53 protein-coding genes (2 of these 53 only partly in view) are annotated in these 57,301 nt (G+C 70.2%); 14 read left to right on the forward strand and 39 right to left on the reverse strand.

All coding sequences use genetic code 11. The features are described 5' to 3' along the window. The 3 genes from ACFY3D_RS06510 to ACFY3D_RS06520 form a co-directional block, all read left to right on the forward strand. A protein-coding gene (locus tag ACFY3D_RS06510) for an LCP family protein (protein WP_389975735.1) crosses the window boundary here: on the forward strand, window positions 1-189 show its 3' portion. The gene continues 1,305 nt to the left of window position 1, outside the view; 189 of the gene's 1,494 nt are visible here — the last part of the coding sequence; its start codon lies beyond the left edge, outside the window; its stop codon occupies window positions 187-189. Between the two features lie 57 nt (window positions 190-246). Further along, window positions 247-615, forward strand: a complete 369-nt coding sequence (locus tag ACFY3D_RS06515) for an STAS domain-containing protein (protein ID WP_350946446.1) — start codon at window positions 247-249, stop codon at window positions 613-615. Between the two features lie 331 nt (window positions 616-946). Next, entirely contained in the window at window positions 947-1,342 is a 396-nt protein-coding gene (locus ACFY3D_RS06520; protein ID WP_389975738.1) for an STAS domain-containing protein, read from the forward strand. A 160-nt stretch (window positions 1,343-1,502) separates the two neighbouring features. On the opposite strand, the gene ACFY3D_RS06525 is transcribed toward ACFY3D_RS06520, so the two are convergent. The 6 genes from ACFY3D_RS06525 to ACFY3D_RS06550 all read right to left on the reverse strand — a co-directional run bounded on the left by ACFY3D_RS06525 (window position 1,503) and on the right by ACFY3D_RS06550 (window position 7,898). Continuing rightward, a complete protein-coding gene (locus tag ACFY3D_RS06525) occupies window positions 1,503-2,477 on the reverse strand; it encodes a class I mannose-6-phosphate isomerase (protein ID WP_389975741.1) in 975 nt (324 codons plus the stop codon). Between the two features lie 110 nt (window positions 2,478-2,587). Then, complete coding sequence (locus tag ACFY3D_RS06530; protein ID WP_389975744.1) at window positions 2,588-3,793, reverse strand: ADP-dependent glucokinase/phosphofructokinase; 1,206 nt, start codon at window positions 3,791-3,793, stop codon at window positions 2,588-2,590. A 1-nt stretch (window position 3,794) separates the two neighbouring features. Continuing rightward, entirely contained in the window at window positions 3,795-4,655 is an 861-nt protein-coding gene (locus ACFY3D_RS06535) for a ketose-bisphosphate aldolase (RefSeq protein WP_389774161.1), read from the reverse strand. A 67-nt stretch (window positions 4,656-4,722) separates the two neighbouring features. Beyond that, entirely contained in the window at window positions 4,723-5,589 is an 867-nt protein-coding gene (locus ACFY3D_RS06540; RefSeq protein ID WP_389975747.1) for a carbohydrate ABC transporter permease, read from the reverse strand. Between the two features lies 1 nt (window position 5,590). After that, the gene (locus ACFY3D_RS06545; RefSeq protein ID WP_350946440.1) at window positions 5,591-6,544 is read right to left on the reverse strand and encodes a sugar ABC transporter permease; all 954 of its coding nucleotides are present in this window, start codon (window positions 6,542-6,544) and stop codon (window positions 5,591-5,593) included. A gap of 55 nt (window positions 6,545-6,599) precedes the next feature. Beyond that, window positions 6,600-7,898, reverse strand: coding sequence for an ABC transporter substrate-binding protein (locus ACFY3D_RS06550; RefSeq protein ID WP_389975750.1), 1,299 nt, complete (start codon window positions 7,896-7,898; stop codon window positions 6,600-6,602). Window positions 7,899-8,193: 295 nt separating this feature from the next. On the opposite strand from ACFY3D_RS06550, the gene ACFY3D_RS06555 reads away from it, so the two are divergent. Together ACFY3D_RS06555 and ACFY3D_RS06560 are read left to right on the forward strand one after the other, a co-directional pair. Further along, window positions 8,194-9,033 carry a DeoR/GlpR family DNA-binding transcription regulator gene (locus ACFY3D_RS06555; RefSeq protein WP_389975754.1) on the forward strand — a complete coding sequence of 280 codons (840 nt, stop codon included), beginning with the start codon at window positions 8,194-8,196 and terminating at the stop codon, window positions 9,031-9,033. A gap of 29 nt (window positions 9,034-9,062) precedes the next feature. Then, a complete protein-coding gene (locus ACFY3D_RS06560) occupies window positions 9,063-9,407 on the forward strand; it encodes a hypothetical protein (protein ID WP_389975757.1) in 345 nt (114 codons plus the stop codon). A gap of 159 nt (window positions 9,408-9,566) precedes the next feature. On the opposite strand, the gene ACFY3D_RS06565 is transcribed toward ACFY3D_RS06560, so the two are convergent. From ACFY3D_RS06565 to ACFY3D_RS06580, 4 genes are all read right to left on the reverse strand, one after another. After that, the gene (locus ACFY3D_RS06565) at window positions 9,567-10,808 is read right to left on the reverse strand and encodes a glycosyltransferase (RefSeq protein ID WP_389975760.1); all 1,242 of its coding nucleotides are present in this window, start codon (window positions 10,806-10,808) and stop codon (window positions 9,567-9,569) included. 369 nt (window positions 10,809-11,177) lie between these two features. After that, on the reverse strand, window positions 11,178-11,591 hold the full coding sequence (locus ACFY3D_RS06570; protein WP_389975763.1) for a YchJ family protein: 414 nt from the start codon (window positions 11,589-11,591) through the stop codon (window positions 11,178-11,180). 212 nt (window positions 11,592-11,803) lie between these two features. Then, the gene (locus ACFY3D_RS06575; RefSeq protein WP_389975765.1) at window positions 11,804-14,494 is read right to left on the reverse strand and encodes a ricin-type beta-trefoil lectin domain protein; all 2,691 of its coding nucleotides are present in this window, start codon (window positions 14,492-14,494) and stop codon (window positions 11,804-11,806) included. A 986-nt stretch (window positions 14,495-15,480) separates the two neighbouring features. After that, a complete protein-coding gene (locus tag ACFY3D_RS06580; protein WP_350946428.1) occupies window positions 15,481-16,644 on the reverse strand; it encodes an acyl-CoA dehydrogenase family protein in 1,164 nt (387 codons plus the stop codon). Window positions 16,645-16,806: 162 nt separating this feature from the next. Between ACFY3D_RS06580 and ACFY3D_RS06585 the strand changes: the two genes are divergently transcribed. Further along, on the forward strand, window positions 16,807-18,108 hold the full coding sequence (locus tag ACFY3D_RS06585) for a UDP-glucose dehydrogenase family protein (RefSeq protein ID WP_389976585.1): 1,302 nt from the start codon (window positions 16,807-16,809) through the stop codon (window positions 18,106-18,108). A gap of 794 nt (window positions 18,109-18,902) precedes the next feature. Here the strand turns inward: ACFY3D_RS06585 and ACFY3D_RS06590 are convergent. From ACFY3D_RS06590 to ACFY3D_RS06610, 5 genes are all read right to left on the reverse strand, one after another. Further along, complete coding sequence (locus ACFY3D_RS06590) at window positions 18,903-19,139, reverse strand: DUF397 domain-containing protein (RefSeq protein ID WP_350946427.1); 237 nt, start codon at window positions 19,137-19,139, stop codon at window positions 18,903-18,905. Between the two features lie 236 nt (window positions 19,140-19,375). Then, the gene (locus tag ACFY3D_RS06595) at window positions 19,376-19,501 is read right to left on the reverse strand and encodes a hypothetical protein (RefSeq protein ID WP_362502443.1); all 126 of its coding nucleotides are present in this window, start codon (window positions 19,499-19,501) and stop codon (window positions 19,376-19,378) included. Between the two features lie 95 nt (window positions 19,502-19,596). Then, window positions 19,597-20,100, reverse strand: a complete 504-nt coding sequence (purE, locus tag ACFY3D_RS06600) for a 5-(carboxyamino)imidazole ribonucleotide mutase (protein WP_350946425.1) — start codon at window positions 20,098-20,100, stop codon at window positions 19,597-19,599. A gap of 199 nt (window positions 20,101-20,299) precedes the next feature. Beyond that, entirely contained in the window at window positions 20,300-21,385 is a 1,086-nt protein-coding gene (locus ACFY3D_RS06605) for a 5-(carboxyamino)imidazole ribonucleotide synthase (RefSeq protein ID WP_389774253.1), read from the reverse strand. A 167-nt stretch (window positions 21,386-21,552) separates the two neighbouring features. Then, entirely contained in the window at window positions 21,553-22,500 is a 948-nt protein-coding gene (locus ACFY3D_RS06610) for a hypothetical protein (protein ID WP_389975768.1), read from the reverse strand. 294 nt (window positions 22,501-22,794) lie between these two features. Here ACFY3D_RS06610 and ACFY3D_RS06615 point away from each other — a divergent pair, with 294 nt between their 5' ends. After that, complete coding sequence (locus ACFY3D_RS06615; RefSeq protein WP_389975772.1) at window positions 22,795-23,373, forward strand: GtrA family protein; 579 nt, start codon at window positions 22,795-22,797, stop codon at window positions 23,371-23,373. Between the two features lie 114 nt (window positions 23,374-23,487). Here ACFY3D_RS06615 and ACFY3D_RS06620 read toward each other — a convergent pair whose 3' ends face one another. The 9 genes from ACFY3D_RS06620 to ACFY3D_RS06660 form a co-directional block, all read right to left on the reverse strand. Then, window positions 23,488-24,765, reverse strand: a complete 1,278-nt coding sequence (locus ACFY3D_RS06620) for an ATP-binding protein (RefSeq protein WP_389975775.1) — start codon at window positions 24,763-24,765, stop codon at window positions 23,488-23,490. A 3-nt stretch (window positions 24,766-24,768) separates the two neighbouring features. Then, window positions 24,769-25,437 (reverse strand): response regulator transcription factor, encoded by a 669-nt coding sequence (locus tag ACFY3D_RS06625; protein ID WP_012888073.1) that lies wholly within the window; start codon window positions 25,435-25,437, stop codon window positions 24,769-24,771. Between the two features lie 250 nt (window positions 25,438-25,687). Further along, complete coding sequence (bfr, locus tag ACFY3D_RS06630) at window positions 25,688-26,170, reverse strand: bacterioferritin (protein ID WP_389975778.1); 483 nt, start codon at window positions 26,168-26,170, stop codon at window positions 25,688-25,690. Between the two features lie 15 nt (window positions 26,171-26,185). Then, a complete protein-coding gene (locus ACFY3D_RS06635; RefSeq protein ID WP_362502459.1) occupies window positions 26,186-26,407 on the reverse strand; it encodes a (2Fe-2S)-binding protein in 222 nt (73 codons plus the stop codon). A 280-nt stretch (window positions 26,408-26,687) separates the two neighbouring features. After that, window positions 26,688-27,305 (reverse strand): MBL fold metallo-hydrolase, encoded by a 618-nt coding sequence (locus tag ACFY3D_RS06640; RefSeq protein WP_389774139.1) that lies wholly within the window; start codon window positions 27,303-27,305, stop codon window positions 26,688-26,690. Further along, window positions 27,302-28,387 carry an S-(hydroxymethyl)mycothiol dehydrogenase gene (locus ACFY3D_RS06645; protein WP_350946609.1) on the reverse strand — a complete coding sequence of 362 codons (1,086 nt, stop codon included), beginning with the start codon at window positions 28,385-28,387 and terminating at the stop codon, window positions 27,302-27,304. Before ACFY3D_RS06645 ends, ACFY3D_RS06640 begins: the two co-directional genes overlap by 4 nt. Before the next feature lie 76 nt (window positions 28,388-28,463). Next, a complete protein-coding gene (locus ACFY3D_RS06650; RefSeq protein ID WP_389976590.1) occupies window positions 28,464-29,423 on the reverse strand; it encodes an adenylate/guanylate cyclase domain-containing protein in 960 nt (319 codons plus the stop codon). 141 nt (window positions 29,424-29,564) lie between these two features. Beyond that, window positions 29,565-30,080 carry a PH domain-containing protein gene (locus tag ACFY3D_RS06655; protein WP_362896317.1) on the reverse strand — a complete coding sequence of 172 codons (516 nt, stop codon included), beginning with the start codon at window positions 30,078-30,080 and terminating at the stop codon, window positions 29,565-29,567. A 33-nt stretch (window positions 30,081-30,113) separates the two neighbouring features. After that, the gene (locus ACFY3D_RS06660) at window positions 30,114-30,938 is read right to left on the reverse strand and encodes a biotin--[acetyl-CoA-carboxylase] ligase (protein WP_362896315.1); all 825 of its coding nucleotides are present in this window, start codon (window positions 30,936-30,938) and stop codon (window positions 30,114-30,116) included. Between the two features lie 153 nt (window positions 30,939-31,091). Here ACFY3D_RS06660 and fdhD point away from each other — a divergent pair, with 153 nt between their 5' ends. Continuing rightward, entirely contained in the window at window positions 31,092-32,003 is a 912-nt protein-coding gene (fdhD, locus tag ACFY3D_RS06665) for a formate dehydrogenase accessory sulfurtransferase FdhD (RefSeq protein ID WP_389975781.1), read from the forward strand. Window positions 32,004-32,018: 15 nt separating this feature from the next. Here the strand turns inward: fdhD and ACFY3D_RS06670 are convergent, their stop codons facing one another. From ACFY3D_RS06670 to ACFY3D_RS06680, 3 genes are all read right to left on the reverse strand, one after another. After that, window positions 32,019-34,655, reverse strand: a complete 2,637-nt coding sequence (locus ACFY3D_RS06670) for a phosphoenolpyruvate carboxylase (RefSeq protein WP_389975784.1) — start codon at window positions 34,653-34,655, stop codon at window positions 32,019-32,021. Window positions 34,656-34,853: 198 nt separating this feature from the next. Next, window positions 34,854-36,461 (reverse strand): hypothetical protein, encoded by a 1,608-nt coding sequence (locus ACFY3D_RS06675; protein WP_389975787.1) that lies wholly within the window; start codon window positions 36,459-36,461, stop codon window positions 34,854-34,856. Next, window positions 36,437-37,222 (reverse strand): ABC transporter ATP-binding protein, encoded by a 786-nt coding sequence (locus ACFY3D_RS06680; RefSeq protein WP_362920136.1) that lies wholly within the window; start codon window positions 37,220-37,222, stop codon window positions 36,437-36,439. The genes ACFY3D_RS06675 and ACFY3D_RS06680 overlap by 25 nt, the downstream gene beginning before the upstream one ends. A 113-nt stretch (window positions 37,223-37,335) precedes the next feature. On the opposite strand from ACFY3D_RS06680, the gene ACFY3D_RS06685 reads away from it, so the two are divergent. From ACFY3D_RS06685 to ACFY3D_RS06705, 5 genes are all read left to right on the forward strand, one after another. Beyond that, complete coding sequence (locus ACFY3D_RS06685) at window positions 37,336-38,940, forward strand: acyl-CoA carboxylase subunit beta (RefSeq protein ID WP_350946410.1); 1,605 nt, start codon at window positions 37,336-37,338, stop codon at window positions 38,938-38,940. Next, the gene (locus tag ACFY3D_RS06690; protein WP_389975790.1) at window positions 38,937-39,143 is read left to right on the forward strand and encodes an acyl-CoA carboxylase subunit epsilon; all 207 of its coding nucleotides are present in this window, start codon (window positions 38,937-38,939) and stop codon (window positions 39,141-39,143) included. Before ACFY3D_RS06685 ends, ACFY3D_RS06690 begins: the two co-directional genes overlap by 4 nt. 101 nt (window positions 39,144-39,244) lie before the next feature. Next, window positions 39,245-40,186, forward strand: a complete 942-nt coding sequence (locus ACFY3D_RS06695; RefSeq protein ID WP_350946408.1) for an NYN domain-containing protein — start codon at window positions 39,245-39,247, stop codon at window positions 40,184-40,186. A gap of 159 nt (window positions 40,187-40,345) precedes the next feature. Further along, window positions 40,346-41,755, forward strand: a complete 1,410-nt coding sequence (locus tag ACFY3D_RS06700) for an AlkA N-terminal domain-containing protein (RefSeq protein ID WP_389975793.1) — start codon at window positions 40,346-40,348, stop codon at window positions 41,753-41,755. Next, on the forward strand, window positions 41,752-42,288 hold the full coding sequence (locus ACFY3D_RS06705) for a methylated-DNA--[protein]-cysteine S-methyltransferase (RefSeq protein WP_389975796.1): 537 nt from the start codon (window positions 41,752-41,754) through the stop codon (window positions 42,286-42,288). The genes ACFY3D_RS06700 and ACFY3D_RS06705 overlap by 4 nt, the downstream gene beginning before the upstream one ends. Window positions 42,289-42,314: 26 nt before the next feature. Here the strand turns inward: ACFY3D_RS06705 and ACFY3D_RS06710 are convergent, their stop codons facing one another. From ACFY3D_RS06710 to ACFY3D_RS06765, 12 genes are all read right to left on the reverse strand, one after another. Beyond that, a complete protein-coding gene (locus tag ACFY3D_RS06710) occupies window positions 42,315-43,238 on the reverse strand; it encodes a hypothetical protein (protein WP_389975799.1) in 924 nt (307 codons plus the stop codon). Next, window positions 43,235-43,864, reverse strand: a complete 630-nt coding sequence (locus tag ACFY3D_RS06715) for a hypothetical protein (RefSeq protein WP_389975802.1) — start codon at window positions 43,862-43,864, stop codon at window positions 43,235-43,237. The genes ACFY3D_RS06710 and ACFY3D_RS06715 overlap by 4 nt, the downstream gene beginning before the upstream one ends. Before the next feature lie 188 nt (window positions 43,865-44,052). Further along, window positions 44,053-46,986: a BTAD domain-containing putative transcriptional regulator gene (locus tag ACFY3D_RS06720; protein WP_389975805.1), complete on the reverse strand. Its 2,934-nt coding sequence runs from the start codon at window positions 46,984-46,986 to the stop codon at window positions 44,053-44,055. A 52-nt stretch (window positions 46,987-47,038) separates the two neighbouring features. Then, on the reverse strand, window positions 47,039-47,497 hold the full coding sequence (locus tag ACFY3D_RS06725) for a flp pilus-assembly TadE/G-like family protein (RefSeq protein WP_389975808.1): 459 nt from the start codon (window positions 47,495-47,497) through the stop codon (window positions 47,039-47,041). After that, window positions 47,494-47,907, reverse strand: coding sequence for a TadE/TadG family type IV pilus assembly protein (locus ACFY3D_RS06730; protein ID WP_389975811.1), 414 nt, complete (start codon window positions 47,905-47,907; stop codon window positions 47,494-47,496). The genes ACFY3D_RS06725 and ACFY3D_RS06730 overlap by 4 nt, the downstream gene beginning before the upstream one ends. Beyond that, window positions 47,904-48,434: a TadE/TadG family type IV pilus assembly protein gene (locus tag ACFY3D_RS06735; protein ID WP_389975815.1), complete on the reverse strand. Its 531-nt coding sequence runs from the start codon at window positions 48,432-48,434 to the stop codon at window positions 47,904-47,906. Before ACFY3D_RS06735 ends, ACFY3D_RS06730 begins: the two co-directional genes overlap by 4 nt. Continuing rightward, entirely contained in the window at window positions 48,421-48,675 is a 255-nt protein-coding gene (locus ACFY3D_RS06740; protein ID WP_389975818.1) for a hypothetical protein, read from the reverse strand. The genes ACFY3D_RS06735 and ACFY3D_RS06740 overlap by 14 nt, the downstream gene beginning before the upstream one ends. A gap of 2 nt (window positions 48,676-48,677) precedes the next feature. Next, window positions 48,678-49,613, reverse strand: coding sequence for a type II secretion system F family protein (locus tag ACFY3D_RS06745; RefSeq protein ID WP_389975821.1), 936 nt, complete (start codon window positions 49,611-49,613; stop codon window positions 48,678-48,680). Further along, window positions 49,606-50,493, reverse strand: a complete 888-nt coding sequence (locus tag ACFY3D_RS06750; protein ID WP_350946397.1) for a type II secretion system F family protein — start codon at window positions 50,491-50,493, stop codon at window positions 49,606-49,608. The genes ACFY3D_RS06745 and ACFY3D_RS06750 overlap by 8 nt, the downstream gene beginning before the upstream one ends. Continuing rightward, complete coding sequence (locus tag ACFY3D_RS06755; protein WP_362896293.1) at window positions 50,490-51,791, reverse strand: ATPase, T2SS/T4P/T4SS family; 1,302 nt, start codon at window positions 51,789-51,791, stop codon at window positions 50,490-50,492. Before ACFY3D_RS06755 ends, ACFY3D_RS06750 begins: the two co-directional genes overlap by 4 nt. Next, window positions 51,788-52,627 (reverse strand): hypothetical protein, encoded by an 840-nt coding sequence (locus ACFY3D_RS06760; protein WP_389774113.1) that lies wholly within the window; start codon window positions 52,625-52,627, stop codon window positions 51,788-51,790. The genes ACFY3D_RS06755 and ACFY3D_RS06760 overlap by 4 nt, the downstream gene beginning before the upstream one ends. Window position 52,628: 1 nt before the next feature. Continuing rightward, on the reverse strand, window positions 52,629-53,330 hold the full coding sequence (locus tag ACFY3D_RS06765; protein WP_362502529.1) for a hypothetical protein: 702 nt from the start codon (window positions 53,328-53,330) through the stop codon (window positions 52,629-52,631). 562 nt (window positions 53,331-53,892) lie between these two features. On the opposite strand from ACFY3D_RS06765, the gene ACFY3D_RS06770 reads away from it, so the two are divergent. After that, window positions 53,893-57,301, forward strand: the 5' portion of a protein-coding gene (locus tag ACFY3D_RS06770) for an FtsK/SpoIIIE domain-containing protein (protein WP_389975824.1). Its footprint extends 1,196 nt past the window's final position; 3,409 of the gene's 4,605 nt are visible here — the first part of the coding sequence; the start codon lies at window positions 53,893-53,895; its stop codon lies off the right edge, out of view.

A 57,301-nucleotide genomic window follows, 5' to 3' on the forward strand; every position in this document is an offset into this window, starting at 1 on the left:
GCCGCGCTGCCCGGAGCGGACCTGCGCCCGGTGGAGAGCCTCGGTGACAAGATCGAGGTGGTCGTCGGCCGGAAACACGAGCGGGCGAAGAAGGTCACCGTGCAGGAGACCGCCGCGCCTACAGCGGCCGCCACCCCTACCGCGACTCCGACAGCAAGAACAGCGACCGACAATATCTGCAAAAAGTGAGCTACGTGCATAACAACCTTCTGCCAGGGAAGCTGAAAAGGCACGGAGGTGATGATCGTGATCTCGACATTCGACGTTCAGACGTGGCGCAGTGGCACCTGTGTGGTCGTACAGGCGGCGGGCGAGCTCGACATGGCCGTGGCTCCGCGGTTGCGCGCGGAGATCGACCACGCCCTGGAGGACGCCGGAACCCCGAACCTGGTGCTGGACCTGACGGGCGTGCCGTTCTGCGACTCGGTGGGGCTGGGGGTCATCGTGGGCACGCTCACCCGGATCAAGGAGGCCCACGGTCACCTCATGCTGGTGGTGAGCCCCGGCATGATCACACATCTGTTGACGATCACGAATCTCGACAGGCACTTCGAGACGCGAGCCACCCTGCGCGACGCACTCGACGCCATGGCCCCGAGCCATTCCGCGGGCTGAATCCGCCCAGCTCAGGCCCGCTTTCCCACCCGGCGCAGGGCCCTCTCCCGCCACTCGGGAACCGCCCTGACGAGCCTTCGGGGACACGGCTACAAAGCTGTTTCCTTGAATAGCTGGCACATATCCAGGTTGGCATCTACACTTCGCTTCGAAGCTACACGATCACGGAAAGCGATGGTTCGCACCGTTAGGGAGTATCGTGGCTTCAGATCGTCCATCCCCTCCGCGCCCGCACGACGCGGCCAGGGAGGCGGCGAGCTGAGGCCAGGCGTCCGAGCGACACCCCCTGGCCGGATACGTACATTCACGTCAGCCTGCAGGGAAGTGGGCGATGAACGCACTGCAACTCACGAGCGAGCACGCCGATGGCTTCGTGGTCATCACGGTGGCCGGTGAGCTCGACCTCGCCACCAGACCGAAACTGTCGGTCTTCACCCAGGACGTCATCGACGCCTGCCCCGGTACGGTCATCATCGACCTGTCAGGCGTCACCTTCATCGACGCCTGCGGCCTGAGCGCGCTGATCGCCATCAGGCGGCACGCGCGCGAACGGGACACACCTCTGCTCCTGGCCGGAGCCCCGCCCGTGGTTCTCAAGCTCCTGAAGCTCACGAACCTCGACGCGTCCTTCACCGTGGTCTCCCGCTCGGGAGCGATGAGCCCTCCGCCGGGCTGTCCCGAGGCCGCCTCACACCCCCAGGCGGCCTCCCCTCTCGCCGACCGGTAGAAGCCGGCCCACACCGCCGCCCGACCGGAGAGGTTTTCCGCCCGGGATCGACTACTCCTCCCGGGTCGGGCGACTCCCCGTTCACCAGGGCCGGGTCGAAGATCCGCGAAGTCCGCGGATGGTCAGGGCACTCGATGTGGGTCGGCCCGCGGTCATGTCCTCAGCCCGACGGCGGACGGTGGGGAGCGGTGGGCGCCGACATGTGGATCACCTCGATCTCGCCGTCCAGGAGAAGCGGGCCGGCCGCGTACGGAACCAGCAGCGTGTCCCCCCTCCTGAGCGACAGGTCGTCCTTCCCGCCGGTCAGCCTTCCCATGCCCGACACCGCGACCAGGACGCCGAACCCCTGGTCCAGGCGGTCGCCGCCGCGCACGCGGCGGGCGGAGAAGAACTCGTCGGCGGCCTCGGGCAGCAGTCGCGCCGGAGTGCCCCGAAGCCCGTCCAGGCGCGACGGCGTCCACGCGCCGCGGTCGACGCAGCCCAGGGCGAGGTCGTAGTCGAGGCCGAGGTGGCCGTCCGACAGGCCGAAGCCCTCGTACTCCAGCAGTACGGAGAAGTCGGTCGGCTCCTGGATCTCGACCAGCAGGATGCCGTCGCCGATCGCGTGCGGCAGTCCTGCCGGGCAGAGGATCGCGTCACCGGCCGCGACCGGGACCTTGTTGGTGGCGGCGAGCATCCGCTCGGTCTCCTGGCCCGCCACCCAACCGGCCAGCTCGCCGGCCTCCACGTCCCGGGCGAAACCCAGGTGGACGTACGCGTCGGGCCGCGCGGAGACGATCACCCATGCCTCGGTCTTCCCGTAGGGCGAGGCCAGGTGCGCGTTCGCGAAACGGCGGTCGGGGTGCACGTGCAACGGCAGCCGCTGCCCGGCGTCGAGCAGCTTCACCAGCACGCCGGTGTCGGTGCGCCCGGGACCGAGCCACCAGGCGGGGTCGGCGGCGATCGCCTCGGCCAGCACCCGGCCGTCCCGCAGGGTGGACAGCCCAGAAGGGGCGAGCCCGAACCTGCTGGTCACCGAGCCCACCCAGTCCTCGGGGCGATCGGGCAGCGCCGGTGCGCCGCGGAACTCCGCGATCCGGCCTGCGCCGCGGTAGAACGTCTCCGGCTGGTTGGCGGACAGTATCTCGATGGTCATCGGGCCTCCTTACGAGCCGGCGTGACGGGAGACGGTCATCGGTTTTCCATACGTGCCGGCGCGGCGGGAGACCGTCGGTTCTCCGTGCGCGCCGGCGCGGCGAGCGATGGTCATCGGCGCTCCTCGCGGGCCAGCGCGGCGAGAAAGCCCCCGACGAACGTGTCCCCCAGCCCGACGGTCGTGGGGTTCTGGACGTCGAGCGAGAATCCCGGGACGCAGTGGACGGTGTCGCCCATCCGCTCGTGCAACGCCCTCGCGAAGGCGACGGACTCGATCCTTCGCGGTCGTCGGCGCAGCCGGTCGACGTCCTCGCCGGTGAAGTCGTCACCGTGGCAGTAGCGGGTCGCGGCCATCACGGTGCCGGTGTCGAGGGCGTCGGCGTACTCGCCCGCGCCTTCCCCGAACGCCGCCGCCCAGTACTTCGTGTGCAGCACCAGCGTCGGCACCGGGATGAGCGCGCGGACCGCCGTGAGCGCGGCGGCGACGTCCTCCGCCGAGAGCAGGTCGACCTGGCGTCCGAGGTACGACTGCATCTCGTCCTCGTTCAGCCCGTACACGTCGATCTCGTCGAGCAGCGCGTCCCTGACCCGGTGGCTGAAGGCGGGCTCGTGGTACGCCGCGTCCTCGAAGTAGGTCACCGCCCCCGGCGGCAGCCGCCGCATGTGTGAGCGCAGCTCGGCGAGCCGCCGGTCGAGCTCCGCCTCGTCCTGCATCGCGTTGAGGCCCGAGATGAGAAAGACCTCCGCCTTGGCGAGCCGGTCGCCCAGGTCGTCGGTGAGCAGCATGTCGCCGTTGGCCGGGTCGTTGACGTAGATCAGCCGGTTCGGGAACGGCGCGGTGATGTCGAGGTCACCGCTCCGGATTCGCAGGCCCTGGTCGTACTGGACGATCAGGTGGGGGTAGAAGGTGTCCTCGACGCCGCTGGAGACGTAGTCACCGTCCGCCGGCAGCAGCCGCCGGATCGTGTCGTTCACGCTGACCAGGTGGAGCGTCGACGGCACACCCAGCCGGCTCATCAGGATCCCGGCCCGCACCGAGGTGCCGCCCAGGGTCGCCCGGTAGGGGAAACGGTCGGCGAAGGCCTCGAGCGCCGGGGCGGAGGCGACGAAGTGCTCGCCACCACGGCCCCGGGCCACGTATCCGAGAATGGACACCACGAGGTCCCGCTCGCCGGTCACGGTGGCCGGCGGCGACGCCGGTTCGGCGGCGGCGATGCCGTAGTCGGCGACCAGCCGCTCCAGGACGCCGGCGGTGAGCGTCAACTCGTAGTCGACGCAACCGCCGAGGCCGAGAACCACACGGGAGGCGTCGGCCATGTCAGTAGAGCGAGCCCTTGCCGGCGGCGCCGAACAGGTCGATCTTGTGGGCGGCGACCACCTTCATCGCCTCGACGCACGCGGGCTGGATGCTGTTCGGCTCGCGCAGCTTTCCGTCGGCGAGCATCTCGCGCATCTTGTCGTGGTACGCGACCTTGATGTCACTGGAGATGTTGATCTTGTTGATGCCGATCCGCGCGGCCTCGGCGATCTCGTCGTCCGGGTTGCCGGAGCCGCCGTGCAGCACGAGCGGAATCGGCAGCCGGCTCTTGATCTCCTTGAGCAGGTCGAGCTTCAGCTCGGGCTTCAGGTGCGCCGGGTAGATGCCGTGGTAGGTGCCGATCGCGATGGCGAGACTGTCCGCGCCGGTGACCTCGACGAAGGTGACCGCGTCGTCCGGATCGGTGTAGATGATCGTGTCGGCGCCCTCCTCGGCCTCGCCGTCGGTCGCACCGATCGTGCCGAGTTCGGCCTCCACGGAGATGCCGAGGGCGTGCGCGGAGTCGGCGACCCGCTTGGAGATGGCGATGTTCTCGTCGAACGGCTTCAGCGAGGCGTCGATCATCACGGAGGTGAAGCCGTACTGGATCGCCTGCAGGATCTGCTCGTAGGTGGCGCCGTGGTCCCAGTGGATCGCGACCGGGACGCTCGCGTTGTGCGAGCGCTCGATGATGCCGGTGATCATCTCGCGGCCGATGTGCCGCGCCTCGTCGGGGTGGATCCCGACGATCAGCGGCGCGTTCTTCTCCTCGCTGATCTCCACGATGCCCTTGAACATCGCCCAGTCGCTGATGTTGAACGCGGGCACGGCGAAACTGTGCTCGTTGGCGACGTCCAGAATCGCCTTGCCGGTCGTCAGCATTTCGGTTTTTCTCCTTATAAATGGGGGTGTGTCTGGTTACTGGGGGGTGTTCAGCGGCCCGGAGGGATCAGGCCTTGACGGCGCCGGCGGTGAGCCCGCCGATGAACCGCCGCTGGAAGAGAAGGAAGAGGATGAGAACGGGGATGGAGCCGAGGATGCTCATCGCCATCATCTGGTTCCACTCGTAGGAGTGCTGGCCCATGAGCAGCTGGATGCCGATCGGCACCGTGCGCATGTCGTTGGTGCGGGTCAGCGTGAGCGCGAACAGATACTCGTTCCACGAGATCATGAACGTGTAGATCCCGACCGCGATCAGACCGGGCACCGAGACCGGCACCAGGATCCGCCACAGCGCGGTCCAGCCGGTACCGCCGTCGACCTTGACCGACTCGTCCAGCTCGCGCGGCAGCGTGTTCAGGTACGCGGTGATCATGATGATCGCGTACGGGAGGGTGAACACCATGTGCGTGAGGATGAGGCCGGGATAGGTGTTGTACAGGCCGAGCCCGACGACGAGCCCGAAGTACGGGATGACGAGCGTGATCGGCGGCACCGCCTGGACGCTGACGATCACGGCGTTGATGGTCCGCTGGAACGGGAACGTGAAGCGGCTGAACGCGTACCCGGCCAGGATCGCCACCAGGAGCGTGAGGACCGTCACCGCGAGGGCGACGATGTAGCTGTTGAGGAAGAACCGCAGCTGCTCGCCGTTGCCCAGGATCTCGCGGTAGGCGTCCAGCGAGAAACCCTCGGTGATCAGCTGCGGCGGGCTCTGGAAGACCTCTCCGTTCCCCTTGAACGAGGTGGAGAGCATCCACAGGACCGGCAGGACGGCGAACAGCGCGCCGAGGACGAGTCCCGTGACGACCCCGGCCTTCGCGAGGGTGTGCCGCGTCTTGACGGTCATCTTGACGCTGCTCTTGAGGGTGGCCATCTCACCGCTCCCTTTGCTGGCGTACGTAGAAGAAGGCCAGGACCATCGTGAGCAGCAGTACGACCACGGCGGCCGCGGACGCGGTCGCGAACTCGTACTCGCTGAAGGCCTGCTTGTAGGTGTAGGTGCTGAGCATCTCGGTGGTGTTCAGCGGCCCGCCGCCGGTCATCATCCAGATCAGCGCGAACTGCTGGGACGTCCAGATCAGGTCGAGCACCGCCATGCCGATGATCACCGGCCGCAGCTGCGGGAGCGTCACGTTCAGGAAGCGCCGGAGCGGGTTCGCCCCGTCCACCGCGGCCGCCTCGTACAGGTCGGCGGGGATGCCCTGCAACCCGGCGAGCAGGCTGATCATGAAGAACGGATAGCCGGACCAGATGTTGACGAAGGTGACCGCCCAGAGCGCCGTGCTCGGGTCACCGAGCCAGTTCACACCCTCCTGGATGAGGCCCAGCGTCTGCAGCACGTAGTTGACCACGCCGGCCGGGTCGAGCAGCAGCCGCCAGATGACCGCGATCACCGCGATCGTGAACAACCAGGGCAGGATGTAGACGATCCGGAAGACGGCCTTCGCGACCCCGCCCAGCAGCCGCGTGTTGAGCATCATCGCGAAGGCGAGGCCGAGGACGAGGTGGGCCACGGTGCTGACCGAGATGAAGATCGCGGTGTTCTTCAGCGCGGCCAGGAAGTCCGGGTCGGTGAGCACCTTGGCGTAGTTGGCGAACCCGGCGAACACCGAGTTCTCCTGGATGATCACGTTGTCCCGGAACGAGTAGCCGACCACCATGACGATGGGGACCACCATCAGGAGCACGATCAGCAGGATCGTGGGGGACAGATAGCCGTACGGGACCAGGCGCCGGGCCGGGGTGGAGCGGTCGCGGCCGGGGGCGGCCCGCCCTGGCGGCGGCGCGCTCTCCGGCGCGGTCATGGGTTCGACTTGCGCCGATGTCATCGCTGTCTCCTTGGTCAGGCGCCGCGCCGGCGGAGCGGCGCGGCGCCCGGGCGGACTACTCGATCACCGAGGACCAGGACTCCTGGGACTTCTGGAGGGCCTCGTCGACGCTCGTCTTGCCGGTCAGCACGAGCTGGAGCTGCTCGTCGAAGCTGCGCATCAGGTCCTCGGCCTTGGGCAGGCCGACGAACTCGTTGGCCGGGTAGCCCTGCTGGTAGATCTCGAAAGCGGTCTTGAACATCGGGTCACCGCCGCTGAAGTCGGGCTCCGCGTTCTTGTTGCCGGGGAAGCCGTTCGCGATCGTGCTGAGCTTCGCGTTCGCCTCCTGGCTCATCAGGTAGGACACGAACTTGAACGCCTCGGCCTTGTGCTCGGTGGAGTCGGAGATGCCGATGCCCCATGACGCGTAGGGGATGCCGCGCTTGCCGGTGTAGCCGTCCTCGGCGGGCAGGGCCGCGATCTCGAACTTCAGGTCCGGCTTGTTCTTCTTGATCAGGTTGATGTGCGCGAGCGAGTCGATCATCATGCCGACCTGGCCGTTGGTGAACTTCTCGACCTTGTCCTGCTCTTTCATGGTGAGCGAGCCCGGCGCGATGGCGTCGGCGTCGTTCAGGCTCTTCACGAACTCGACCACGCCCTTGACCTCGGGACTGGTCAGGTTCGGCTTGCCGTCCTGCAGCATGCTGCCGCCCGAGGCCCACAGCCAGGACATGACGTCGTTCTGGATGCCGTTGGGCACCGCGGTGTCGAGCGGGAGCGCCCAGCCCTTGGCGTTGCCGCCGGTCGCACTGATCTTCTTGGCCGCGTCCAGGAACTCGGAGCGCGTGCCGGGCACCTTCTCGATGCCCGCCTTGGTGAGCAGGTCCTTGTTGACGAAGAGCGGGTAGACGAAGTTGACCACCGGGATCATGTACGTCTTGCCGTCGAGCTGCACCTGGCTGGCGAGCTGGCTGTCGTCGTAGCCCGCCTCGGTCATCAGCTTGGACATGTCGGTGATCGCGCCCTGCTTGGCGAAGTCGTTCACCCAGGCGCCGTCGAGACCGACCACGTCGGGCAGGGTCTTGGACGCCGCACCGGTGAGCAGCTGCTGCTTGGTCGAGGCGTACGGCGCACTCAGCAGCTTGATCTTGATGTTCGGGTTCTGGGCCGTGAAGTCGTTGATGATCTTGTCGAAATCCTCGGCCGGGAGCTCGGCCCCCCACCACTGCGCGAACTCCAGCGTCACGGTGCCGTCCGCACCGGCGTCAGCCGAGTCGCTTGTGCTGCCCGAGCCGCACGCCGCAACGAACGCGACCATCGCGGCCGCTGTCACCGCCCCTGTCAGTCGCCTCAGCCGGGCTGCGCGAATCGTCATGGCCAGCTCCTTCCACATCTAGATCTTTCTGTTTTCTGCTGTGTGGCGGTCACGTTAGCAGCGCATTACGAACGTAAACAAGAGAAGAACTGCAGAAAGCTGCGCACTATGGCAAAGTCTCGCGCCCGCACGGCAGGGCAGTCGTCTCGGTCACCTTCTTCGACCTGGAGACGAACAGGGAGATGCATGGCTTCGAGGACCCCGCCCACTCTTGCAGGTTTTCGCTGTTCTATGCTGCGATGCACGTGAGCGGGGTGCGTTTGTGGCATACTGCCGCACTACCGAAGGGAGATCAGTGAGCGGCGACAGGGACGATCGGCAGCGCCACCTACCTGCCGGACGCAAGGCCCAACTGGCCGCGTACGTCTCCGACACCGGGCAGGTCACGGTAAGCGAGCTCGCAGAGCGCTTCGGCGTCTCCATCGACACCGTGCGACGCGACCTCGACCAGCTGAGCGCCGACGGCATCCTCGTGCGCACGTACGGCGGCGCCGTCAGCCTGTCCACGATCTCCCGCACCGACCGCGCCGTCGACCAGCGACTCAACGAGCAGGAGAAGGAGAAGGAGAAGATCGCGGCACTGGCCGCGGCACTCGTCCAGGACGGCTCGACCATCATGATCAACGGCGGGACGACCACCCTCGCGTTCGCCCGCGGCCTGCGCCAGCACCGCGACCTCACGGTGGCGACGAACAACCTGCTGGTGCCGGGCGCGCTGCCGCCGACGGCGATCCGCGACATCTACATCTTCGGCGGCGCGGTGCGCTCGCTCACCCTCGCCACGATCGGCCCGGTCAGCTTCCGCACCAACACCGGCACCGAACTGGACATCAGCTGCGACCTGGCACTCATCGGCGTCGGCGCCGTCTCCGCGGACGCCGGCTACACGACGAGCAACCTCGCCGAGGCCGCGATGATGCAGGAGATGCTCGCCCGCGCGGCCCGCGTGGCGATCCTCGCCGACTCCTCCAAGTTCGGACGCCGGCTGTTCGCCCAGGTGTCGGAGCTCGGCGCCGCCGACTACCTCATCACCGACACCATGCCGCCGCCCGACCTGAGAGACGCCCTCGCCGCGAACGAGGTGGAGCTGATCACCCCCGCGGCTCCACCGAGGCCACGAGAGGCCAGAAGCTAGCCCGTTTCCCCCACGCGAAGGAGTAACGAATGGCACGTCCGGTGTCCGCCGGTTGGACCGGAGCGGTTCTCGCCGCTCTCCTGCTGACCGGTTGCTCCTCCGACCAGTTGGGCGATCGCGGCGGCAAGGAGAACGCGGCGCCGGACAAGGTGGGCGACGTCGACTACGTCGAGGTCTTCCGCAACGCCGACAATTTCCCCAACGTCGCCCGAATCTGCGTCGAGGGACTCGCCTTCGCCAGCACGTCGAGCGGAGCACGCGGCGAAAGCGGCGTCGCCAACCCGGCGCTGCTCCGCATCCCCGAGTGGGACACCACGTGCGCAAAGCACTCGAAAACCCCGCCGGCCCCGAAAGCGAGCCCCTCTCCGGGCTGAGACCTTCTCTGCGGGAATTCCGAGCGACTCTCACGCGAAGAAGCCGTCCCGAGGCGTCCCTTCCTCGGGGAATCGTGTTCCCGGCACATGAGCGCAGGGTGCCGCACCCGTATGGCATGGTCACGGCCCGAAGGTGGCGGCTACCTGTGCCGGTGAGAGTCAGGCGCCTGGAGATCCGCTCGGCCGAGGGCTTGGAGAATCCGCGGCGATCAGCAGCCGCGCGGCGGTGTCCGCCCCGTCCGCGCGTACCGTGTCGGCGAGGGATCGGGCGCGGGCCGCCACGTCCGGTCGGAGGGCGCGGTCGAGGGCCTCGGTCAGCGAACCGGTGGTCGGCGTGCCGGGCGAGTGCGCGGTTCCGGTCCCGAGGTCGTCGACCCGCCGCGCCCAGTAGTGCTGGTCGAACTGCTGAGGGATGACGACCTGGGGCGCCCCGGCTCGCGCGGCCGCGGTGGTGGTTCCCGCACCGCCGTGGTGCACGACGGCCGCGACCCGCCGGAAGAGCGCCTGCTGGTTCACCTCCCCGACGGACAGGCAGTCCGGCTCGTCGTCCAGCGGTGCCAGGTCGGCCCATCCGCGCAGCACGACCGCGCGGCGCCCGAGCGCGCGGGCCGTCTCGACCATCGTCCTGCCGAGGTCCCGCGGGGCGCGAATGCTGCCGAAGCCGAAATAGACCGGCGGTTCACCGGCGTCGAGGAACGCCTCCAGTTCCGCGGAGAACGGACGCTCGTCCGGCAGGATCCAGGCGCCCGTCTGGACCACCTCCGGGTCCCCCGGCCAGGGCCCCAGCATTGGGTCGGCGGCCAACCAGGGCCTGCCGGTGAACACGTGGCCTCGCACGTCGCCGACGGGAGCCAGGCCGACCGACGCCCGATGGGAGTCGAGAGCGGCGCCGAAGATGTCGTTCCAGCGTCGCGCGTCCCGCTCCCAGAGCACGCGGTTGCCGACCGTACCGTCCGTCGGCGCGTCTCCTCGCATCGGCAGGGGCGGCGGCGCGTGATGGGGGGAGGGCAAGGCTACCGGGCAATAACCGGCGAAGACGTAGCGGATCCCCTTCCGTTCGGCCACCGAACGAGCGGCCACCACCAGGTACCCGCCCGTCACAATGACGTCGCAGCCCTCGGCCGCCGCCAGCAGCGTCTCGAACTGGTCGGCGATCGAAGCCTCCGCCATCCGGCGCCGCTGCTCGGGCGAGGGCGGGGCCGCCGTCGGGTCGGCCTTCCCGGTCGAGCGCAACTCGGGGCCGAGGGGCGCGAACGGGATCCCGAGGCCGTCGATCCAGTCGCGGAAGTCGGGAGGCGCGCACACCCGGACCTCCTCCCCGAGTTCCCTCAACCGCACCGCCAGCGCCACCACCGGCTGGACGTCACCGCGCGACCCGATCGTCGACAGCAGAACACGCATCGAAACTCCCCCTCCCGCGACAGCCTCGGTCACGATCGGCCGAGGTGTGGTCAACGTGAGCCCGCACGGGCGTCCGTCCCCGTTCGCGATGTGCCGCTTCGGCTCACGGCCCCGAATTCTGGACCGTCCCCGGGGCCTTGCCGCAAGCCCCCCTGTCCGCTATACGTTGAAAGTGGCGGGGAGTCCGAGGATTTTCCGGCTCAAAGGGCTGTCCTATGAGGACCCTGCGTGAGCGCCGCGGCCACAACGGCCACGACATGGCGAAAGCCGTTTCAGAGCGGCCCGGAGTCGTCGGACGGCCTTTCTCCAAGCGCCTCGACCTTGGGGAACGAGGCTCTCAGGACGCCTCGACGCCGGAGAACGAGGCTCTCAGAGCGCCCCGACGTACACCCAGTCTCCCCCGTGCCGGACGAAGCGGCTGTGCTCCTCCAGGTGGCCCTCTTCGCCGTGCTCGACGTAGTGGGCGCGGAAGCGGACGGTGCCCTCGGTGTGGAAGGCGCTGCCGCCGGTCGTCTCCGTCACCTCCAGTCGCGTCCACCGCAGCCCGCCACCGAGGTCGACGGCGGGCGGGCGCGTCGACGGGTGCCAGGTGCGCAGGAGGTAGCCGGCGTCGCCGACGCTGAAGGCGCTGAACCTCGACCGCATCAACGCCTCGGCCGTCGTCGCGGACGCCTCCCCGCGGTGCAACCGCCCGCAGCAGTCCCCGTACGGCGCGGGCAGCCCGCACGGACACGAGGCGGTGGGCGCGAAACGGACTCGGGACCGTGGATCACGTCGTGGCACGCCCCCAGTATGCCCGCGCCCTCCACCAGGCCGGTTTCCGGCGCCGGAAACCGGCCGGATCCGTTCCGCGGGCATGCCGCGTTCCGTTTCCCCGACCTGCTCCGACGGGTCGTATCGCCAACGCGGCATCGGCCTCGGAGAAGATCCCGAACGTCGCCGAGGTGGGTCGCGGGCGGCGCGTACGACCGCCCGCGGCCCGGTGGGAGCTCACGTCAGTTGCGCAGGCTCCACTGCTGGTTCGTGCCGCCGTTGCACGCCCACAGAATCATCCTCGTACCGTTGGCGGTGCCGGCACCGTTGGCGTCCAGGCACAACCCGGACTGCACACCGGTGATGGTGCCGTTGGAGTTGACGTTCCACTGCTGGTTGGTCTGTCCGTTGCAGTCCCAGATCACGACCTGAGTGCCGTTCGAGGTGCCCTGGCCGTAGGCGTCCAGGCACTTGTTGCCGAACACCTGCAGCTGCTTGCCCGAGGTGTACGTCCACCGCTGGCCGGTGCCGCCGTTGCAGTCCCACAGCTGCGCCTGAGCGCCGTTGGTCGCCGTGCCGCCGTTGATGTCCACGCATCGACCCGACTGGCCGCCCACGATCGTGCCGTTCTGCTGGTTGCTTCCGCCGCTTCCCTGCCTGACGAGCGACTTCGACTCGGCCGACCGGTTCCCCTGGGCGTCCACGACGTAGAGCCGATATTCACCGTTCGACGTCGGAACGGCGATGGAGGTCGCGGTTCCGCTCGCCCTGGTCATCGTGTTGCCGGCGGCGAAGGACGTCGTACCCAGGGGAGCGAGCCAGACCGACTTGCTCGCGTCACCGGCGCTGCGGATGGGAATCGACGTCGCACCGGCGCTGACGACGGTGCTGGCGGGCAGGACGTAATCCGGCAGGGAAAGATTGCTCTGCGGAATGATGTTTCGGTACGCGTCCTCAAGTCCGGAATTCACCGCGATGCTGTACGCCTGCGACGGCCAGACGTAGTCGGAGGACACGAGGATGTCGTGGACCGTGCTGTTCGGCAGGTTCTTGTTGGAGACCTTGTTGATGGGGCCGTACGTCTGCGTGATGCTCAGATCGTGCTTGCGCCCGAAGTCGTCGGAGTTGATGAGCCACGTGATGTTCTTGTCCACGCTCAGGAGGTTGTCGCGGAAAACCATGTTCCCCGAGCCCTCGTCCGGGTGGAGTCCGTACTTGTGGCCGGACGGGACGCCCTGCATGTAGTTGTTGGTGATCGTGGTTCCCGGCTGGTTGCCCAGCGTGTAGACGGGAGCCGTGTCGCTCAGGCGCTGCACCGTGTCGATGAAGTGGTTGTAGCTGATGGTGTTGTTCTTCGCCGTGGTGGTCGGCCGGTTGGGCGCGATCGAGCCTGACGATCCGTCGAAGTTCCACCATCCCCAGCCGAGCGTCACACCGGACCACGGGGTCTTCTCGATGCGGTTGCGCTGGATGGACAGGCCGTCGGCGAAGTACGCCGAGATGGGGCTGTGCCCGTTGAACAACACGGCGCTGTCGTAGATGTAGTTGTTCTTGATCTCGATGTTCTTGGGCGCGCCTTCGACCTGGGCGGGATACTTCTCGCGGTTCGTCGAGGTGTGGTCCCCGATGTAGACGTGCTGGGGATGGCCCACGGCGATGGCGGATCCGGCGATGTCGTTCGTGTAGTTTCCGATCAGCTTCGTGTTCACCACGTCGTTGACCATGTTGATTCCGTCGACGCCGGTGTGCTGCACCCGGTTGTTCTGCAGGACGAGCCCGTCGGCGTTCTCGATCTGGATGATGCCGGGCGCCATGTCGACGTTGCGGTAGTAGTAGACGTGGAAGTTCTGCCTGGCGTACGCCTGCGCGCCGAGGTTGCCCTGCTGCGCCTGCTTGAGCACCGAGCCGGCCACGTTGAACAGGTTCCAGTCGGAGTGCTGGACCGTGAGGCCGGAGAAGGTGATGTTCCGGGCGCGACTGCTCGTGGAGGTGCCGGCGACCCTGAGGAGGGTGGACACGTTGTTCGGCGCGAAAACCGTCGCGGTGGTCATGTTCTCGGAGCTCGCCTTGTAGTAGTACAGCGTCCGGCTCGTCTTGTCGAAGAAGAACTCGCCCGGCGCGTCCAGGAACTCATAGGCGTTCATGACCTTGTGGCTGCCGTTGATCTGGGCGTTGCCGTTGAAGGCCCCCTGGGCGATGGCCGCTCCCGGCTGCTGGAACTGGACGATCCGGTTCGCCCCGTCAGAGGTGACCTGCCGGGCTCCCACGATGGCCGTGGTCCAGGTCGTCCCCGTCTCGATTTCGATGTCGTCCTGATTGGCGGCGATGGCGGGAAAATCATTCAGGTTGTACTTCACTCCCGCGCACTGCGAACCCGACTCCCACGCCCAGGACGCCTGCCCTGCCGTGATGCTGTAGGTGCCGTAGCATCCCGCGGAGTTCATCGTCTTCGAAGCCATGAACGCTCGCTTGTCGTTGACGTAGAGCGCGCGAAGCTTGTTGCTGCGATTCAGCGGGGCTTTCCAGATGTTGCCGCTGTGCTGCGTCCATCCGGTCACCTGAACGCCTCCGCTGAGGATCGGCGTCTCGTTCTGGTACGCGGCGTATATGACCCGGTAACCATTCGTGCCGGAGTCGGCCGACGTGAAGTCGACGGTGCTGCCGATCGAGTAGTTGCCCCCGCGGAGATACACGTAGATGTCGTCCGTCATGTTGGCGTTCACCGTACGGACGACGTCCCGCGCGCGCTGCAGGGTTCTGAACGGCGACGTGATCGTTCCCGGGTTGGCGTCGTTGCCGTCGGGGGCGACGTAGTAGGTCGCCTGGGCCGCCGCCGAGGCCGAGGTATTACCCACGAAGGTCGGCAGCACCGCGGCGGCGAACACCGCGAGCGCTGCTAACACCTTCCCAGTGGTGGACGAGGCTGACTTCACGCTCTGTTCCTTTCGCTGATTCCGAGCAGAGTGGTCGCCGCGTGATCACCCGTCGCCGTAGAACTCATCGGGGTGTGCCGTCGCGCGGATGTGACGCCTGTCTTGCGGTTGAGGACATCGATCGGAGGGCCGTTCGGGGGCCGACCGCCTCTCACGCCATACGCGGCGAGCGCCGGTGGAGCGCGGCGTCGGCAGACTCGTCGTCGGTGAAGCCGAACGTTCTTGTCGCGGGATGAGCGATGCCGGCCGGTCTTCGCGGGCACCGAGCATTCGCCCAGGCGGCTCACGGGCTCTCCGGTACGCGAAGGACGATCTCGTCGGCGCCGAAGGAACCCTGGTCGCCCACCCCGGCGCCGCGCTGACGAGGGTCATCGCCGCCGGGGCGCGAGAGGTCTCCTCATAGCGCGCCCCAAAGAATCCGTGGCAGACGCAGCGTTACTGTTTCGTAACGTATGACGTATGCCGACTGATGTCTGGGTGTAATGTCCCATTAACAGGGATGTCTCGCAATAGTCCACGGAGCGGGCGAGGCACACCTTTGTCCATCCCGGCGCCACGACATCAGATGATCTTCCACGACACGGTGGACCTCTCGCGGGGCGTGGCAGGGGCCCGTCGCTCATGCGCACGATGCGACCCGGCGGACAGTGGGTCCGATCTTGCAGGTCAGGAGCCGACGTCTCCGGCGTCGCGCCGGTCGCCGACGGCTAGGCGCAGTCCTCCACACGGCGCTCGCGACGCACCGGATCCCTGCCGGATCAGCCCGTGCTCCGGGCGGATCGAGGAAGGAAATCGCTTACATCGGCGACCGTGAATCACCGTCGCCGATGTAACTTTCATCGGCGACGGCGATCACGTCCGCCGGTTCGCTCAATCTTGCGGCAGGTGCCGAAGGCCACCCCACACCGACCAGGCCGAAACCCGGAGGCACACGCGAAACCCGGTCCACGGGCATGGTTCGGACCGGGTTTCCGCTGGTCGACGGTCTACTTCAACAGCTGCCGAGCCATCACCATGCGCTGGATCTGGTTGGTGCCCTCGTAGATCTGGGTGATCTTCGCGTCGCGCATCATGCGCTCGACCGGGTAGTCGCTGGTGTAGCCGTACCCGCCCAGAAGCTGGACCGCGTCGGTGGTGATCTCCATCGCGGCGTCGGAGGCGGCGCACTTGGCGGCGCTGGAGAGGAAGGTGAGGTCCTTCTGCGGTTCGCCGTGCATGGCGAGTTCCGACTTGGCGGCGGCGGCGTAGGTGAGCTGGCGTGCGGCCTCCAGCTTCATCGCCATGTCGGCGACCATGAACTGCACGCCCTGGAAGTCGGCGACGGCCTTGCCGAACTGCCTGCGCTCCTTGACGTAGCCGATCGCGTAGTCCAGCGCGCCCTGGGCGATGCCGAGCGCCTGGGCGGCGATGGTGACGCGGGTGTGGTCCAGGGTGGCGAGGGCGGTCTTGAAACCGGTGCCCGGCTCGCCGATCATCCGGGACGCGGGGATCCGCACGTTCTCCAGGATGACCTGGCGGGTCGGGGAGCCCTTGATGCCGAGCTTGCGCTCCTTCGCCCCGAAGCTGACGCCCTCGTCGCCCTTTTCCACGACGAACGCGGAGATGCCCTTCGCCCCGACGCCCGGCTCGGTGACGGCCATCACCGTGTAGTACTCCGACACCCCGGCGTTGGTGATCCACATCTTGGCGCCGTTGAGCACGTAGTGGTCGCCGTCGAGGACCGCACGGGTCTTCATGGCGGCGGCGTCGCTGCCCGCCTCGGCCTCCGAGAGGGCGTACGAGAACATCGCGTCACCCCGCGCGACCGGCGGGAGATAGTCCCGCTTGAGCTCCTCGGAGGCCGCGAGCATCAGCGGAACGGTACCGAGCTTGTTGACGGCGGGAATCAGCGAGGACGAGGCGCAGGCCCGCGCCACCTCCTCGATGACGATCACCGCCGCGAGGGCGTCGGCGCCGGCGCCCCCGTACTCCTCGGGGACATGCACGGCGTGCAGGTCCGCCGCGACGAGCGCCTTGTAGACGTCCCAGGGAAACTCCCCGGTCTCGTCGGCCTCGGCGGCGCGAGGGGCGATCTTCTCGTCGGCGAGAGCGCGGACCGTCTCGCGGAGCATCTCGTGCTCCTCGGGCAGTGCGTAGAGAGGGTAGCTCATGGGAAAATACTAGGACGTCCAACAAAACATGGAGCGCTCCACCCCATGTGGTATGCCCTGCGGCGTTTGCGCAGGTGGCAAAGTGGAACCACAAGGTGCCGATACTCTGTCGGCAAAGAATTGGGCAGAACGAAGGGAGCACCAGTGGCCTACCGCCTCACGATGGTGGGAACCGGATATCTCGGTGCGACGACTTCCGCGTGCATGGCCGAGTTGGGCTTCGAAGTCCTCAGCCTCGACATCGACGCGGAGAAGATCGACCGCCTCCGGGCCGGCGATCTGCCCATCTACGAACCGGGCCTACAGGAGATCCTGCAGCGCAACCTGGCCAACGGCCGACTGCGCTTCACCACCTCGTACGAGGAGGCAGCGGCCTTCGGCGACGTGCACTTCCTGTGCCTGGGCACGCCGCAGAAACCGGGAGAGTACGCCGCGGACGTGTCCTACCTGGACGCCGCGATCGAGTCGCTCGCCCCCCACCTGGACCGAGAGTGCCTGATCGTCGGCAAGTCGACCGTCCCGGTCGGCACCGCGCAGCGCCTCGCCGACAAGCTGGCCCGGCTCGCCCCCATCGGCGCGGGCGCCGAGCTCGCATGGAACCCCGAGTTCCTTCGTGAGGGCTTCGCGGTGAAGGACACCCTCCACCCCGACAGGATCGTGCTCGGTGTCGCCTCCGACCGGGCCGAGAAGGTCATGCGGGAGGTGTACGCCTCCATGTTGGAGATGGGCACCCCGATGGTGATCACCGACTACCCCACGGCGGAGCTGGTCAAGGTGGCCGCCAACGCCTTCCTCGCCACGAAGATCTCCTTCATCAACGCGATGGCCGAGGTCTGCGAGGCCGCCCACGCCGACGTCAAGCAGCTCTCCCTCGCGCTGTCCTTCGACGACCGCATCGGCGGCAAGTTCCTCAACCCCGGTCTCGGCTTCGGCGGCGGCTGCCTGCCCAAGGACATCCGCGCCTTCATGGCCCGGGCCGGTGAGCTCGGCGCCGACCAGGCACTGACCTTCCTGCGGGAGGTCGACGCGATCAACATGCGCCGCCGCGCCCGCATGGTCGACCTCGCCCGCGAGCTGGCCGGAGGCTCCTTCCGCGGCTGTACGGTCGCGGTGCTCGGCGCCGCGTTCAAGCCCAACTCCGACGACATCCGCGACTCGCCCGCCCTGGACGTCGCCGTCAAGATCAGCGAGCAGGGTGGCCGGGTCACCGTCTACGATCCCGTCGCCCAGGAGAACGCCCGCAAGGCCCACCCCGGACTCGCCTACGGCACCTCGGCCCTGGACGCGGCCAAAAACGCCCACGTCGTGCTGCTGCTGACCGAGTGGCAGGAGTTCGTCGCGATGGATCCCGAGGAGCTGGGTTCCGTGGTGATCTCCCGCAAGATCGTTGATGGTCGTAACGCCCTCGACGCCGAGACCTGGCGGGCCTCCGGCTGGCACTATCGCGCTCTGGGCCGCCCCTGAGCACAGCGCGTCATCCCGCGCGGCCGTCCCTTTCCGCCCCTCCCCTCGTCAGGGTCGTTCCAAGGCGACCCTGACGACACGGCCGGGTGCACATTGCCGCATTTCTCCCGGGTTGGGGCATGTCGCCCTGAAGCGAACCCGCCAGTCCCGCCAGAAGGGCATGGACGTCGCGAGGTCCGCTCACCTGGCAGGCGGAGCGGACACGACGGCGGGTTCCCGGTTTGTGCCGGAAACAGGCCGGGTAGGCGTCGACTTCTCGGATATCGCGTCGGTCACCACTGTCTCTCAGGTCACCAGTTCCAACCGCCCCAGTGATACCTACGATGCCAGCGCCTGCGGCGACGGAAGTGACGGTGATGGTGGTGGTGCCAGTGCGGGTCGTGAGCCGGCCAAGCACCCCCCGGGAACATCGTGATACCCATCGGGACACCTCTCTCGTAGTAATCCCTTGGACATGACAATTACTACGATATTCGGCATTTCATGGCAAAAAACACCAAATCATCCCCAAGTTATCCATATAACGCTTTTGGCGGCGATTACGGTGAAGTCGCTCGCACTGCAGCAGGGCGGGCCGCCTCACAGAACCAGCTCTTTCTTTTCTTTCGACAAAAGGGTTTTTACCCTCACGGGAGAGCGGCGGCCGAAGCGTGAACCCCGAGGGCGGCGCACCTTTCACCGGGTCGACCCGGCGGGCGATCCGATCGCGGCGACGAGGAAGAAGCCCTGGAAGCGCGCAGCGAGAAGGCCCCCGTCACCGACGAGGGCCTTTTACCCGCCCCGATCCCGTCGGGTCAGTTGTCGAACTCGCCGAGTTTCACGCCCCCGACGAAGGCGTCCCACTCCGAACGGGTGAAGAACAGCTTCGGTCCGTCGGGATTCTTGGAATCGCGCAATACGTAAAGAGAACCCGACCCGGCCTTGTGGCCCTCCTCGGGAGCGTCGACAACGGCCACCTCGACGCAGGGACCGCTGTCGTCCCCCTCCGGGGCCGCCTTGCGCCAGACGGCGTTGCTGAGGTCTGCTTCCACGTCGTCATCACCCTCGCTATGTCGGCGGTCGCCCACAACGGGCGCGGTCATTCGCGCGGATCGCCCCCGCAACGCCGACACGCCCCTGTCACGTCTCTGTCACGTCCCGAGGACGAGCTCGGTGACGTGCTCTCCGGTGACGGCTCCGCGAACGGGTGGCGGGCTCCACGCACACAGTATCCGGGTCGTTAGAGGCACCCGCAACGACGAAGAAACCAAGCCGGAGTACCAGGAAGTCAGCGCGTCGAGACGGAACTCACGGCGGAGTCGGTGGTCTTCTGGCTCTCACCCATGCCCAGGCTTCCGAACACCGCCAGCACCGCCACTGTGAGCCCGAGGACGGCGCGGATAGCGTTCCTCATGATCCCCACCTCCAAAGTCTGTGGAGATCTTCTCCTTCCCTCCGCATCTCCGTATATCCGCATTGTTGTCAAGCCATTGGCCAAAAGCGGCCATATCAGGCGCCGAGCTGGGCGGCTTCGGCGCGAAGTTTCGCGCCTTTGGCATGGGCTTGGTCCTTGAGAGCGACCTGGAACGCCTCCATCTTCGCCCGCAACCCCTCGTCGGCGGCGGCGAGGATCCGTACGGCCAGCAGGCCCGCGTTGCGGGCACCCCCGACGGCGACCGTCGCGACCGGGACCCCGGCGGGCATCTGGACGATCGAGAGCAGAGAGTCCATGCCGTCGAGATACTTCAGCGGGACGGGGACGCCGATCACCGGCAGGGGGGTCACCGAGGCGAGCATGCCCGGCAGGTGGGCGGCTCCCCCGGCGCCCGCGATGATCACCTTCAGACCGCGCCCGGCCGCTTCCGCGCCGTACGCGATCATCTCCTCGGGCATGCGGTGCGCGGAGACCACGTCGGCCTCGAACGCCACCCCGAACTCGGCGAGCGCCTCGGCGGCGAGTCTCATCACCGGCCAGTCGGAGTCGCTGCCCATGACGATGCCGACGGTGGTCATGCTTTCTCCCTGTGCCTCGTCGCGACCGACCGGCCGCGCGTTCGCGTTGGTGTCCTGCCCCGCCCGGGGGCAGCGGTCTGCTGTGCCGCCGGAGCCTTCACCCTCCCGGGCCTTCCGGCGTTCGGGACCTCGGTGGTGCCGGGGTGTTCCACCGGCACGGCCCCGACGGCCCCCGACAGCGAGGTGTCCCGAAGCGAGCTCAGGTGTATCTTCCCTCGGCGAGATAGACCGCGGCGTGCCTGGCACGCGCCCGGACCTCGTCAAGGTCGGTTCCCATGGCGGTGACGTGGCCGATCTTGCGCCCCGGCCGCACCTCCTTGCCGTAGAAGTGGACCTTGATCCCCGGGTCGTGGGCCATCACGTGCTCGTACCGGGAGAAGATGTCGGGGTCGTCGCCGCCCAGGAGGTTCGCCATCACCACCACGGGGGCGGTCGGCGCGGGCGACCCGAGCGGAAGGTCGAGGACCGCACGCAGGTGCTGCTCGTACTGGGAGGTGCGGGCCCCGTCGATCGTCCAGTGGCCGCTGTTGTGCGGGCGCATCGCCAGCTCGTTCACCACCAGCCCCGAGGGGGTGGCGAACATCTCCACGGCGAGCAGCCCGGTCACGCCCAGCTCCTTGGCGATGGTCAGGGCGATCCGCTGGGCCACCGCGGCCCACTCGGGGTCGAGGCCGGGAGCCGGGGCGAGCACCTCGACGCAGATGCCGTCGCGCTGGACGGTCTCCACCACCGGGTAGCTGACCCCCTGCCCGTGCGGCGACCTGGCGACCAGCACGGCGAGCTCCCGCTCGAACGGCACGAACCCCTCGGCCATCAGCGGTACGCCGGAGGCGAGGACCTCGGTCGTCTCGCCCGCCGAGTGGCAGACCCAGACCCCGCGCCCGTCGTAGCCGCCCCTGACCGCCTTGAGCACGACCGGCCAGCCGTTCTCCGCGGCGAACTCCTCGACGTCGGCGACCGTCTCGACCCGCCGCCAGGGTGGGCAGGGGACGCCGATCGCGGTCAGCCGCTCGCGCATCACGGCCTTGTCCTGGGCGTGGACGAGCGCCTCCGCGCCGGGACGCACGGCGAAGCCGTCCTCGGCCAGGGCGCGGACGTGCTCGGTGGGCACGTGCTCGTGGTCGAACGTGACCGCGTCACACCCCTTGGCGAGATCGCGCAGGTCCGCCAGCGACCGGTAGTCGCCCAGGCGCACGTCGGCGATCACACGGGCGGCACTCTCGTCGGGCGAGTTGGCCAGGACCCGCAGCTCGATGCCGAGGGCGATCGCCGCCTGCTGCGTCATCCGGGCCAGCTGGCCCGCTCCGATCACGCCGACGACGGGTCCGATGGGACTGGCCAAAGAAGGGCTGCTCACAGCGGTTAAGTTTACCGTCGTACGATGCGCGGCCAGGCGTCGGGCGGACGGCAGGTGGCCGGCGGACGTTGTGACAGGGGCGTGACGGGGTGAGGTCAGTCCGCCGTGAGGGTGGCGAGGCCGCGGCGCAGGCCGGTGGTGGCGAGTTCGGCACCCTTGCCCATGATCTCGGTGGCGACGAGCACGACCTCGGTCCCGGTCAGCCTGGCGGTTCTGGTCCTGCCGGTGAAACCGCGCAGGTCGGCCTTGCCGTAGAGGGGGCGGGCCAGGGCGGAGCGCCCCTCACGGGCCCTCTGCCGGTGTTCGATCTCCAGGGCGTGGATGACCAGGGCACCGCCGCCGGGCAGCAGCAGCGCGCGCTGGGGGCCGACGAGCAGGCGGACCTCGGTGGTGAGACGGTCGGGCCGCACGCTCTGCGGGCGCCTGACCAGATCACCGAAGAGATCACGGGCCGGGTCGCCCTTGGGGAAGGTCACCCCGCTCACCCCCGCCGGGTCGGTCAGGTAGGCCAGGTAGCGCTGCGGCACAAGGCGGGCCTTCACCCCCACCGACGGGTCGTCGGCGGGCACCGCGCCCTCGGTCGGCTCGCGGATCTCGCCCCTGATCGGGATGGGCCCGGCGCCGAGCCGCCACTCGCCGCCCTCCTGGACGAAGAGGAAGTAGGCCGGGTCGGGCTCTCGGGCCAGGGCGACGAACCAGCGGTCCTCGCCGACGGCGCCCGGCAGGTACAACTCCGCCACGCTGTAGGACTTCCTGGCGGGGGCTGGGCGGCCGTTCCGGGTCGCCTCACAGGCACGACCGCCCAGCGCTCTCTCCGCCCAGGTGGTGAGCCTCTCGACCGTCGCGCAGTCCTTGTCGCGCCAGGCGTCGTCGAGCCTGCTCAGCAGCGCGAGGGCGTCGGTCGCCTCGCCGAGCTCCACCTCGGTGGACGCCTCGCGCGACGGGCCGCCGGCCTCGGGGGTGGTGACCCGCGTCTCGCTCCCCGCACCGCAGGCGGTCGTCATCGACAGGCCCAGGATCAAGGCGAGGAGTCGGCGGCGCAAGGGTGGATCCCCGGGGTAGTGGCCGTCGCGTACGGCAGTCCGTCTGGACCGACCACGGGAGGCGGAGCTGCCGAGGGCTTCCCGTGATCTACCGGGTCAGCGTAACGTCACCGCCCTCATTTATCCCGTGTTATGAGACATTTGTTGAAAAGCCACTTGCTGACGGATATCTACACCGACGAGTCAACCTCGCGCGGATCACGCCTCCTCACCGGTAACCTGACCCGAAGAGTGTTCGAGATCCTCCGAAGCGGCGGATCGGCGGCCGACCCCCGAAAGGACCGTGCAGGAAACGTGGAGTTTCTCCGACACGCCTACCGGCGGCTCGCCGACCTGGCGCGCGAGCTGGCGAAGTTCGGGACGATCGGCGCGATCGCCTTCGTGGTCGACACCGGCGGCACCAACCTGCTCAGGTTCGGTCTCGGCTGGGGACCGCTCACCTCCAAGGTGATCGCCACGATCGTCGCGGCGACCCTGGCCTACCTGGGAAACCGCTACTGGACGTTCAGGCACCGCGAGCAGAGCGGCCTCGCCCGCGAGTACTTCCTGTTCTTCGTCCTCAACGGCATCGGCCTGCTGATCTCGCTGCTGGTGATCGGCTTCGTGACCTACACCCTGGGCCTGCAGGACGTGCTGAGTTACAACATCGCCCTGCTCACCGGTACCGCCCTCGGGACCCTGTTCAGGTTCTGGTCGTACAAGAAGTGGGTCTTCCTGCCGATCTCGCCGCCCGTGGGGCAGGCGGAGCCCGTGCCCGGTACGCCGCCCAACCGGTCGGCGGCGCCGAACAGCCAGGTCAACGGCCACATGTATCTCCTGGGCAAGTCGGCGGAAGAGAACACGCCCCCCACCGGCCCGCGCCAGTCCGGCTGATCCGCGCGTTCCCTCGACCCGGGGTGATCGTCCGCCGCACCGGATCGGACGGCCACGAGATGGCACCCGCGGAAACGAGTCCTGCTTCGATCGGGGCGCGCCGGCCGGCCGCGGTCAGGCGGGCCCGCGGACGACGCGGTTCCTGACGGTCTCGCCCACCTGACGCAGGAAGAGCGCGAACGTCGCGGGACGCGCCTTCACGAGCTCCAGACGTCCGCCGTCCGCCGCGGCCTGTGCCCTGGCGAGGGGCAGGCCGAGCCCGGTGCCGCCGCCCCCGCTCACGTTCCGCTCGAAGACCCGCGGAACCAGGTCGTCGGTGATGCCCCTGCCCTCGTCGGCCACCTCGATCACGACGGACCTCTCCTTGGTGCAGGTGGTCACGGTCACCGTGCCGTCTCCGTGCTTCAGCGAGTTCTCCAGCAGGGTGGAGATCACCTGGCCGATGCCGCCACCGGTGCCCAGCGCCTGGAGCCCGCGCGTACCGGTCAGGCTGAGCCGCCGCCCGGCCCTGCGAAACGCGGGGCCCCACTCGATGAACTGCTGGTCGAGCAGCGTGTCGAGCTCGACGACCTCGGACTGTGCCTGACGCTGCCTTCTGGCGGTGGCCAGCAGCTCGTCGATCACGGCGGTGAGCCGTTCGGCCTGCACGATCGCGGCCTCGCCCTCCTCCTTGACGATGCCCGGCTCGTCGGCGGCGGCGACGATCTCCTCAAGTCTCATGGTCAGGCCGGTGAGCGGGGTGCGCAGCTGGTGGGAGGCGTCGGTGGCGAACTCCCGCTCCCTGGACAGGAGGTCGGAGATGCGGGTCGCGCTGCGATCGAGCACCTCGGCCACCCGATCGAGCTCCTGGATGCCGTAGCGGTGCTTGCTCGGTCTGGCGTCGCCGGAACCGAGCCGCTCAGCGATCATCGCAAGGTCGCTGAGCGGTAAGCTCAGGCGGCGCGACTGCACTATGGCGAGCCCCACCGCGACCGCGAGGGCAGCCGCGGCGAGTCCCAGGATGAGGAACAACCACGCGCGGACCTCGCGCTCCACTTCCGTCTTGTCCCGGCTGACCGCGACGTACACGCCGTTCTCCGACTGCGCGTCCTCGGTCATCTTCTGGTTCTCGGGGGGCTCGGTGCCCACCGTTATCACCTGGGGCGGCGTCCCTTTCGCGTAAATCTGAATGTAGAGATCGGAATACTTGCGCTGCAGCTGGTGCTCGTCGACGGGCTGATCCTGGATCCGGGCGTACTCGACCTCCCCCAGCAGGCTTCTGGCGTGCGAGGAGAGCTCCTGGGTCGCCTCCTCCTCGATGAGCCGGTTGACCGCCACACCGAGGGGGATGCCGAGCAGCAACACCCCGATGAACGCGACGAGGAGGGTTGAGGAGAGCAGGCGGCGACGCATCCCCTACTCGCGCTCGAACCTGAAGCCGACTCCTCGAACGGTCGTGATGTATCGGGGCTTGGCGGCGTCGTCACCGAGTTTCCTGCGGAGCCACGAGATGTGCATGTCCAGGGTCTTGGTCGACCCCCACCAGTTGGTGTCCCACACCTCGCGCATGATCTGCTCGCGAGTGACCACCTTTCCCGCGTCCCGGACCAGGACCCTCAGCAGATCGAACTCCTTGGTGGTCAGATGCAACTCCTTGTCTCCCATCCACGCGCGACGTGAGTCGGCGTCGATGCGCACGCCCTGGACCACGGGCGTCTCGGACGTACCGCGCCGCAGGAGCGCGCGGACGCGCGCCAGCAGCTCGGCGAGGCGGAAAGGCTTGGTGACATAGTCGTCGGCCCCGGCGTCGAGGCCCACCACCGTGTCGACCTCGTCGACACGGGCGGTGAGGATCAGCACGGGAGTCCCGTGGCCCTCGGCGCGAATGCGCCGGGCCACCTCCAGGCCGTCCATCTCGGGCAGGCCCAGATCGAGAACGATCAGGTCTATGCCACCCGACAGAGCCCGCTCCAGAGCCTGCGGGCCATCAGGGCTCACCTCTACTTGATAACCCTCGCGGCGCAGAGCTCGCGCCAGTGGCTCGGAAATCGAGGTGTCATCCTCGGCGAGTAGTACACAGGTCATGTTGCGATCGTAGGACCTTAGAGGATCGTTTCCCGGGTACAGCGCGCGGTTTGACTCGTCGTTGACCTATCCATTGACCTGGGCAAACACTGATAAATCCCGGATAGTCATCCCGCAACGGCCGAGGGCCACGGAGTAGGTCTCCCGCATTGGAAGTGCCTGGAAAGCACAGCGCCCCAAAAGGGTGAGGCGACAAAACAGAACACGCCCACCAGAGGGGATCTGGTGGGCGTGTTCATGCTTTATTACCTCAAGACGCCGAGGGCGGCTCTGCGTAGCGGGCGAGGTAGAGCTGCTCCCCGAGGCTCCCGATGAGACCCAGCTCGGTCTCCAGGTAGTCGATGTGGTGCTCCTCGTCCTCCAGGATCTCCTCGAAGAGCCGGGCCGAGGTGGTGTCGCCCTTCTCGCGCATCAGGACGATGGCGGGCTTCAGCCGGTTGACGACCTCAAGCTCGACGTCCAGGTCGGCGCGGAGCTGCTCGGCGACGGTCTGGCCGATGTGGAGGGTGCCCAGCTTCTGGTAGTTGGGCAGTCCTTCAAGGAAGAGGATGCGGTCGGTGAGCTTCTCCGCGTGGCGCATCTCGTCGATGGACTCTTCGCGGGTGTATTTGGCCAGCCGGGTATACCCCCAGTTCTCCTGCATCTTGGCGTGCAGGAAGTACTGGTTGATCGCGGTCAGCTCCGCGGTCAGCTGCTCGTTGAGCAGTTCGATGATTTTCTTGTCGCCCTGCATGGCGGGCTCCTCGTGCTATGCGGTCGGCATCAAATCTTCAGACCGCTTCAGGATCGCACAGATTTTTCGCACGCAAGAAGCACAGTCGCCGCCGGCGCCCGTGGCATCGCGGATCTGGCGCGCGCTTCTGGCCCCTGCCGAGATGCAGTCGTGCACCTCGTTCTCGGTCACCGCGCGGCAGAGGCATACGTACACGGGAGTGCGACCTTTCTGGAGGCTACCATAGGTTAGGCACACCTAAACTAGCTCATTTGGTAAGCCTTGCCTATGTGAACTAGGGCACACGACCTTAATCTCTCTGTCATCGGTCCGAAGTTCCCACCCGGGCGGCAACCGGTCGACGTGCGAAAAACCTCACGACCTCAGGGCCGCCTGGCGGGCGATCACCGGAAAAGGTCCGCCGGAAACCCGGGAAGGGGACCCGTGGACACGCCACCGGGGCAGGGGAGCGGGAAACGCGAACGCGCCCCGGCGAAGGCCGGGACGCGTGAGCGGATCGAGTGCGGAAAGACGCGGGTCAGTGGCCCCTGGCGAGCCATTCCTCCAGGTGCCCCGCCTCCGCGCCGATGGAGGTGGACTCGCCGTGACCGGTGTGCACGGCCGTCCCCGGCGGCAGGGTGAGCAGCTTCGCCGTGATCGACTCGATGATCGTGTCGAAGGAGGAGAAGGACCTCCCCGTCGCGCCGGGCCCCCCGTTGAACAGGGTGTCGCCGGTGAAGACCGCGCCGATCTCCGCCCCGTACAGGCAGACCGCACCCGGAGCGTGGCCGGGCGTGTGCAGCACGGTCAGCTCGACTCCGCCGGCCGAGAGCACCTGCCCGTCCTTGAGCGGGGTGTACGGCAGGTCGGTGTAGACCATCTCCCACAGCACCTGGTCGGCCGGGTGGAGCAGGATCGGCGCGCCCGTCCGCTCGGCGAGGTCGGCCGCCGCGTCGATGTGGTCGTTGTGCGCGTGGGTGCAGACGATGGCCTTGACCTCGCGGCCACCCACCCTCTCGGCGATCGCGGCGGCGTCGTGGGCGGCGTCGACGATCAGCACCTCGCTCGCCGAGCCGACGATCCAGACGTTGTTGTCGACGTCCCACGTCCCGCCGTCCAGCGAGAACGTTCCCGAGGTGACGACCTTGTCGATCACAGGATCACCACCGAACGCAGGACCTCGCCGCGGTGCATCTTCGCGAAGGCGTCCTCGATGTCTCCGAGACCGATCGTCTCGGAGACGAAGCGGTCGAGGTCGAGCCGCCCCTGGAGGTAGAGGTCGATGAGCATGGGGAAGTCGCGGCTGGGCAGGCAGTCGCCGTACCAGGAGGACTTCAGCGCGCCACCTCGGCCGAAGACGTCGAGCAGCGGCAGCTCCAGCGTCATGTCCGGGGTGGGCACCCCGACCAGGACGACGGTCCCGGCCAGGTCGCGGGCGTAGAAGGCCTGCCGGTACGTCTCCGGGCGGCCGACCGCCTCGATGACCACGTCCGCGCCGTTGCCGCCGGTGAGCTCCTTGACCGTCTCGACCACGTCGGAGGTGCGGGAGTTGACCGTGTGGGTGGCGCCGAACTCCTTGGCCCAGGCGAGTTTGCGGTCGTCCACGTCCACCGCGATGATCTTCGAGGCGCCCGCCAGGGCGGCGCCGAGAACGGCCGCGTCGCCGACGCCGCCGCATCCGATGACCGCCACGCTGTCACCGCGGGTCACGCCGCCGGTGTTGATCGCCGCGCCGATGCCCGCCATCACGCCGCAGCCCAGCAGCCCGGCCACCTGCGCCGGTGCCGCAGGGTCGACCTTGGTGCACTGCCCGGCCGCGACCAGGGTCTTCTCGATGAAGGCGCCGATGCCCAGGGCCGGGCTGAGCGGCGTGCCGTCCTCCAGGGTCATCTTCTGGGTGGCGTTGTGGGTGTTGAAGCAGTACCAGGGACGGCCTCGCAGGCACGCCCGACACTCGCCGCAGACGGCCCGCCAGTTCAGGATCACGAAGTCACCGGGGGCCACCTCGGTGACGCCCTCGCCGACGGCCTCGACCACTCCCGCGGCCTCGTGGCCGAGCAGGAACGGGAACTCGTCGTTGATGCCGCCCTCGCGGTAGTGCAGGTCCGTGTGGCAGACACCACAGGCCTGGACCGTCACCACGGCCTCGCCAGGGCCGGGATCCGGCACGATAACGGTCTCCAGCGAGACGGGCTCGCCCTTGCCACGCGCGACCACGCCTTGCACGGTGTACGGCATGTCCTGCACCTCATCTGTCATGGTTTCGACCTTCACGGGGCCGCTTACCGATTGAACGGACTTGGGCACCCGGCACTCAATGATTACCAGCCCGGCGCACCACGTAGGGCTGCACCACCCCCAGGCCACGGGCCGGCCGCTGGCGGATGCGGCCGATCTCGACACCGGGCGCGCCCTTCAGCGCCTCGGCCAGCCTGTCGTCGACGACGACCGTGCCGGGGCGGGCGATGGCCGTGAGCCTGGCCGCCAGGTTGACCGTCGTACCGAAGACGTCGCCCATGATCGGCAGCACCGGACCGTACGCGAGCCCGATCCGCACCTCGGGCCCGTACCTGCGAATCGCGCCGACCAGGTCCAGGGCGATCACCGCGGCCTTCCTCGGGTCGGCCGCCGTGAAGAACACCTCGTCCCCGAGCGTCTTGACCATCCGTCCCCCGTGCTCGGCGACCACGTCCGAGGCCCGTGACTCGAAACCCTCGACCAGCTCGGCCAGGCCCCGCTCGTCCAGCTCGCGCGAGACCCGGGTGAAGGAGACCAGGTCGGCGAAGCCCACCGCGAGGGTGAGCCTGTCCGGCACGATCTCGTCGGTGATGTCGGCGAGCGTGAGCAGGCGGGTCCCCGCGGCGGCGAGCTGGGCGCGCCAGATGTGGACCAGTATCTGCTCGAAGTCGGGGAGCAGCCTGCGCGAGGTCTCCATGACCGCCGCCAGGTCCCCGTCGGTGGGGCGGCGGCCCGGGTCGAGCATCGCGCCGATCATGATCTCGGCCTGCCACTGCGCGAGCCTCGCCGTCGTCTGGCCGAGCGCCCTCGCCATCCGGATGACGGTCTGGTCGTCCAGCAGGTCGCCCTCCATCATCGCCCGGACCCGCTCCAGCACGGCCACGTCCGCGTCGGTGAAGGCCACGGCGTCGTCCGGAAGCGTGGCGAACCCCAGCGCGCGCCAGATCCGCTCGGTGAGCTCCTGCGGCACCCGGGCGAGGCTCGCCACCTGGATCCGGGTGTAGCGAGGAGACGCGCCGACGAAGAGGCGCTCGATCTGCTCGGCCGTCGGACGTTCGGCGCGGGCCTGCTCGGCCTCCGGATGTCCGGCACGGGCCCGCTCGGCCGCCGGACGTCCGACGGGGACCTCCCTCTCCTCGCCGGCCTCCCCCGGTTCTGGGAGATCACGCCCCACAGGTCACCGTCCGGGTTCCGAGGGCTCCCCGTCGAGCGCGTCGTCGAGCGCGCGGAACAGTTCGGCCCGGACCTCCTGGATGTGGGGGATGTCCCGCAGCGTGATCCGGCCCTGCTCGCTCGCCGACTCGACGACCAGCGTGCCGCAGCCCAGGAGCCTCTCCATGAAGGTCTGGTCGGCGCTGACCGAGTTCACCTTGACCATCGGGATGTCGTCGATGGACTTGTTCAGCACCCCGGTGCTGATGGTGAACCGGTGCGAGGTGAGGATGTAGACGGCGTTCTTCCAGCGCAGGTACGGAATGAACGACCACACCGTCAGCAGGCCGACGGCGATCACCGCCACCGCGACGCTCGCGTAGAGCCGATATTCGAAGTCGGGCATGAAGTAAAGGGCGGCGCCGGATCCCACGCTGATCAGGATCAGCATGAGGAACGGGCCGGTGAGTCGCTTCCAGTGAGGGTGGAACGACGTGATCCGTCGCTCCCCCTCCGTCATGTGGTGATCGGGTAGACCCATGGGGCAAATCGTGACACGTGCGCATGCTCTGCGTCACGAGGTGTGAGGCCGAACATGCACGACGTCACCCGCGCTGAGCGTGTGCTCCTCCCCCTTGGAGCTGACGAGCAGGTGCCCGGCGCGGTCGACGCCGGTGGCGGTGCCGGTCAGCACCCGCTCGCCCGGCAGCTCCACCCTCACCTCCCGCCCGACCGTGGCGCTGACCGCGAGATAGGCGGCCCGCAGGCCGCACGCCTCGACGTCGCCGTCCGCCTCCGACCACTCGCGGTAGTGGGTCTCGATCTCCCGCAGCACCGCGCGCAGGATCGGGTCGCGGTCGACGCAGACGGCCTTCTCGACGGCGAGGGAGGTCGCGGTCTCCACCGGCAGTTCCTCCGGGCGCACGCTCACGTTGAGGCCGACCCCCACGATCACCGCGCTGTCGATCCGCTCGGCGAGCACCCCGGCGAGCTTGCGTTCGCCGATCAGCAGGTCGTTGGGCCACTTGAGCCGTACGTCGACCTCCGCGACCTTCCGGACGGCCGACGCGACCGCCAGGCCGACGAGCAGGGGCAGCCACCCCTGGGTGGACATGGGCGGGTCGGGCCGCAGGAGCACCGAGAACGTCAGGCCGGAACGCGGCGGAGCGCTCCAGACGCGGCCGAGCCTGCCGCGCCCGGCGAACTGGGACTCGGCGACGACGACGGCTCCCTGCCGCGCGCCGTCGCGGACGGCGTGCGCGAGGTCGGCGTTGGTCGATCCGGTCCTGTCGACCACGGTGATGCCGGACCAGAGGCCCCCGGGACGGACCAGGGCGCGGGTGAGCGCCGCCTGGGAGAGCGGCGGGCGGTCAAGATCGGTGAAGGGCGAGTCGAGCACTTAGCCATCTTGCCTCCACTAACGACCCCCTGTTACCGAATTAATCCAATGACCAGGGAATACTGTTACCGAAGTCTGGGTCGGCGGGCAAGGGCAGGCCTTTGACCGGGTCGGGAAACCGTGCGGAAGGTCGCGAAAAGAGATGATGAACGCATGAGCAAACATCTCGGCGCACGGAACGCCACCGGCACGAGGGACGATCCGGGCTTCGAGGTGGTGGAGGCGGCGCGGAGACCGGGGCCCACCACCAGGGCGCGGGTCGGGCAGATGCGGGCGGGGACTCTTCACGAGCGCCGGGACGACCTCGCCACCGAGGAGCCGATGGAGATCCGCATCCAGGCGGGCGAGGAGCGTCGCACGGTCGCGATCACCATGCGCACCCCCGGGCACGACTTCGAGCTGGCGGCCGGATTCCTGTACGGCGAGGGGGTCGCGGCACCGGCGGACGTCGCGTCCATCGCCTACTGCACCGACGAGGACGTGCCGCAGGAGGCGCGCTACAACACGGTGACCGTACGGCTGCGCGGTCGCGTGCTGCCCGACCTGCCCTCGCTCGACCGGCACTTCGTGACGTCGAGCGCGTGCGGCGTCTGCGGCACCGCCGGCCTCGACGCCCTGCGCGGCCGCTGCTCGCCGCTGCCCGACCAGGAGGACCTGCTCGTCTCCCCCGAGGTCCTGTACGACCTCCCCGACCGGCTGAGGAGCGCCCAGGGGGTCTTCGGCAAGACCGGAGGGCTGCACGCGGCCGGCCTGTTCACCCCCGGCGGTGAGCTGCTCGCGGTCCGCGAGGACGTGGGGCGGCACAACGCGCTGGACAAGCTGGTCGGCTGGGCCATGATGGGCGGGAGGCTGCCGCTGGGCGGGCACGTGCTCATGGTGAGCGGGCGGACCAGCTACGAGATCATGCAGAAGGCCCTCACCGCGGGCCTGCCGGTCGTCTGCGCGGTCTCCGCGCCATCCTCCCTCGCCGTCGACCTGGCGAGGGAGTTCGGGATGACCCTGGTCGGCTTCCTGCGCGAGGAACGCTTCAACGTCTACGCGGGGGCCCACCGCATCGGCCGTTGAGCCGTCCGCCCGCGCTCAGCCGGTGTTCTGCAGGCCGGCGGCGACGCCGTTGACCGACAGGAGCAGCAGCGTGGACAGGCGCTCGCGCTCGTCCTCCGACAGCCCCTCGTCCGCGCGAAGCGTGGACAGGGCGCGCAACTGCAGGTGGGAGAGCGCGTCCACGTACGGGTCGCGGAGCTGCACCGCGCGGGACAGCACCTTGCGGTCCTCCAGCAGGCGGGTGTGGCCGGTGATCTCCAGGACCAGGCGGCGCGTCAGGTCGTACTCGGTCAGGACCTGCTCGACGAAGTCGTCCCTCGCGCCGAGCGCGAGGTAGCGGGCGGCGATGTCACGGTCGGTCTTGGCGAGCGACATCTCCACGTTGTCCAGCAGCGAGGCGAACAGCGGCCACTCGCGGTAGGCGGCGCGCAGCTCGTCCAGGCCCGCCTCGGAGATCACCGCCTCCAGGCCGCTGCCCAGGCCGTACCAGCCCGGCAGGTTGACCCGGGTCTGTGCCCAGGCGAACACCCACGGGATGGCCCGCAGGTCGTCCAGGGACCGGGGCGCGCCGAGACCGCGCCGGGCCGGGCGGGAACCCAGGCGCAGCGAGCCGATCTCCTCCAGCGGGCTGACCAGGGAGAACCACTCGGGAAAGCCGGGCGCCTCGGTCAGCAGCCGGTACGCCTTCTCCGAGGCGGAGGCGACCCGTTCGGCCACACCGCGGAAGCGCCCCGCCGCCTCGGCCGTCCGGGCCTCGATGGACGGGGTGGAGGCGAGCAGCACCGCCGAGGTGACCTGCTCCATGTGGCGGCGGGCGATGGCGTCGTGGCCGTAGCGGGCGAAGATGACCTCGCCCTGCTCGGTGACCTTGAACCTGCCGCCGACCGACCCTGGGGCCTGCGCGAGCACGGCCCTGTTGGCCGGGCCGCCGCCTCGGCCCAGGGCGCCGCCCCGGCCGTGGAACAGCGTGAGCGGCACGTCGTGCTCGGCCGACCAGGTGGCGAGCGCCTCCTGGGCCTCGTAGAGCTTCAGGGTCGCGGCGGCCGGGCCGAGTTCCTTGGCGGAGTCGGAGTAGCCGAGCATGACCTCCAGGCGCCGCTCCTCGGCGAGCCTGGCCTGTACGGCCGGGATCTGGAGCATCCCCGACAGGACGGCCGGGGCGGCGGCCAGGTCGGCGCCCGACTCGAACAGCGGGACGACGTCGAGCCTGGGTGCCCGGTCGCCCATCGCGTGCGCGGCCAGCGCGTGGACGGCGGCGATGTCGTCGGCCGAGCGGGTGAAGGAGACGACGTAGCGGCGGCAGGCGGTCACCCCGAACCGCTCCTGGATCCAGGCGATCGTGCGGATCGTGGCCAGGACCTCCTCGGTCCGCTCGGAGGTGCGCCCGGCGGCGATGTCCTCCAGTGCGGCGGCGTGGACCTGCGAGTGCTGGCGGACCTCCAGCTCGGCCAGGTGGAAGCCGAACGTCTCCACCTGCCAGATGAGGTGCTGCAGCTCTCCGTACGCCTGCCGGTTCGCCCCGGCCTCGACCAGCGAGTCCTGGGCCGTGCGCAGGTCGGCGAGCAGCTGCTCGGGCGAGCGGTAGGCCAGGTCGAGGCCGCGCTGGCGGGTGGCCGCGATGCGGGCGGCGACGAACATCAGCCACTGCCGGTGCGGCTCCCTCGGGGAGCGGGTCGCCATCTCCGAGACCACGTCGGGGTGGTCGTTCACAGCGCTCGACAGCGCGGCCCTCAGCCCCGCCGAGGCGGGGGTGTAGTCGGCGGTGAGGGTGAGCGAGCGGCCGATCCTGAGCGTGGCGTTCTCCAGGGCGATCAGCACGTGCTCGGCCTGGATGAGCACCGCGTCCCTGGTCACCTTGGAGGTGACGTTCGGGTTGCCGTCGCGGTCGCCGCCGATCCAGCTGCCGTACCTGATGAAGGCGCGGGCCCGGGGCTTGGCGGTGCCGCCTCCGCCGCCGAGCGCGGCGTCCAGGGCGCGGTAGACCTGCGGGACCACCCGGAAGAGGGTCTCGTCGAAGGCCGCCATCGCGGTGCGCACCTCGTCCAGCGGGTCGAGCTTGGTGGACCTGAGCTGGGCGGTACGCCACAGCAGGTCGATCTCCTCCAGCAGCCGCCGCCGGGTCTCCGCCCGCTCGGCCGCGCCCCTGTCCGAGCTGTTGTAGGCGGTGAGCTGGCCGCTGATGCGCTGGATCGCGGTGACCACGGCGCGCCTGCGGGCCTCGGTGGGGTGCGCGGTCAGCACGGGGTGCAGGCGCAGTCCCTCGACGAGCTCGGCGACCTTGCCGTCGCCGAGCTCCTGCACGGCCTGTGCCAGGGACTCGGGCAGCGGCTCCTCGCCGGTGTCGCGAACCCTGAGCGTGCGGATCCTGAAGTGTTCCTCGGCGAGGTTCGCCAGGTGGAAGTAACAGGTGAACGCGCGGGCGATCTGCACCGCGCGGTCGATCGGCCACTCGGCCACCATCGCGGTGATCTCGTCGACCGACACCTGCTTTCTGCGGGCCCCGATGACGGCCTTGCGTAGCCGTTCGACATCGGCGAGCAGGTCATCGCCGCCATGCTCGGCGATGACCTGCCCCAGGAGCTCGCCGAGCAGTCGCACGTCCGCGCGCAGCTCGTCGGGCATCTCGGTGACAGCGGAGGAACGCTCTGCCTGATGGGACACGGTGGCGGGCATGCTCGCCAGCGTACCGAGTCCGTTTTGTCGAACGGAGACCGGTCTCACCCATTGGACTAGACCACTGAGGAGGCTGCTCCCCGGCCGTTCCCGGGGCCGTGCGTGACAGCCGCCGAGGACCGTTCGTGACCGTCCCGGCAGCCGTCAGGGCGCTCCCCTCCGGGCCCGCGTACGGCCCGGAGGGAAAGCGCGGAGGCGTCAGGTGGCGACGGAGGTCGCCTGCAGGAGCGCCGGATACCTGGCGAAGGCGATCTTTCCCGCGATCCTGCGGCCGCCCCAGGAGAGCAGCAGCCCGTACGGCACCGCGAGCGCGCTGACCCAGGTGAGGCCGAGCAGGACCGGCAGGACGATCGGCAGCGCGAGCAGGCCGGTGCAGATCAGCGCGCCGAACGACGCCACGAAGGCGATACCGCCCTGGCCGGGGGCCGCGCCGGTGAAGGCGTTCAGGCGCTCGGGCACGGTGTAGGGCACCAGCACGCTGGTCAGCGCGCCCACGCCGAGCCCGGCCCCCAGCACGCCCCAGGCGGTGAGCGCGGCGGGGACCACCCACCCGACGTCCCCGGCGAGCAGCGCCGCGACCGCGGCGAGCAGGAGCAGCAGCGGGACCGCGATCGTCGCCACGGCGAGGTGCCTCCCGGCGATGTCGGTACGCCAGTCGCGGTCGCTGCCGTAGGCGACGGCGTTCATCCACAGGGAACGGCCGTCGATACCGAAGGCGTTGCACCACTGGATGCTGATCATCACCGCGCCGATGCAGGCGGGCGCGATCGCGAGGACGCCCCCGGCCGCGCCCTCGCCGTCCCCGTACATGGAGAAGGCCATCACGCCGGTGACCGCGATGGCGGCGAACCAGCCGACCCTGCCTCGCGGGTCGCGCCTGGCGTACCTGAACTCCTTGCCCACGACCGCGGCGAGCGGGCCGTCGGGCAGGACCTTCGCCAGCAGGCCACGGGAGTTGCGCACCGACGCGCCCTGGGTGGAGGCGTCGGGGGTGACCAGGGCGCGGCGCAGCGCCGCGATCCACAGCCACCCCGCCCCGGCGATCAGGAGCGCGAGCAGGGCCGCCCCGGCGAGCGCCGTCAGGCCGCCGTCGGCGATGGAGCGGGCCGCGACACCGGAGGGGGTCCAGCTCAGCGCCGAGGCCAGGGCGTGCAGCACGGCCCTGGGATCGGCCGACACGCCGCCGTTGATCAGCAGGTTGGGCAGCTGGGCCGCCAGGACGAAGAAGACCACCGAGACGGCGAGCACGTCGCGGCCCCTGCGGGTGCGCAGGATCCCCGACAGCGACGTGGTGACCAGCCGCGAGAGCATGACGCAGAGCGCGAAGTGGAGCAGCACCACGACCGCGCCCAGGAACACCCCGCCGATCCCGGTGGCCAGACCGGCCACCGCCCCCGCCGTCACGGCGAGCGAGGCGAGCGGCCACACGCCGGTGATCGAGGCGGCGAACATGCCGGTGACGAGCTGGCCGGTCCGCAGCGGGAACAGGGCGAGGCGCGACGGGTCGAGCGTGTCGTCCACCCCGAACGCCAGCAGCGGCACGATCGCCCAGCCCACCAGGAAGACGGTGAACAGCACGGTCACGGTCTCCACGGCGACGTCGGCGGACGCGAGGCGCAGCGAGGACATCATCAGGAAGCCGACGGTGCCGAAGAGGAGCGCGGCGATCGTCGTGAAGACGAACCCCAGCAGGCGCTGGGTGCTGCCCCGCAGGTTTCCCGCGACGAGCCGCAGCTTGAGCCGCACGAACACCATGGGCCCCACCCGTACGGTCCCGGCGTTCACGAGGGGGTCGCGCCCAGCCACGACAGGCCCTCCCGTCCCGCCGGATCGCCGTCGCCCCTCGCCCCGACCAGGGCGAGGAACGCCTCGTTGAGACTGCGGCCCGCTCTCACCTCGTCCAGCGGCCCCTGGGCGACGATCCGCCCGCGGTCCATCACCGAGACCCAGTCGCACAGGCGCTCGACGAGCTCCATCACGTGGCTGGAGAAGACCACCGTCGAGCCGGAGGCGGTGTAGCGCCTGAGCACCTCGACGAGGGTGTTGGCACTGACCGGGTCGACGCCCTCGAACGGCTCGTCGAGGAAGAGCACGTCGGGGTTGTGCAGCAGCGCCGCGGCCAGGCCGATCTTCTTGCGCATGCCGGTGGAGTAGTCGACGACGAGCTTGTCCGCCGAGCCGGTGAGGGCCATGACGTTCAGCAACTCCTCCGCCCGCCGGTCCACCTCGGCCTTGGGGATGCCGCGGAGCTGGCCGTTGTAGGAGAGCAGCTCCCTGCCCGACAGGCGCTCGAACAGGCGTAACCCCTCGGGGAGCACCCCGATGCGGGCCTTGACCGCGACCTGGTCACGCCAGACGTCGGCGCCACCGATGTGGACCGAGCCGTCGTCGGGGCGGAGCAGGCCGGTGACCATGCTGAGGGTGGTGGTCTTCCCCGCCCCGTTGGGTCCGACAAGCCCGGCGAAACCGCCCTGTGGCACGACCAGGTCGACACCTCCCACGGCGACCTGCTGCCCGAATCTCTTGACCAGCCCCCGTGTTCTTACCGCCTCCGTGATATCAGCCATGGCGCCGCCCTTCCCCCAGCTCGACCGATCAGTCCACTCAGTCCACTCGCAGGGAGGAAACGAACGATCGCCCCCGATGGTTCGCGATGTGAGCGGACGGTTACCCTGCTGGAATGAGCGAGCCCCTGAGCGCCGAACCGCTGGATTCCGGACCCGACATCCACACGACGGCCGGCAAGCTGGCCGATCTTGAGCGCCGCCTGGGTGAGGCGGCCCACGCGGGTTCGGCACGAGCCGTCGAGAAGCAGCACGCCGCCGGGAAGATGACCGCGAGGGAGCGGGTGCTCGCCCTCCTCGACGAGGGCAGCTTCGTGGAGTTCGACGAGCTGGCCAGGCACCGGTCCACCAGTTTCGGCCTGGAGCGCCAGCGGCCGTACGGTGACGGGGTCGTGACCGGGTACGGCACGGTCGACGACCGCCCGGTGGCGGTGTTCGCCCAGGACTTCACGGTCTTCGGCGGGTCCCTGGGCGAGGTCTTCGGAGAGAAGATCGTCAAGGTGATGGACCACGCGCTGAAGACCGGTTGCCCGGTGATCGGCATCAACGACTCCGGAGGGGCGCGCATCCAGGAGGGCGTCGTCTCGCTGGGCCTGTACGCCGAGATCTTCCGGCGCAACGTCCACGCCTCCGGGGTGATCCCGCAGATCTCGCTCGTCATGGGTCCCTGCGCGGGTGGCGCCGTCTACTCGCCCGCGCTCACCGACTTCGTGCTGATGGTGTCGGAGAAGTCGCACATGTTCATCACCGGCCCCGACGTGATCAGGACGGTCACCGGCGAGGAGGTGACGTTCGAGGAGCTCGGCGGTGCGCACACGCACAACTCCCGCTCGGGTGTGGCCCACTACGAGGCGTCCGACGAGGCCGACTGCCTGGATTTCGCCAGGGCGCTGCTGTCGTACCTGCCGTCCAACAACATGGACGAGGCACCGGCGTTCGACGCCGATCCGCCGCTGGAGACCACCGACTCCGACCGCGAGCTCGACACGCTCATCCCCGACTCGGCGAACCAGCCCTACGAAATGCGGACGGTTCTCGAACACGTCCTCGACGACGGCGAATTCCTGGAGGTGCACGCGCAATTCGCGCCGAACATCCTCGTGGGTTTCGGCAGGGTCGAGGGACGCTCCGTGGGGATCGTCGCCAACCAGCCGATGAGTTTCGCCGGAACGCTGGACATCGCGGCCTCCGAGAAAGCCGCGAGATTCGTTCGTACTTGCGATGCCTTTAACATTCCCGTACTGACATTCGTCGACGTTCCCGGATTCCTGCCGGGCACCGACCAGGAATGGAACGGGATCATCCGGCGCGGCGCCAAGCTGCTCTACGCCTACGCGGAGGCGACCGTGCCCCTGGTCACGGTCATCACCAGGAAGGCGTACGGTGGGGCGTACGACGTCATGGGGTCCAAGCACCTGGGCGCCGACATCAATCTGGCCTGGCCGACCGCGCAGATCGCGGTGATGGGCGCGCAGGGCGCGGTCAACATCCTCTACCGGCGCGAGCTGGCCGCGGCCGAGGAGCCGGACGCCGCGCGGGCCAGGTTCGTGACCGAGTACGAAGACACTCTCGCCAACCCGTATCTCGCGGCCGAACGTGGGTATGTGGACGCCGTGATCCGCCCTTCAGACACCCGCGTCCAGATCGTCAAGGCGCTACGGGCCCTGCGTGGCAAGCGCGCGACCCTGCCCCCGAAGAAGCACGGGAACATCCCGCTATGAGACACCTGAAGATCATTAAGGGGGATGCGACCCCCGAGGAGATCGCCGCGGTGGTGATCGCCCTCTCGGCGCGCGCCACACCGGCGAATCCGGTGCGAAAAACCCCGCAGACCTCGAAATCATGGAGCAATCCCTCAGATCGCATGCGAAAAGCACTTCCTGTCGGACAAGGCGCGTGGCGATCCAGCGCGCTGCCGAGATAGATCCAAGGAACGGGGTGTCAAGTTGCGCGAGAGTTGGGACCATCTAAGAAATGGGCGCATATAGTCAGCCGATCAGTTAGTTCCGAGGCCTGGAGGACGACATGAGCATCCTGGACCTCACATCACATCCCATCGCCGCGAAGTACGCCGTCCTGGTCGACGTCGGCTATCTGTACGCGGCGGCCGGGGAGGTGCTCCTGGGCGCCAAGGAGCGCAAGGAGTACCGGGTGGCGGCGGACGAGCTGATCCAGGCGTTGCAGAAGCACGCCGAGGAGCGCATCCACGGCGAGCTGCTCCGGATCTACTGGTACGACGCCGCCCGCGACCGGGTGCCGACCGTCGACCAGCGGGTCATCGCCCAGCTCCCCTGGGTCAAGGTGCGCCTGGGCAACCTGAACGCGCGAGGCCAGCAGAAGGGCGTGGACGCGCAGATCAGGAGCGACCTGGAGGCGCTGGCCAGGCACCACGCGGTGAGCGACACGATACTGCTCGCCGGGGACGAGGACATGGTCCCCGCCGTCGAGGCCGCCCAGGCCTACGGGGTGCGGATCCACCTGTGGGGCGTGGAGCCCCCCTACGGCACCAACCAGGCGGAACGCCTGGTCTGGGAGTCCGACACCGTCGAGATCATCAGCGCCGACTTCCTGCGCTCCTACTTCAGCCGCGCCCCCGCACCGGTCCCCGTGCCGGTGCCCCCGATCGCCCCCTCCCCCGCCCAGGTCTTCGCCGGACGCACCGCCGCCAAGCCCAAGGCCCCCGTGGGCCAGGTCACCAAGCTGGGGCCGAGCCGCCCGCGCGTCGAGGAGGTCGGCGAGCACGTCGCCCAGAAGTGGATCCTCACCCGCGGCCGCGACAACATCCGCGACCTGCTGCCGGGGCCGATTCTGCCCACGGTGATCGACACCGAGCTGCTCATCGAGGCGGAGAAGGAGCTGGGCCACTCCCTGCGCCCGTACCCCGAGGCGCGCGTCTGGCTCCGCGACGGATTCTGGGCCCGCGTCTACCGGGAGTTCGAGATCGGCGTCGGCGTCTCCTCCAAGTGACCTCCGCCGGACCGTCCGGTCCCCGGCCTGTGTCGCGACGACTGCCGCGGCCGGTTCCCGGCCCCCCGTGGACCGTCCCGGCCCCGGCGCGACGGGCCGCCACGGCCAGGTCCGATTCCCGCCAGCCGTCCCCCCTGAGCCGCGGGTAGCGTCGTCACCGTGTCCGTGAGAGAACTCGACTTCGACTCCTGTTACCGCGCGGTGGCCGCGAGGGACGCCCGGTTCGACGGGCGGTTCTACACGGCGGTCACCTCCACCAACATCTACTGCCGGCCGATCTGCCCGGCACGCACCCCCTCCACCCGCAACGTGCGGTTCTACCGCCACGCGGCCTCGGCCGAGGCGGCCGGGTTCCGGCCGTGCAAGCGGTGCCGGCCCGAGCTGAGCCCCGGCGATCCCGGCTGGGACCACCGGGGCGACCTGGTCGGCCGGGCGCTCCGGCTGATCGACGAGGGGGTGGCGGACGACGGCGGGATGACCCGGCTGGCCGGGCGGCTGCACATCACCGGACGGCACCTGCACCGGCTGTTCACCGCGGAGATCGGCGTGGGCCCGCTCGCCGTGGCCAGGACCAAGCGCCTTCTGCTGGCCAAGCAGCTGCTCACCGAGACCGGGCTGCCGATCGTCGACGTGGCGTTCGCCTCGGGTTTCGGCAGCGTACGGCAGTTCAACGCGACCATGAAGGACACCTACGGCTTCACCCCCGGCGAGCTGCGGGCGACGACCGGGGCGCGGCCGGAGATACGCGGCGACGCGCTCACCCTGCGGCTGCACCGCAGGGAGCCCTACGACGCCGAGACCCTGATGCGGTTCCTGGCGGCGAGGGCGATCCCCGGGCTGGAGCACGGGGACGGCACGTCCTACCGCCGGGCCGTCCCCGGCGGAACGATCACCCTCACCCCCGTGCCGGGCCACGTACGGCTGGAGGTGAGCGTCGACGACACCCGCCACCTGGCCAGGATCGTCGCCCGCTGCCGCCGCCTCCTCGACCTCGACGCGGACCCCGAGGCGATCTCCTCCGCCCTCGGCGAGACCTCGCTGGCTCCGCTCGTCGCCGCCCGCCCCGGGCTGCGCGTGCCCGGCGCCTGGGACGGTTTCGAGATGGCCGTCCGCGCCGTGGTCGGCCAGCAGATCTCCGTCGCCGGTGCCCGTACCATCCTGGGCCGCGTCGCGGCCAGGGCCGGGCGCCCCACCGGCGACCAGGGCCTGCCCCACCTGTTCCCGACCGCGGAGGAGCTCGCCGAGGCCGATCTCGCCGGGCTGGGCCTGACCGGGCGGCGGGTGGCGACGCTGAAGGCGCTCGCCGCGCGGGTGGCGAGCGGCGAGATCGACCTGGACGGCGCGCAGGAGCCCGCGCGAGCGGTGGCCGCCCTGCTGGAGGTTCCCGGCATCGGGCCGTGGACCTGCGGTTACATCGCGCTGCGGGCGCTGCGCGACCCGGACGCCTGGCCTGGCGGAGACCTCGGCCTGCGGCGGGCCATGGCCTGCCTCGGCATCCCTGAAGATCACATCGAGCGGTGGCGTCCCTGGCGGGCGTACGCCGCGCTGCACCTTTGGAGCTCGGCATGATAGAGGCACAGGTTCTCGACACCCCGGCAGGTCCGCTCGCCATGCTCGCCCGCGAGGGTGTGCTGCTGGCGGCGGGCTTCACCGCGGCGGGACCCGAGGAGATGTTCGCGCGGCTCTCCCCCGAGGTACGCGCAGAAGGGCTCGTTCTCAGCGACGACCTGGGCGGGCCGGCGCGGGCGGTACGCGACTATCTGGACGGCGACCTCGCCGCCCTCGACGCGGTTCCGGTGGAACAGCCGGGCACGCCCACCCGGCAGCGGCTGCTCGCCGCCCTGCGCCAGGTGCCCGCGGGCGTCACGATCAGCTACGCCGAGCTCGCCGAGCGGGCGGGCCTGCCCAGGACCGCGGCCAGGGCCGCGGGGTCCGCGTGCGCGCGGAACCTGATCGCGCCGTTCGTCCCCTGCCACCGCATCCTGCCGTCCACCGGCGGGTACGGCGGCTACTACTACGGCACCCCGGTGAAGCAGTGGCTGCTCACCCACGAGGGGGCGCCGGCCGCCGAACGCCTCAGGACCCGCGGGCAGGACCGCTGACCGGGACCGGCGATCATCCGGGACGGTCAACCGGCCTTTCTCACCGTGCTCTGCACCTCGCCCACCGGGACGTCGCGGGTCACCCCCACCTCGATCGGGTCGTAGACGAAGGGCACCACGTCGTCCTCGACCTCGATGGGCCAGACCGAGGTGACCTCCAGCACGTAGACGTCACGCGGCTGGTCGATCGAGGAGCGCAGATAGCGGACGCCGCAGGTGAACTCGGCGCCCTGCTGGTACGGCTTGCCGCCCGGACCGCACTCCTCCTTGACCTCCGCCCGGTCCGCGGTGGTACCCGCGTCGATCTGGATGTCCTGCAGGGTGGCGGTCACGGTGGCGCTCATGATCCCGGGCAGCGTCGCGGTCACGGACCTGGTGGTCTCGCCGACACCGCTCAGCCAGACCCAGGTCGGCAGGTTGACGTAGCTCTTGGCGTCCGGGTTGAGCTCGATCTTCGGCTCGGGGACGGTGAGCGCGGCGCGGGCGATGTCGACCAGTTCGGCCATGGTGATCCCCGCGGGCGGGGTCGTGTTGGGCGGTACGAACACGTAGGTGTCCAGCCCCATCTGGCAGCTCACCCCGTTGGGATCGGACGCGTCGTGGGCGACCGTCCACCAGCGCCCCTCCTCGCCGAGCTTCTCCACGAAAGGCTGGAGTGCCTCCTGCCGGGTCTGCGGCGCGCCCGGGTCCACCCGGGTGGTCCGCTGCTGGAAGTCCAGCATCTCTGAGGCGTTCTGGGCGGGTTCGTACCAGCAGGGCCGCTTGAGCCGGTAACCGTCGCTTTTTCCCCCGCGGCCGTTCCCGCTGATGATGATCTGGGAGTTCCTGAGCATGACCTCCGCCCTGTTTCCGTCCTGGCTGCCCCGGGCCTGAACATCGGAGCCACCACCGCCGCCACCGGGATTCGGACCGAGCAGCAGCAGCCCCGCGACCACCACATTCATGATCATCGATGACATCCCTTCGAGGCGTCACTGAAAGGTTTGGCGTGCTGGAGCAGCTTGATCCGCCAGACCCCGTCGTCACCCCGCCGGAGGCCGGCGACCTGGAGGAAGGGGCGCCTGGCCCAGTCGGGCTGCTTGCGGACCGCCTTCCCGGTCTCCGCGTCCAGCAGTCGCATCCCGGTCTCGTCCACGCACGCGTTCAACTCGGCTCCCCTGCCGGTGACCGAGACGACGTTCAGCGCGTACAGCCGGGAGACCCCGCGCACCGAACGACGCTGGTCCAGGAACGCCTTCACCCACGCGTACGCGTCCATGCTCGCCCCCTCCTGGACCGTCTCGTAGTACGCGGTGTCCTCACCTCCGGTGACGACCGAACGGAAGGACCCGGCACGGTAGTCGCGGAAAGTGTTGATCATCGCGATGGTGTCCTCGTCGGTCGTGACCGGCCACTCCACCACCACCTGGACGTCGGCGGAGACCTGGACCGTCTCCACCCTCGGCGCCGTCGGCGCCGTCGCGGCGGCACCCGGCGCGGAGGTCTCGGCGGGAAGGTCAACGGGAGTGAACCGCTCGGCCTCCGACGGGGCGCAGGCCGTCGACAGGAGTACGACCAGCGCGATCGCGACACGCACACCGATCACGCTAGGAGCGCCCGACCACCGAAACCACCGATATGCGCGATTCGGCATGACTCTCTCCTCGTCCTCCTCGCGGCCCTCCTCACGACGACCCGCCACACCTCCCGCCCGACGGTCGCCGGGCGCGGCACCCGCCCGCCACCGCGTGACGTCCGGCGCACGGGCCGGGTCCGCCCGGCCCGTCATGCGGTCGGGGCCGAGCGCATCCGCCACGAGGGCAGCAGCTCGTCGATGAGGGCCTCGGTCTCGGGAGCCATCCCGCCGCCGTAGGGATGGGACTCGGCCCTGCGGTGCAGGGCGTCGACCACGGCGCGCAGGCGGACGGGGTCGGCGGTGAGGTGGGTGGCCCGCAGCAGGTCGCGCCAGAGCCCCTCGTCGTCCGCGGCCAGCAGCAGCCCGGCACGCACCGCCGCGACGGCCTCGTCGGTCTCGCCTCGGGCCAGGCGCGCCTCGCAGAGCCGGTGCGCGGCGTCCGCGACGCCCGCGGTCACGTTGTACTCCAGGTCGTCGGCGGCGAGCCAGGCGTAGCGGCCACGGGGACGGCCGTTCAGCAGCGGGCCCCGTACCAGGCCGAGTGCCCGGTCAAGGAGCTCGGGGCGCCCGGCGGGGCCGGCGTGCGACCGGCGGACGAGGTCGCGGAAGAGCATCCAGTCGGTGCGCACCTCGGGACCGAGCTTGAGCCGCCCTGACTCGTCGGCGTAGAGGTTGGGCCGCCCCTGACTGTCGGTGCCCAGCCACGCGACGACCCTCGCGATCGTGGCGTCCCGCACCACCGACTGCACGCCCCTCGGCCAGAGGATGCCGCCGAGCACGACGGGGTGGACGCCACCGGGGTGCGTCGCCAGGTAGACGGCGAGCTCGACGGCGATCACGGCCCGTCCCTCCTCCATGGGCGGGGGGCCGACGACCTCGGCCGGACCGAGGATGCGCACCTCGACCGAGGGAGTGTGCGGTACGGGCTCCGGCTCGTCGGAAAGCGGCTCGCCCTCCAGCCGCTCGGTCGCGAGGAACAGGTCGATCAGCGCCCGGTACTGGCGCCGGGGCAGCAGCTGCGCGGCCACGTCGAAGCCGAGCGCGTCGATCTCGGCGCGGCCCCCCTCGGTGATCGTCCAGTTCCAGGTGGCGTGCGGCACGTCACCCGCGATCACGTACCCGGCCGCGGTCCGTACGCCCTTTCTCGCGAGCAGGGCGAGGCGGCGGCCCTCCTCGGGGGTCGGGGCGATCGCGGACAGCAGGTAGTGCGGCGTGGCGACCGGGTCGCCGGCGCGCCCGTGGATCCGGCCGGTGAGCACCTCACCGGCGTGATCGCGCTTACCGGCCCCCGCCTCCAGCTCGGGCAGGATCTCCGCCAGGGCGCCCACGTATCTGATCCGATCGGAGGCGATCACGGTCAGCTCCTCGCCGAAGCCGACCAGCGTGAGGCGCATCCGGTCCGACCAGCGGTTGGTGGCCAGCTCCACGGCGAGCGCGGCCAGGGCCTCGGTGGTCCGCGGGCCGTTGATGCCGATCGGCCCGTGGGCGGCCTCCAGGTCGACGAGCACCCGGCCCTCACCGTTGGAACCGATCGAGACCAGTCCCGGGTAGGGGGCGGGCGCGTCGGCGAGCGTCCGCTCGTCGATCATCCGGCCCTCGTGCGCGGGAAGCCGCCAGACCTGGCCGCCGTCGTGGGAGGTCCAGGGCGCGGGCGCGTCGGAGTCCGGCGGGTGGATCCACAGGTCGAGGGTGAGCGGCGACAGGTGGGCGGCGTAGATCGTGGGCGGGACGCGGTTCTGGGCGGCGAGGGACCTGCCGAGGAGCCGGAGTCCTACGTCGAGCATCCGGCTGCCGGGGGCGTCGGCACCGAGCCTGAGCGCGAGTTCGGCCTGGGCGGCGTCGTCCCTGGGCCGGGTGATCCGGCGCCCGAACGCGCGGTGCCAGAGCTGCTGCCTGCGCCTGCGTCCGAGCGCGGCGAGCAGTCCCGCCGCCGCCAGCGAGGCCCCCGCCAGGTAGTCGAGCATCCCCAGGGCGGTCTCCTGCCCGGCGTTCTGCCCGATGTCAGGGGGTTCGGCCACCGCCGCCGGGTCTCGCCGCTCCACCTGCCCGGGGTCCTGCCGCCCGCTGTCGGCCGCCGTATCGGGCACGGTGCGGGCACTGTCACGAGCGCTGTCACGAGCGCTGTCACGGGCACTGTCACGAGCGCCGTCCCCGCGTTCCTGCGCCGGGCCGACCTCCCGCCTCCCTTCGGCCCCGATCCTGTCCCCGGCCCTTTCGCGGGGGTCGGAGACCTCGGGCGCGGGCTCCGCGGGAAGGTCGGCGCGGCCGGGGGTGATGGTCTGGGTACGGCCGTCCAGCTCCGTCGGCTTGTCCGGATGGTCCTTGAGGGTGTCGTCACGCGGCTGGGAGGCCGGGACGATGTGGATGTTGCGCGCGTCGTCCGGCATGTCCAGGACCCAGCCGGGCCTGATCAGGTCGGCCATGTGCAGGCGGCTGCCGTCGGGCTGTTCCTTGTGCTGGTTGAGCCGGTAGATCTCCGGATACCTGCGCCCGTCGCCGAGGCACTTCTCCGCGATCTCCCACAGGCTCTCGTGGTGGCGCCCGTGCGGCGGCTGCACCACGTAGACCTTCTTCGCCTTGCGTGCGGGCGCCAGCTCGGCCCGCTCGTCGGCGGCCGGGGCGGACGGCGACGACAGGCCGGTGGAGACGATGCCGGGAGCGGTGGGCGGCAGGCTGGTCATCTTCGCGATCGGCAGGGCCACCGCCGAGACGGTGAACAGCAGCATGGCCGCCGAGACCAGCCGGTTGGCGAACATCTGCGTGCCGCCCGACATCGGCACCCTGGCCGGCATGCCGACCCGGCGCAGCCCCGCGTAGATCTCGACCAGCACGCAGACCACCAGCTGCAGCCAGGCGAGCCAGACCAGCAGCACGAGGATCGCGACGATCGTGCTCGTACCCACCTGGCTGGTCAGCAGGTCGAGGTTGAGCAGCTCGGGCGGGAGCGGCGGCCCGGCCAGCCGGAGCAGGGCGTAGGGGACCCCCGCGATGAGCGCGACCAGGACGACGAGCGCGCCGAGGCCGGCCAGCAGGTCTCCCGGTGTGCGCCTGGCCTTGATGCGCACGGGCTGTCGCGTGGGCATTCGTCTCCCTCCCCGTTCGGATTCGTCCTCGGTCAACCGGTGGGCCGGCGATTCACGGCAATTGCTCTTCCCCGACGTCCGGCCCGGCCGTGGCCTCGGCCTCCATCTCCGAACCGGGGAAGCCGAAGGCGGCCAGGAAGAACGCCTTCCAGGTGACGGAGACGCTCACGGTGACCTCGCCCTGGCCGCCGCCGAGGGTGCATTCCGTGAGCTGTACGTCGCCGCCGCCGTGAGCGGAGACGATCTCCTCGGCCTGCCCGCAGGACTCCCCCTCCCCCAGCAGCCGGGCCTGGCCGGTGGAGCGCAGGTGCTCGACGTCGATCTGGTCGGCGGCGGCCCTGGCGGCCTGTTCGGCGACGTCGGCCGCCCGCAGCCGGGCGTTGATGGCGGCCCCGCCGTCGACGAGCAGCCCGGCCAGCAGGAACACCACCACCGAGAAGATCACCGTGAAGATCGACATCGACCCCCGCTCGCCGGGCGCGGCGGAAGGAGACGGGTGCGCGGGGTTCACTCCTCGACCCTCCTGAACTGCTCCAGCGGGACCACCGAGTCGCCCTTGATGTCCTTGGCCGCCCCGAAGCCCAGGAAGTCCAGGTCCAGGGAGCAGGTCACCTCGGCGTGGACCTGGCCGCCCTCCTCCCAGGTCGTACCGGACAGGCTGACCTGCGGCTCGCACTCGCCCGACAGTGCTCCGCGGGCCGCCTCGTCCGCGGCGGTCTCGGCGTCGGCCAGGGTGCGCTCGACGGAGGCGGCCCTGGCGGCGTCCCTGGCGGCGCCGTTGACCTCGCCCTGGGCCTCGACCACCCTTCCCGCACCCACCAGGAAGAGCAGGAACAGCAGGAAGACCGGGGCGAGCAGCACCGTCTCGGTGCTGAGCGACCCGCGCTCGTTCCTGTCCCCGCCGGACGTCAAGGGGATCACTCGCATCCTTCGCTCCCGTCGTCGGGACGGAAGCACTCGATGGGACCGCCGAAGCGCGCGGTGACGGTGAACGTGGTGGACGGCAGCAGCGGGACGACCTGGACCGCCGAGGCACTCACCTCGACACCCCGCTGGTCGCCCTCCTCCCAGGCGGTGACCGTGGCACCTTCGAGGAGTTTCGGGCCGATGGTGCGGATCAGCTCCTGGGCTCGGGACTCGGCGTCCTGCTGCCAGGACTCGGAGTCGACCCTGGCGAGCCGCGCCCCCTCCCTCGCCGCGGCGTCGGCGATCTGGCGTCCGTGGAACCACAGCGCGGACTGCACGATGAGCAGGACGACGACCAGCACCACCGGCATGATGATCGCCAGTTCGACGACCGTGGCGCCGCGCTCGCCGGCACGGTCCCCGGCGCCGGGGCGCGCGCTGCCCTCCCGGTCATGCTCGCCGTCCCTGCCCCGGTCATCCCGGTCCTCCCGGGCTCCTCGGGCTTCTCGGGTGCGGCGGCGCGCGCGCTCACGGGTCTCCAAGTTCGCCGCCCCCGCCGCCGCCTCCGCCGCCCCCGCCGCCGAACTGGTTGGAGATCTCGGCCTGCTTGCCCTCGACGAGGCCCTTGATGAGGGTGGCGAGTCCGAGCGCCACCCCGGCGATGATGGCCGTGATGATGACCCATTCGACGGCGGAGGCGCCCCGGGTGGGGGCGCTGCGCGCCTTCTCGATCCGGACGCTCAGAACGGCGACCGCGTAGACGATCCACGGATGGCTCAGCATGGTCAGGACCCCAACATCTTCATAGCGGCCGGAAAACTCAGAAAGATCACAAAACCCGCGCAGAGCAGGAGCTGGGCGACGAGCATCGACTGGGAACGCTCACCCGCCTGCCCCTCGATCTCGGCGAGCTCCCGGCGCCGCATGGTCGCGGCGCGGGCGGTGAGGGAGGCGCGGACCTTGGCGCCGTCGTCGGCGACCAGCCCCAGGGCGGCGGACAGGTCGCGCAGCTCGTCCACGTTGATCTCGTCACCGAGCTGGCCGAGGGCCTGCCAGGGGGTGATGCCGACGATCCTGGCGTTGCCGAGCGCCTCGCGGATGCGGGACATCGCCCAGTTGGCCCCGTCCTCGTCGGGGCCGGGGCTGCCCACCGAGACCGCCATCATCAACGCCTCGGGCACCCCTCGCCCGCCCGCCAGGTTCATCGCGACGAGGTCGAGGAAGGAGCCGACGACGTGCCGGAAGTCGCGGCGCATCCGCGCGGCGTCCCGCTTGACCTGCAGGTCGGGCAGGACGAAGAAGACTCCGGCGACCACGAGCGCCGCCCACAGCGGGACGGTGAGGGACGGGCCCCACCCCATCAGCACCAGCCAGCCGACCAGCAGCGGGAACGCCAGCAGCCCGGAGACCGCGAGCAGCACCTTGGTGGCGAGGAAGCCCTCGAACGACCTGCCGAGCAGCGCGAGGTCGGCTCTCGCCGAGCGGGCCTCCCAGCCCCGCGCGGCGTAGAAGCGGGCCATCCGCTCCCCCAGGCCGCGCCGGAACGCGCTCACCTCCTCGTCGGGCAGGATGAGCCGCGCGCGGGGCGCGTCGGTGCCCTCCCTGGCGGCGTCGAGCGCCATCAGGCGCGTCACCAGTCCGGGACGGGCCGGAAACAGCGCCCGCAGCAGCAGGAACAGGCCCATCCCGAGCACCGATCCCGCGAGCAGCGCCTCAGTCATCGCGCACCTCGCCTCCCGAGGGCAGGCCGAGCAGGCGGGCGGGCTTGTCGAAGCGGGCCAGGCGGCGCATCCAGGCGAATCCGGCGCCGAAGAATCCGGCGACCACCACGAGCACCGCCTGGCCGAGCGTGTTGTCGTACTCCTCGACGTAGGAGGGGTTGAACACGACGAGCATGACGGCGAAGGCGAGGGCCGTACCGACCACGATCTGCACGCTGCGACGGGTGGAGCGGCGCTCGGCCTCGACCCGGCGGCGCATGTCGAGCTCCTCGCGGGCCGACACGGCCAGCGCGCCGAGTACGTCGCGCAGGCCGGGGCCGCGCAGCTTGGAGTTGAGGATGAGGGCGGCCACGACCAGGTCGGCCGAGGGGTCGTCGAGCTCGTCGGCGAAGAGCCTGAGCGCGTCGGGCAGCGCCATCCTGGTGTGCAGGCGGTCGACCATGGACCGCAGGTGCGGGCGCAGGGTGGGGGCGGCCGCCCGGATCGAGGACGGGATGGCCTGTTCCAGCCCGGACGCCCCGGCGATGGTGTCGCGGAGCGACTCGGTCCAGGCGGCCAGGGCCTCCAGCCGCCGCATCGCGGTCCGTTCCTCCGCGGCGCCGCCGGACAGGCCGCGCCAGGCCAGCGCGAGGAGCACGGCCCCCACCGCCATGACCGGCCACCCGGTCACCACGAGTACGAGCACCCCGGCGATGACCCCCACCGCCGACCGGGTGGACAGCGCGCGCAGGAACTCGCGCCTGCCCGCCGACCTGCCGGGGGTGGCCGGCCGGACGGGCACCCCGTACAGGGAGAGGAAGAGCAGGAAGAGCCCGGCGCCGAGCGCGAGGCCGGAGAGCAGCACCAGCGGGTCGAACAGGCCCGGAGGCAGGGAGGTCATGTCCAGCCTCCCGGGTCGTAGCCGAAGTGGGCGAGCTCCTCCAGGCACGACAGCGGAGCGTGCGGTATCACCCGGCCGTCGGGCGCCGTCGCGAACACCTCGGAGGAGAGCACCCGCCCGTCCACCCCGGCCACCTCGCGCACGCTCGACACGAAGCGGCGCAGCCTGCCGCCCACCGCGTAGTCGTTGCGCTTCTCGATGAACACCACGAAGTCGATCGCGCCGGCGATGAGCATGTGGGTGGCCTCGATCGGCAGGCGCTCCGAGGCCTGGAGGGCGTAGGTGGCGATGCGGTTGAAGACCTCCATCGAGGAGTTGGCGTGGATGGTCGACAGCGAGCCGTCGTTGCCCTGGGTCATCGCGTTGAGCATGGTGACGATCTCGTCGCCGAGGACCTCACCGACGATCACCCTGGACGGGTTCATGCGCAGGGAGCGGCGGACCAGCTCCGCCATGCTGATCTCGCCCTGGCCCTCGGAGTTGGGGAGCCTTTGCTCGAAGGCGACCACGTTGGGGTGCAGCTCGGGAAACTGGTCGAGGCCGAGTTCCAGCGCGCGTTCGACGGTGATGAGGCGCTCGGACGGCGGGATCTCGTTGGCGAGCGCGCGCAACAGGGTCGTCTTCCCCGCGTTCGTCGAACCGGAGATCATGATGTTCTTCCTCGCCGCCACCGCGGCCGCGAGGAACCGTCCCAGCTCGGGGGTGAGGGTGCCGTTTCCCACGAGGTCGCTGAGGAACACCTTGCCCAGCCGGGATCGGCGGATGGAGATGGACGGGCGCACCGTCACGTCCATCACGGCCGAGAGCCGGGAGCCGTCGGGCAGGCGCAGGTCGAGCTGGGGGTTGGCGGTGTCGAACGGCCTGCTGGACAGGCCGCTGTAGGCGGCGAGGATCTGGATCAGCTCGACCAGCTCCTCGTCGGATTCGGCCACCGGCTCGCGCATGAGCTCCTGGCCGTCGGCGTAGCCGACGAACACCCGGTCGCAGCCGTTGATGTCGATGTTCTCGACCTCGGGGTCGTCGAGCAGCGGCTGGAGGCGGCCGACGCCGAACAGGGCCGCGTGGATCCCCGCGGCCAGCGCCTCCTCCTCCTCGGCGGTGGGCGGCGTCCTGCCGACGCCGATCTCGCCGCGGGCGAACTCCTCGAGGATCTGGGCGATCAGCGCGCGGGCGAACTGGCGCTCGTCCTCGCCGCTCATCGGTGGCAGGCCGCTCGCCTGGTCGAGGCGGCGCTGGTGGGCGAGCCTGTCGCCGACGTCCTGCCGGAAACGCTTCACCAGCGTGTGGTCGATGGTCACGGCCTCGCTCCGCTCGAAGGCTCGGCGGGCTCGGCGGGCTTGACCGGCGAGCGTGCGGCCTGCTCCCGTGCGCGGAAGGCCGACTCCGCCGACTCCTGGGCGCGGAGCTGGGCGTCGAGACGGCCGCCCAGCTCCCTGGCGGTGCGGATCAGCAGGGAGCGGTCCAGACGTCCGCCCCACTGGCCGCGCAGCAGCTCGGCGCCCTTGGGGTCGTGCGCGAGCCCGCTCACGAAGGCGATGTGCCTGCCGGTGCCCGCGACGATCCGGCGCACCTCGTCGATGGTCGTGCGGTACTGGCGGGGGTCGGCGATCACCACCACGCCCACCTGGGGCTCGCGCGGCATGATCTGCAGGCGTTCGCGCAGGTGGGCGACGTGGTCGAGGCTCGCCCTGGTGAACAGCACCACCAGCGCGGCCTCAGCGGTCAGCTCGGCGAGCTGCGGGTGTCCGCCGAGACGCCCGCAGTCGGCGAGCACGTCGGCGTCGGGCAGTGTGGCCAGCGCCCGGCCGAGCGGACCCCAGAGCCAGGTCAGCCCGGACGCCTGCTCGCCGTGGGTGAGCCCGGCCAGCACGTCCAGACCACCGACGATCTTCTGGGTGTGCTCGTGGATCTGGTCGGGGTGCAGGCCCCTGCGGGCCGTGGCCCCCAGGGTGAGCAGTCCGCGCGCGGGGTTGAGCACGCCGCCGTCGGCGGCGGGCAGCCGGTAGGCGAGGTCGCCGCCCGCCGGGTCGCACTCGGCGAGCAGCACCGGGCGCGGCCAGATCGCGCCGAGCGCGGTGGCCGCCGTGGTCACGCCGGGCGCGCCCTTGTCGGCGGCCAGCACGATGAGCGCCACGTCAGCGCGCTCCCGGCAGCTCGGCGAGGGCGATCTCACCCGCGGAGGCGTACGCGACGATCTGCGGTGAGACGGAGCTGTCCACGATGATGGTGACCAGGCCGTTCGCCCCCGTCCTGCCCGGCGTGCCGATCTGGTGGACGAGGGCGCTCTGCGCCAGCACCCGGCTCTCCCTGTCGGCGCCGCCGCCCTTGCTCGGCACGTGGACGACCTGGACCCGGTCGCCGCGCTCCAGGGTGCCCGGTGTCTGGCCGGGTTTGAGCGCGAGGCCGACCTGGGCCTTGCCCGGGCCGAGCTCCCTGCTGGAGGAGACCACCATGTCGCGGGTGAGGAGCGTGCCGGGCAGGAGGGTGACGCGGGCGAAGTTCTCGGTGACGCGGGCGCGCTGGGACCAGGCCACGTAGCCGATGCCGGTGTCGGCGATCTGGACCTCCTTGAGCATCGCCTCGGTGAAGGGCTGTCCGGCGCCGATCTGCTGGGAGACGGCGATCGCCGAGACGCGGTCGCCGCTGCGCAGGACGAGCAGCGTGGTGGCGAGGGCGCCGCCCAGGATGAGGAGGACGGCGAGGGCGGCGAGGGCGGGTTTGCGCTCGCGTGGGGGCACGGGGAGCTTGCGCGACGCCGGACCCGACAGGGCGCCCGCCGAGGTCTGACGCTCGGCGTTCACCGGGACGCGGCCCGTTGGCTTCTCACTGGTCCTCATGGGTTAGGGGGACTCCCAGAGTGATCAAAATATGGGGAACTACTGGTCGAATTTACGCCATTATGCGCACCATGCGGACGGGCTGTCGGACAAAAGCCAGGACCCATGCTCGTTTGATAGGAACACCGCTGTCAACGCCACTTCAGAAGAAGATGTCCGTTTGGCTAGCTGACGGGAGGCTTATCCGGGTGATATGGACGGTAATTAACTCTCGCACCAATCACCCCAGCTTTTTCACCCCTCATTCCCGTGTCCGGCATGCCCGCCCCGCAAGGGGATGCCACCGGTTTCCGGATCCGGAGCGGAGCACGCGACTTCCCCCCGGTTCTCCGAACAGGTTTTCCACAGCCCCGCATCACGAGCAGGTCACCGCCCCGAAGCCTCCGAAGCGACAAATGCCCACTTGAGACGGTATAACCGGCCATCATCCCCAGGCGGTTATCCACAGGCTTTACCGTTTTCCACATACCGGCGGTGAGTCACGACATTGCCGCGAACACTCCCACCGGGATGGTTTTCCCTCTGTACGGTGGACCCGCGGCCCGACCCGAGGAGAGCGGCGATGCGAATCATGCTCACCGTGCTCAGCGAGCACGCCGACCGCGATGTCGTGGTCGAGGGCGACGAGACGACCACGGTGGCACGACTCGCGGAGTCCCTGGCGGGCCAGGGCGGCGAGCGACCGAGCAACGTGGTGCGGCTGACGCGCAGCAAGGCCCCGTACGGGCTGGATCGCGACTCCGCCGGGGCCGAGCCCCCGACGCTGTGGATGGACGGCCGCCCCCTCGACCCCGCCGCCCCCGCGCTCGGCCTGCTCCGCGACGGCGACCTCGTCACCCTCGACCGCTCCCTCGCGACGGCCACCCTCGCCGAGGAACCCGGCGGGATCGTGGAGATCCGGGTGGTCGGCGGACCCGCCGCGGGCTCCGTGCACCGCCTCAGCCTGGGCGTGCACACCATCGGCTCCGACCCCGCCTGCTCGGTCTCCGTGGCCGACCCCCGGCTGCCCGCGCGGGCCGCGGTGGTACGGCTCACCCCGGACGCCATCACCGTGGAACCCGGGGAGGGCACGGCGCCCCTGCTGGGCCGCGACCCCCTGGAAGGCCCGCTGCCCTGGCCGGAACACGCCCTGCTGAGCTGCGGCGGCACCGTGCTCACCCTCAAGGCGGTGGAGCCGCCCGACGCCCACCTGGACGCGCAACCCGACGGCGGGCTCGCCTACAACCGGCCGCCCAGGTTCCGGCCGCCGGGCGGCGCGCGGCGCTTCGAGGTCCCGGCCGAGCCCAGGCGGGCGGAGACGATGCGGCTGCAGCTGCTCACCGCGTTCCTGCCCGCCGCGCTGGGCGTGGGCCTCGCCATCGCCCTCAAATCGCCGTACTTCCTGCTGTTCGCGTTCATGACACCACTGATCATGATCGGCCAGTGGTGGAGCGACAGGCGGCACGGCCGCAAGCAGTACCGCCAGCAGCTCAAGGAGTACAAGCAGCGGCTGGAGGTCTTCGAGGCGGCCGTGGACCGGGCGCGCGCCGACGACGAGACCGCCCGCCGCGCCGCCGCGCCCGACCCCGCCGAGGTGCTGCTCACCGTGACCGGCCCCCGGCGGCGGCTCTGGGAGCGGCGCGACCACGACCCCGACGCGCTGCGGCTGCGGGTCGGCCTCGCCGACCTCCCCGCCGACCTGGAGTTCACCCCCGAGCGCTCCGCACCGGCCGACGCCCCGCTGCCCGCGCCGCCCACCTGCCAGGCGGTACCGGTGGCGCTGGCCATGCGCCGCCTGGGCGTCGCCGGCCTCACCGGGCCGAGGAACACGACGGCGGGGGTGGCGCGCTGGCTGGTCGGCCAGGCCGCCGCCCTGCACAGCCCGCGCGACCTGGCGATCGTCGTCCTGTCCGCGCACGGCGACGGCGAGGAACGCTGGAACTGGGTCCGCTGGCTGCCGCACTGCGCCCCGCGCGGCGGCGAGGACTGCGTGGCCCTGGTCGGCACCGACCCGGAGAGCGCGGCCCGCCGGGTGAGCGAGCTCGCCGCGCTGATCGACGAGCGCCTCGGCGACGACGCCGCCGCGGGTCCCGCGGCCAAGCTGGGCCGCATCCCGGCCGGCTGGGGCGACCTGGGCGGCGGCGCGGGCACCGGCGCCGACCAGTTGTACGCCGCCCCCGTCTACGACGAGCGTCCCTACGACGTGCTGGTCGTGCTCGACGGCGCGCAGGCGCTGCGCGCCCTGCCCGGCATGCCCCAGGTGCTGCGCCAGGGTCCCAGGGCGGGCGTCCACACCCTGGCCGTCGACGGCGACCAGCGACTGCTGCCCGAGGAGTGCGCCACCGTCGCCGCCGTGGAGGCCGACGGCACGGTGCGGCTGCGCGGCGGCGGCCTGGACGACCTCGGCGAGATCCTCGCCGACCAGGTGACGTCCGCCTGGTGCGACAGGCTGGCCCGCTCGATGGCGCCGATCCGCGACGTCAGCCGCGACGACGCCGGACTCGCCCTGCCGGACTCCGCGCGGCTGCTGGACCTGCTGGAGCTGCCCTCGCTCTCCGGCGCGGCCCTGACCGGGCGCTGGGGACGGGCCACCGAGGCCGTGGTGGGCGTGGGCCCCGAGGGGCCGTTCTCCATCGACCTGCGCAGGGACGGGCCGCACGCGCTCATCGCGGGAACCACGGGCGCGGGCAAGTCGGAACTGCTGCAGACCCTGATCTCCTCGCTCGCGGTGGCGAACCGGCCGGACGAGATGACGTTCGTGCTCATCGACTACAAGGGCGGCGCCGCGTTCAAGGAGTGCGTGCGGCTGCCGCACACCGTCGGCATGGTGAGCGACCTCGACGGCCACCTCACCCAGCGGGCCCTCGCCTCGCTCGCCGCGGAGATCCGCCGCCGCGAGCGCCTGCTGCTCGCCGCGGGGGCGAAGGACATCGAGGACTACCACGAGCTGCGCGACACCCGCACCGCCCGCGCCTCCCGCGACCTGCTCGTCGCCGGAGGCGGCCCCCAGGTCAGGCCGCTGCGCGGGCGCACAGCGGCCTCGGCGGCCTCTGCGTCTTTGGAGCCCCCGCCGCCGCTGCCCCGGCTGGTGCTGGTCATCGACGAGTTCGCGGCCATGGTGAGCGAGCTGCCCGACTTCATGACCGGGCTGGTCGACATCGCCAGGCGGGGACGCTCGCTGGGCATCCACCTCATCCTCGCCACCCAGCGGCCCGGCGGTGTGGTGACCGCCGACATCCAGGCCAACACCTCCCTGCGGATCGCCCTGCGGGTCACCGAGGCGTCGGAGTCGGCCGACGTCATCGACCGCCCCGACGCCTCGTACATCCCCAAGTCCGCGCCCGGCCGCTGCTACGTGAAGTCGGGCGCGGGGGCGGCGACGTCCGTGCAGACCGCGCGGATCGGCGGCCGGAGTCCCGGCGCCTCCGGCGGCGAGGTGAGGGTACGGGTGACGGAGGTCGGCTGGCAGGCCCTGGGACGGCCCAGGCCGGTCCACGCCGGGGCCGAGAGCGGCCACGTCACCGACCTCTCCCTGCTCGTCGACGCCCTGGTCGAGGCGGCCCGCCTGGACGGGGTCGCCGAGCAGCCGAGTCCCTGGCTCGAACCGCTCCCCGACCTCGTGACCGTCCCCGTCCTTCCCGCGACGCCCGTGCTTCCCGATGACGCGCCCCGCGCCCTGCCGTACCGCGCGGGGGTCGAGGAGGTGCCGCCGCTCGCCTTCGGGATCACCGACCTGCCCTGGGCACAGGACCGGCGCGCGCTCGCGCTCGACCTCGCCCACGGGGGGCACCTGCTCGTCGCGGGCGCCTCGCGCAGCGGTCGCTCCACCGCGCTGCGCACGCTGGCCGGGGCGATCGCCGCCGGAGCCTCCCCCGACGACGTCCACCTGCACGCGATCGACTGCGGCTCGGGATCGCTGCTGCCCCTGGTGGCGATGCCGCACTGCGGGGCGGTGGTGACCCGCGACCAGCTCGACCGGGTGGAACGGCTGC

Source organism: Streptosporangium sp. NPDC000509, from assembly GCF_042898365.1.
Classification (GTDB): domain Bacteria; phylum Actinomycetota; class Actinomycetes; order Streptosporangiales; family Streptosporangiaceae; genus Streptosporangium.

Coding starts and splice junctions, on each gene's coding strand:
- ACFY3D_RS06520 (WP_389975738.1), top strand. CDS start 947: ATGAACGCACTGCAACTCACGAGCGAGCACGCCGATGGCTTCGTGGTC.
- ACFY3D_RS06525 (WP_389975741.1), bottom strand. CDS start 2,477: ATGACCATCGAGATACTGTCCGCCAACCAGCCGGAGACGTTCTACCGC.
- ACFY3D_RS06530 (WP_389975744.1), bottom strand. CDS start 3,793: ATGGCCGACGCCTCCCGTGTGGTTCTCGGCCTCGGCGGTTGCGTCGAC.
- ACFY3D_RS06535 (WP_389774161.1), bottom strand. CDS start 4,655: ATGCTGACGACCGGCAAGGCGATTCTGGACGTCGCCAACGAGCACAGT.
- ACFY3D_RS06540 (WP_389975747.1), bottom strand. CDS start 5,589: ATGGCCACCCTCAAGAGCAGCGTCAAGATGACCGTCAAGACGCGGCAC.
- ACFY3D_RS06545 (WP_350946440.1), bottom strand. CDS start 6,544: ATGACATCGGCGCAAGTCGAACCCATGACCGCGCCGGAGAGCGCGCCG.
- ACFY3D_RS06550 (WP_389975750.1), bottom strand. CDS start 7,898: ATGACGATTCGCGCAGCCCGGCTGAGGCGACTGACAGGGGCGGTGACA.
- ACFY3D_RS06560 (WP_389975757.1), top strand. CDS start 9,063: ATGGCACGTCCGGTGTCCGCCGGTTGGACCGGAGCGGTTCTCGCCGCT.
- ACFY3D_RS06565 (WP_389975760.1), bottom strand. CDS start 10,808: ATGCGTGTTCTGCTGTCGACGATCGGGTCGCGCGGTGACGTCCAGCCG.
- ACFY3D_RS06580 (WP_350946428.1), bottom strand. CDS start 16,644: ATGAGCTACCCTCTCTACGCACTGCCCGAGGAGCACGAGATGCTCCGC.
- ACFY3D_RS06585 (WP_389976585.1), top strand. CDS start 16,807: ATGGTGGGAACCGGATATCTCGGTGCGACGACTTCCGCGTGCATGGCC.
- ACFY3D_RS06595 (WP_362502443.1), bottom strand. CDS start 19,501: ATGAGGAACGCTATCCGCGCCGTCCTCGGGCTCACAGTGGCGGTGCTG.
- purE (WP_350946425.1), bottom strand. CDS start 20,100: ATGACCACCGTCGGCATCGTCATGGGCAGCGACTCCGACTGGCCGGTG.
- ACFY3D_RS06605 (WP_389774253.1), bottom strand. CDS start 21,385: ATGACGCAGCAGGCGGCGATCGCCCTCGGCATCGAGCTGCGGGTCCTG.
- ACFY3D_RS06620 (WP_389975775.1), bottom strand. CDS start 24,765: ATGCGTCGCCGCCTGCTCTCCTCAACCCTCCTCGTCGCGTTCATCGGG.
- ACFY3D_RS06625 (WP_012888073.1), bottom strand. CDS start 25,437: ATGACCTGTGTACTACTCGCCGAGGATGACACCTCGATTTCCGAGCCA.
- bfr (WP_389975778.1), bottom strand. CDS start 26,170: ATGCAGGGCGACAAGAAAATCATCGAACTGCTCAACGAGCAGCTGACC.
- ACFY3D_RS06645 (WP_350946609.1), bottom strand. CDS start 28,387: ATGCCGTACACCGTGCAAGGCGTGGTCGCGCGTGGCAAGGGCGAGCCC.
- ACFY3D_RS06655 (WP_362896317.1), bottom strand. CDS start 30,080: ATGGGTCTACCCGATCACCACATGACGGAGGGGGAGCGACGGATCACG.
- fdhD (WP_389975781.1), top strand. CDS start 31,092: ATGAGCAAACATCTCGGCGCACGGAACGCCACCGGCACGAGGGACGAT.
- ACFY3D_RS06670 (WP_389975784.1), bottom strand. CDS start 34,655: ATGCCCGCCACCGTGTCCCATCAGGCAGAGCGTTCCTCCGCTGTCACC.
- ACFY3D_RS06680 (WP_362920136.1), bottom strand. CDS start 37,222: ATGGCTGATATCACGGAGGCGGTAAGAACACGGGGGCTGGTCAAGAGA.
- ACFY3D_RS06685 (WP_350946410.1), top strand. CDS start 37,336: ATGAGCGAGCCCCTGAGCGCCGAACCGCTGGATTCCGGACCCGACATC.
- ACFY3D_RS06690 (WP_389975790.1), top strand. CDS start 38,937: ATGAGACACCTGAAGATCATTAAGGGGGATGCGACCCCCGAGGAGATC.
- ACFY3D_RS06695 (WP_350946408.1), top strand. CDS start 39,245: ATGAGCATCCTGGACCTCACATCACATCCCATCGCCGCGAAGTACGCC.
- ACFY3D_RS06705 (WP_389975796.1), top strand. CDS start 41,752: ATGATAGAGGCACAGGTTCTCGACACCCCGGCAGGTCCGCTCGCCATG.
- ACFY3D_RS06710 (WP_389975799.1), bottom strand. CDS start 43,238: ATGATCATGAATGTGGTGGTCGCGGGGCTGCTGCTGCTCGGTCCGAAT.
- ACFY3D_RS06720 (WP_389975805.1), bottom strand. CDS start 46,986: ATGCCCACGCGACAGCCCGTGCGCATCAAGGCCAGGCGCACACCGGGA.
- ACFY3D_RS06740 (WP_389975818.1), bottom strand. CDS start 48,675: ATGCTGAGCCATCCGTGGATCGTCTACGCGGTCGCCGTTCTGAGCGTC.
- ACFY3D_RS06745 (WP_389975821.1), bottom strand. CDS start 49,613: ATGACTGAGGCGCTGCTCGCGGGATCGGTGCTCGGGATGGGCCTGTTC.
- ACFY3D_RS06750 (WP_350946397.1), bottom strand. CDS start 50,493: ATGACCTCCCTGCCTCCGGGCCTGTTCGACCCGCTGGTGCTGCTCTCC.
- ACFY3D_RS06765 (WP_362502529.1), bottom strand. CDS start 53,330: ATGAGGACCAGTGAGAAGCCAACGGGCCGCGTCCCGGTGAACGCCGAG.